This window comes from Streptomyces prunicolor NBRC 13075 (genome assembly GCF_000367365.1).
In the GTDB taxonomy this organism is placed as follows: Bacteria; Actinomycetota; Actinomycetes; order Streptomycetales; family Streptomycetaceae; genus Streptomyces; species Streptomyces prunicolor.
This window is the reverse complement of the sequence record NZ_BARF01000028.1, coordinates 55,274-110,552: the sequence shown is the minus strand read 5'-3', so window position 1 is coordinate 110,552 and position 55,279 is coordinate 55,274. Positions and strand designations below refer to the sequence as shown.

55 protein-coding genes and 1 pseudogene (1 of these 56 only partly in view) are annotated in these 55,279 nt (G+C 70.0%); 23 read left to right on the top strand and 33 right to left on the bottom strand.

The genetic code is table 11. From position 1 onward, the window contains the following. The 5 genes in view from SPR02S_RS12830 to SPR02S_RS12810 are tightly spaced (at most 12 nt apart) and all read right to left on the bottom strand, a layout consistent with a single transcriptional unit that may run on beyond the window. Positions 1-81, bottom strand: the 5' portion of a protein-coding gene (locus SPR02S_RS12830; protein WP_026150477.1) for a pyridoxine/pyridoxamine 5'-phosphate oxidase. The gene continues 615 nt to the left of window position 1, outside the view; the window shows 81 of its 696 coding nt (coding positions 1-81); the start codon lies at positions 79-81; its stop codon lies off the left edge, out of view. Between the two features lie 10 nt (positions 82-91). Continuing rightward, a complete protein-coding gene (locus tag SPR02S_RS12825) occupies positions 92-970 on the bottom strand; it encodes a GNAT family N-acetyltransferase (protein WP_019057367.1) in 879 nt (292 codons plus the stop codon). Further along, positions 967-1,566 (bottom strand): GNAT family N-acetyltransferase, encoded by a 600-nt coding sequence (locus tag SPR02S_RS12820; RefSeq protein ID WP_019057366.1) that lies wholly within the window; start codon positions 1,564-1,566, stop codon positions 967-969. The genes SPR02S_RS12825 and SPR02S_RS12820 overlap by 4 nt, the downstream gene beginning before the upstream one ends. Before the next feature lie 12 nt (positions 1,567-1,578). Further along, a complete protein-coding gene (locus tag SPR02S_RS12815) occupies positions 1,579-2,025 on the bottom strand; it encodes a Zn-ribbon domain-containing OB-fold protein (protein ID WP_019057365.1) in 447 nt (148 codons plus the stop codon). After that, a complete protein-coding gene (locus SPR02S_RS12810; RefSeq protein ID WP_019057364.1) occupies positions 2,025-2,474 on the bottom strand; it encodes a hypothetical protein in 450 nt (149 codons plus the stop codon). The genes SPR02S_RS12815 and SPR02S_RS12810 overlap by 1 nt, the downstream gene beginning before the upstream one ends. Positions 2,475-2,704: 230 nt before the next feature. Between SPR02S_RS12810 and SPR02S_RS65960 the strand changes: the two genes are divergently transcribed. The 4 genes from SPR02S_RS65960 (at position 2,705) to SPR02S_RS12790 (ending at position 7,668) form a co-directional block, all read left to right on the top strand. After that, positions 2,705-3,016: a hypothetical protein gene (locus SPR02S_RS65960; RefSeq protein ID WP_019057363.1), complete on the top strand. Its 312-nt coding sequence runs from the start codon at positions 2,705-2,707 to the stop codon at positions 3,014-3,016. A gap of 254 nt (positions 3,017-3,270) precedes the next feature. Beyond that, on the top strand, positions 3,271-4,464 hold the full coding sequence (locus SPR02S_RS12800; RefSeq protein WP_019057362.1) for a flavin-containing monooxygenase: 1,194 nt from the start codon (positions 3,271-3,273) through the stop codon (positions 4,462-4,464). A 166-nt stretch (positions 4,465-4,630) separates the two neighbouring features. Continuing rightward, on the top strand, positions 4,631-6,856 hold the full coding sequence (locus SPR02S_RS12795) for an acetate--CoA ligase family protein (RefSeq protein ID WP_019057361.1): 2,226 nt from the start codon (positions 4,631-4,633) through the stop codon (positions 6,854-6,856). Then, on the top strand, positions 6,853-7,668 hold the full coding sequence (locus SPR02S_RS12790; protein ID WP_020684173.1) for an enoyl-CoA hydratase/isomerase family protein: 816 nt from the start codon (positions 6,853-6,855) through the stop codon (positions 7,666-7,668). Before SPR02S_RS12795 ends, SPR02S_RS12790 begins: the two co-directional genes overlap by 4 nt. Before the next feature lie 23 nt (positions 7,669-7,691). On the opposite strand, the pseudogene SPR02S_RS55640 reads toward SPR02S_RS12790, so the two are convergent. Beyond that, positions 7,692-7,931 (bottom strand): annotated as a pseudogene (locus SPR02S_RS55640) (GNAT family N-acetyltransferase); the annotation flags it as partial. Between the two features lie 65 nt (positions 7,932-7,996). Between SPR02S_RS55640 and SPR02S_RS12780 the strand changes: the two are divergent. After that, positions 7,997-8,488 (top strand): nucleotidyltransferase domain-containing protein, encoded by a 492-nt coding sequence (locus SPR02S_RS12780; protein WP_019057358.1) that lies wholly within the window; start codon positions 7,997-7,999, stop codon positions 8,486-8,488. A gap of 79 nt (positions 8,489-8,567) precedes the next feature. On the opposite strand, the gene SPR02S_RS55635 is transcribed toward SPR02S_RS12780, so the two are convergent. Further along, positions 8,568-8,900, bottom strand: coding sequence for a hypothetical protein (locus SPR02S_RS55635; protein WP_019057357.1), 333 nt, complete (start codon positions 8,898-8,900; stop codon positions 8,568-8,570). Between the two features lie 148 nt (positions 8,901-9,048). Beyond that, positions 9,049-9,642, bottom strand: coding sequence for an HAD family acid phosphatase (locus SPR02S_RS12770; RefSeq protein WP_019057356.1), 594 nt, complete (start codon positions 9,640-9,642; stop codon positions 9,049-9,051). A 221-nt stretch (positions 9,643-9,863) separates the two neighbouring features. Between SPR02S_RS12770 and SPR02S_RS12765 the strand changes: the two genes are divergently transcribed. After that, a complete protein-coding gene (locus tag SPR02S_RS12765; protein ID WP_026150476.1) occupies positions 9,864-10,472 on the top strand; it encodes a flavin reductase family protein in 609 nt (202 codons plus the stop codon). Positions 10,473-10,542: 70 nt separating this feature from the next. Here SPR02S_RS12765 and SPR02S_RS12760 read toward each other — a convergent pair whose 3' ends face one another. Next, positions 10,543-11,193 carry a TetR/AcrR family transcriptional regulator gene (locus SPR02S_RS12760; protein WP_019057354.1) on the bottom strand — a complete coding sequence of 217 codons (651 nt, stop codon included), beginning with the start codon at positions 11,191-11,193 and terminating at the stop codon, positions 10,543-10,545. Between the two features lie 90 nt (positions 11,194-11,283). On the opposite strand from SPR02S_RS12760, the gene SPR02S_RS12755 reads away from it, so the two are divergent. From SPR02S_RS12755 to SPR02S_RS12745, 3 genes are all read left to right on the top strand, one after another. Continuing rightward, positions 11,284-11,736, top strand: coding sequence for an anthrone oxygenase family protein (locus tag SPR02S_RS12755; RefSeq protein WP_019057353.1), 453 nt, complete (start codon positions 11,284-11,286; stop codon positions 11,734-11,736). A 23-nt stretch (positions 11,737-11,759) separates the two neighbouring features. Then, complete coding sequence (locus tag SPR02S_RS12750; RefSeq protein WP_019057352.1) at positions 11,760-12,767, top strand: LacI family DNA-binding transcriptional regulator; 1,008 nt, start codon at positions 11,760-11,762, stop codon at positions 12,765-12,767. Positions 12,768-12,892: 125 nt separating this feature from the next. After that, positions 12,893-13,438: a VOC family protein gene (locus SPR02S_RS12745; RefSeq protein WP_019057351.1), complete on the top strand. Its 546-nt coding sequence runs from the start codon at positions 12,893-12,895 to the stop codon at positions 13,436-13,438. 39 nt (positions 13,439-13,477) lie between these two features. Here SPR02S_RS12745 and SPR02S_RS12740 read toward each other — a convergent pair whose 3' ends face one another. After that, a complete protein-coding gene (locus tag SPR02S_RS12740; protein WP_019057350.1) occupies positions 13,478-14,830 on the bottom strand; it encodes an MFS transporter in 1,353 nt (450 codons plus the stop codon). Positions 14,831-14,915: 85 nt separating this feature from the next. Here SPR02S_RS12740 and SPR02S_RS12735 point away from each other — a divergent pair, with 85 nt between their 5' ends. Continuing rightward, positions 14,916-15,971: a GlxA family transcriptional regulator gene (locus tag SPR02S_RS12735; protein WP_019057349.1), complete on the top strand. Its 1,056-nt coding sequence runs from the start codon at positions 14,916-14,918 to the stop codon at positions 15,969-15,971. Between the two features lie 14 nt (positions 15,972-15,985). Here SPR02S_RS12735 and SPR02S_RS55630 read toward each other — a convergent pair whose 3' ends face one another. From SPR02S_RS55630 to SPR02S_RS12715, 4 genes are all read right to left on the bottom strand, one after another. Beyond that, on the bottom strand, positions 15,986-17,266 hold the full coding sequence (locus tag SPR02S_RS55630) for an MFS transporter (RefSeq protein WP_078622872.1): 1,281 nt from the start codon (positions 17,264-17,266) through the stop codon (positions 15,986-15,988). Between the two features lie 118 nt (positions 17,267-17,384). Then, on the bottom strand, positions 17,385-18,434 hold the full coding sequence (locus SPR02S_RS12725) for an alcohol dehydrogenase catalytic domain-containing protein (RefSeq protein WP_019057347.1): 1,050 nt from the start codon (positions 18,432-18,434) through the stop codon (positions 17,385-17,387). Then, positions 18,434-19,588: an acyl-CoA dehydrogenase family protein gene (locus SPR02S_RS12720; RefSeq protein WP_019057346.1), complete on the bottom strand. Its 1,155-nt coding sequence runs from the start codon at positions 19,586-19,588 to the stop codon at positions 18,434-18,436. Before SPR02S_RS12720 ends, SPR02S_RS12725 begins: the two co-directional genes overlap by 1 nt. Before the next feature lie 108 nt (positions 19,589-19,696). Beyond that, complete coding sequence (locus SPR02S_RS12715; RefSeq protein ID WP_019057345.1) at positions 19,697-20,608, bottom strand: SDR family NAD(P)-dependent oxidoreductase; 912 nt, start codon at positions 20,606-20,608, stop codon at positions 19,697-19,699. A gap of 95 nt (positions 20,609-20,703) precedes the next feature. Between SPR02S_RS12715 and SPR02S_RS12710 the strand changes: the two genes are divergently transcribed. Beyond that, positions 20,704-21,651 (top strand): cyclase family protein, encoded by a 948-nt coding sequence (locus SPR02S_RS12710; RefSeq protein ID WP_019057344.1) that lies wholly within the window; start codon positions 20,704-20,706, stop codon positions 21,649-21,651. A 368-nt stretch (positions 21,652-22,019) separates the two neighbouring features. Here the strand turns inward: SPR02S_RS12710 and SPR02S_RS12705 are convergent, their stop codons facing one another. From SPR02S_RS12705 to SPR02S_RS12685, 4 genes are all read right to left on the bottom strand, one after another. Then, positions 22,020-22,508, bottom strand: a complete 489-nt coding sequence (locus tag SPR02S_RS12705; protein ID WP_019057343.1) for an ATP-binding protein — start codon at positions 22,506-22,508, stop codon at positions 22,020-22,022. Positions 22,509-22,996: 488 nt separating this feature from the next. After that, the gene (locus SPR02S_RS12695) at positions 22,997-23,896 is read right to left on the bottom strand and encodes an acyl-CoA dehydrogenase family protein (RefSeq protein WP_019057341.1); all 900 of its coding nucleotides are present in this window, start codon (positions 23,894-23,896) and stop codon (positions 22,997-22,999) included. A 3-nt stretch (positions 23,897-23,899) separates the two neighbouring features. Next, a complete protein-coding gene (locus tag SPR02S_RS12690) occupies positions 23,900-25,033 on the bottom strand; it encodes an acyl-CoA dehydrogenase family protein (RefSeq protein ID WP_019057340.1) in 1,134 nt (377 codons plus the stop codon). Between the two features lie 10 nt (positions 25,034-25,043). Beyond that, positions 25,044-26,240 (bottom strand): amidohydrolase family protein, encoded by a 1,197-nt coding sequence (locus SPR02S_RS12685; protein WP_019057339.1) that lies wholly within the window; start codon positions 26,238-26,240, stop codon positions 25,044-25,046. Positions 26,241-26,325: 85 nt separating this feature from the next. Here SPR02S_RS12685 and SPR02S_RS12680 point away from each other — a divergent pair, with 85 nt between their 5' ends. Continuing rightward, a complete protein-coding gene (locus tag SPR02S_RS12680; protein WP_019057338.1) occupies positions 26,326-27,843 on the top strand; it encodes a class I adenylate-forming enzyme family protein in 1,518 nt (505 codons plus the stop codon). On the opposite strand, the gene SPR02S_RS12675 is transcribed toward SPR02S_RS12680, so the two are convergent. Beyond that, positions 27,822-28,334 (bottom strand): EF-hand domain-containing protein, encoded by a 513-nt coding sequence (locus tag SPR02S_RS12675; protein WP_019057337.1) that lies wholly within the window; start codon positions 28,332-28,334, stop codon positions 27,822-27,824. The two genes, SPR02S_RS12680 and SPR02S_RS12675, sit on opposite strands and share 22 nt — an antisense overlap. Positions 28,335-28,475: 141 nt before the next feature. Continuing rightward, positions 28,476-28,865 (bottom strand): STAS domain-containing protein, encoded by a 390-nt coding sequence (locus tag SPR02S_RS12670; RefSeq protein ID WP_019057336.1) that lies wholly within the window; start codon positions 28,863-28,865, stop codon positions 28,476-28,478. A 321-nt stretch (positions 28,866-29,186) separates the two neighbouring features. On the opposite strand from SPR02S_RS12670, the gene SPR02S_RS12665 reads away from it, so the two are divergent. Together SPR02S_RS12665 and SPR02S_RS12660 are read left to right on the top strand one after the other, a co-directional pair. Continuing rightward, positions 29,187-29,759, top strand: a complete 573-nt coding sequence (locus SPR02S_RS12665) for a sigma-70 family RNA polymerase sigma factor (RefSeq protein ID WP_019057335.1) — start codon at positions 29,187-29,189, stop codon at positions 29,757-29,759. A 326-nt stretch (positions 29,760-30,085) separates the two neighbouring features. After that, complete coding sequence (locus tag SPR02S_RS12660) at positions 30,086-31,306, top strand: maleylpyruvate isomerase N-terminal domain-containing protein (RefSeq protein WP_019057334.1); 1,221 nt, start codon at positions 30,086-30,088, stop codon at positions 31,304-31,306. A 321-nt stretch (positions 31,307-31,627) separates the two neighbouring features. Here the strand turns inward: SPR02S_RS12660 and purU are convergent, their stop codons facing one another. Beyond that, positions 31,628-32,509, bottom strand: coding sequence for a formyltetrahydrofolate deformylase (gene purU / locus SPR02S_RS12655; RefSeq protein ID WP_019057333.1), 882 nt, complete (start codon positions 32,507-32,509; stop codon positions 31,628-31,630). A gap of 159 nt (positions 32,510-32,668) precedes the next feature. Continuing rightward, the gene (locus tag SPR02S_RS12650; RefSeq protein WP_026150474.1) at positions 32,669-33,169 is read right to left on the bottom strand and encodes an SCO4402 family protein; all 501 of its coding nucleotides are present in this window, start codon (positions 33,167-33,169) and stop codon (positions 32,669-32,671) included. Between the two features lie 117 nt (positions 33,170-33,286). Between SPR02S_RS12650 and SPR02S_RS12645 the strand changes: the two genes are divergently transcribed. Further along, positions 33,287-34,597: an ABC transporter substrate-binding protein gene (locus SPR02S_RS12645; protein ID WP_019057331.1), complete on the top strand. Its 1,311-nt coding sequence runs from the start codon at positions 33,287-33,289 to the stop codon at positions 34,595-34,597. Between the two features lie 70 nt (positions 34,598-34,667). Here the strand turns inward: SPR02S_RS12645 and SPR02S_RS12640 are convergent, their stop codons facing one another. Both SPR02S_RS12640 and SPR02S_RS12635 read right to left on the bottom strand, forming a co-directional pair. Further along, positions 34,668-36,509 (bottom strand): hypothetical protein, encoded by a 1,842-nt coding sequence (locus SPR02S_RS12640; protein WP_019057330.1) that lies wholly within the window; start codon positions 36,507-36,509, stop codon positions 34,668-34,670. A gap of 200 nt (positions 36,510-36,709) precedes the next feature. After that, positions 36,710-38,095 (bottom strand): NsdA family TPR-like regulatory protein, encoded by a 1,386-nt coding sequence (locus tag SPR02S_RS12635; protein ID WP_019057329.1) that lies wholly within the window; start codon positions 38,093-38,095, stop codon positions 36,710-36,712. A gap of 256 nt (positions 38,096-38,351) precedes the next feature. Between SPR02S_RS12635 and SPR02S_RS12630 the strand changes: the two genes are divergently transcribed. The 3 genes from SPR02S_RS12630 (at position 38,352) to SPR02S_RS12620 (ending at position 41,480) form a co-directional block, all read left to right on the top strand. Beyond that, the gene (locus SPR02S_RS12630) at positions 38,352-39,014 is read left to right on the top strand and encodes a bifunctional DNA primase/polymerase (RefSeq protein WP_019057328.1); all 663 of its coding nucleotides are present in this window, start codon (positions 38,352-38,354) and stop codon (positions 39,012-39,014) included. A 91-nt stretch (positions 39,015-39,105) separates the two neighbouring features. Continuing rightward, positions 39,106-39,876 carry an ABC transporter ATP-binding protein gene (locus SPR02S_RS12625; RefSeq protein ID WP_026150472.1) on the top strand — a complete coding sequence of 257 codons (771 nt, stop codon included), beginning with the start codon at positions 39,106-39,108 and terminating at the stop codon, positions 39,874-39,876. Beyond that, the gene (locus tag SPR02S_RS12620) at positions 39,873-41,480 is read left to right on the top strand and encodes a hypothetical protein (RefSeq protein WP_019057326.1); all 1,608 of its coding nucleotides are present in this window, start codon (positions 39,873-39,875) and stop codon (positions 41,478-41,480) included. Before SPR02S_RS12625 ends, SPR02S_RS12620 begins: the two co-directional genes overlap by 4 nt. A gap of 111 nt (positions 41,481-41,591) precedes the next feature. On the opposite strand, the gene SPR02S_RS12615 is transcribed toward SPR02S_RS12620, so the two are convergent. Further along, positions 41,592-42,449, bottom strand: a complete 858-nt coding sequence (locus SPR02S_RS12615; protein WP_019057325.1) for an alpha/beta fold hydrolase — start codon at positions 42,447-42,449, stop codon at positions 41,592-41,594. Between the two features lie 597 nt (positions 42,450-43,046). Further along, positions 43,047-43,739 (bottom strand): iron-dependent transcriptional repressor DtxR, encoded by a 693-nt coding sequence (locus SPR02S_RS12610; protein WP_019057324.1) that lies wholly within the window; start codon positions 43,737-43,739, stop codon positions 43,047-43,049. A 238-nt stretch (positions 43,740-43,977) separates the two neighbouring features. Between SPR02S_RS12610 and SPR02S_RS12605 the strand changes: the two genes are divergently transcribed. Then, complete coding sequence (locus tag SPR02S_RS12605; RefSeq protein WP_019057323.1) at positions 43,978-44,733, top strand: SIS domain-containing protein; 756 nt, start codon at positions 43,978-43,980, stop codon at positions 44,731-44,733. Positions 44,734-44,752: 19 nt separating this feature from the next. Here the strand turns inward: SPR02S_RS12605 and SPR02S_RS12600 are convergent, their stop codons facing one another. Further along, positions 44,753-46,168, bottom strand: a complete 1,416-nt coding sequence (locus SPR02S_RS12600; RefSeq protein WP_043258250.1) for a PAS domain-containing protein — start codon at positions 46,166-46,168, stop codon at positions 44,753-44,755. Between the two features lie 153 nt (positions 46,169-46,321). Between SPR02S_RS12600 and SPR02S_RS12595 the strand changes: the two genes are divergently transcribed. Beyond that, positions 46,322-46,936 (top strand): nucleotidyltransferase family protein, encoded by a 615-nt coding sequence (locus tag SPR02S_RS12595; protein WP_019057321.1) that lies wholly within the window; start codon positions 46,322-46,324, stop codon positions 46,934-46,936. Here the strand turns inward: SPR02S_RS12595 and SPR02S_RS12590 are convergent. After that, positions 46,917-47,381 (bottom strand): GNAT family N-acetyltransferase, encoded by a 465-nt coding sequence (locus SPR02S_RS12590; RefSeq protein WP_026150470.1) that lies wholly within the window; start codon positions 47,379-47,381, stop codon positions 46,917-46,919. The genes SPR02S_RS12595 and SPR02S_RS12590 overlap by 20 nt on opposite strands. A gap of 467 nt (positions 47,382-47,848) precedes the next feature. Then, positions 47,849-47,986 carry a hypothetical protein gene (locus SPR02S_RS64825; RefSeq protein WP_019057319.1) on the bottom strand — a complete coding sequence of 46 codons (138 nt, stop codon included), beginning with the start codon at positions 47,984-47,986 and terminating at the stop codon, positions 47,849-47,851. Here SPR02S_RS64825 and iscB point away from each other — a divergent pair. After that, positions 47,985-49,313 carry an RNA-guided endonuclease IscB gene (gene iscB / locus SPR02S_RS12580; RefSeq protein WP_245607556.1) on the top strand — a complete coding sequence of 443 codons (1,329 nt, stop codon included), beginning with the start codon at positions 47,985-47,987 and terminating at the stop codon, positions 49,311-49,313. The two genes, SPR02S_RS64825 and iscB, sit on opposite strands and share 2 nt — an antisense overlap. Before the next feature lie 280 nt (positions 49,314-49,593). Here iscB and SPR02S_RS12575 read toward each other — a convergent pair whose 3' ends face one another. The 3 genes from SPR02S_RS12575 to SPR02S_RS12565 are packed head-to-tail and all read right to left on the bottom strand — an operon-like array spanning position 49,594 to position 52,238. Next, complete coding sequence (locus tag SPR02S_RS12575) at positions 49,594-50,427, bottom strand: ABC transporter permease (protein ID WP_019057317.1); 834 nt, start codon at positions 50,425-50,427, stop codon at positions 49,594-49,596. Beyond that, a complete protein-coding gene (locus SPR02S_RS12570) occupies positions 50,424-51,413 on the bottom strand; it encodes an ABC transporter ATP-binding protein (RefSeq protein WP_019057316.1) in 990 nt (329 codons plus the stop codon). The genes SPR02S_RS12575 and SPR02S_RS12570 overlap by 4 nt, the downstream gene beginning before the upstream one ends. Before the next feature lie 3 nt (positions 51,414-51,416). Continuing rightward, on the bottom strand, positions 51,417-52,238 hold the full coding sequence (locus SPR02S_RS12565; RefSeq protein ID WP_019057315.1) for an ABC transporter permease: 822 nt from the start codon (positions 52,236-52,238) through the stop codon (positions 51,417-51,419). 166 nt (positions 52,239-52,404) lie between these two features. On the opposite strand from SPR02S_RS12565, the gene SPR02S_RS12560 reads away from it, so the two are divergent. Further along, complete coding sequence (locus tag SPR02S_RS12560; RefSeq protein WP_026150469.1) at positions 52,405-53,304, top strand: winged helix-turn-helix transcriptional regulator; 900 nt, start codon at positions 52,405-52,407, stop codon at positions 53,302-53,304. Here SPR02S_RS12560 and pdxH read toward each other — a convergent pair. Then, on the bottom strand, positions 53,294-53,977 hold the full coding sequence (gene pdxH / locus SPR02S_RS12555) for a pyridoxamine 5'-phosphate oxidase (protein WP_019057313.1): 684 nt from the start codon (positions 53,975-53,977) through the stop codon (positions 53,294-53,296). The two genes, SPR02S_RS12560 and pdxH, sit on opposite strands and share 11 nt — an antisense overlap. Before the next feature lie 172 nt (positions 53,978-54,149). Between pdxH and SPR02S_RS12550 the strand changes: the two genes are divergently transcribed. Further along, positions 54,150-55,262 (top strand): citrate synthase 2, encoded by a 1,113-nt coding sequence (locus SPR02S_RS12550; RefSeq protein ID WP_026150468.1) that lies wholly within the window; start codon positions 54,150-54,152, stop codon positions 55,260-55,262. Positions 55,263-55,279 lie beyond the last annotated feature (17 nt).

Here is a 55,279-nt window from a genome sequence, read left to right as displayed (position 1 = left end):
TGGGAGCTTGGTCAGCTCCGGGGCCCATACCCGTAGTGACTTCAGTAGTTCGTGGAGATCCGTTCCCGGTGCCGTTCCCATGGGCCGAGTATCACCTCGGCGCCGGGTCGGACCGGAAGTCGTAGCCCGCGAAGTCCTCCACCGGGCGGTAGCCGATGCGCTGGTAGAGGGCGTTGCTCGTGGGGTTGGCCAGGTCCGTGAACAGGAGTACTTCCTCCGCGCCCACCGCCCTCGCCATGCTGCTGACCTCCGCCGTCACCGCGCCCGCGTAGCCCCGGCCCCTGAGGTCCGCCGGGGTGTAGACGGGGGCCACCCGGACCTGGCCGGCCACCTTCGGCGTGATCCCGGCCATGGACACCGGCGTACCGTCCGGGGTTTCCCAGAGCGTGATCCCGCCGTACGCGATCCGGGAGTCGGCCCACTCGCCGGGGTCCTGCGAGGTGGCGCTCTCGCCGATCGCCTCGTGGAACTCGACGTACCAGCGCATGAGTTGTTCACGATCCTTTGCGGTCGCGGCTCTCGGGCGGCCCGGCGGAGAGGGTTCCAGGGTCGTCAACTCGCCCAGGCGGTACAGGCGTTGGCGTCCATGGAGTTCGGGGATGGAGCCCGTTCGTCCTGCCCAGGCCTCCGCGAACGTCGATGCCGTGGCCCGTTCGGCCATGACTCCCGGCAACTCGTCGCCGCGCAAAGCCAATTGGGCCGCCAGCTCCGTGGCCTCCTCGGCCGTGAGGGGTGTCAGCATCAGGCGGCCGGGAGGGGTGCGGAAGAAGGCGGCCCGTACTTCGCCGTCTCGTTCCAGTGCGCCGAACAGCGGGTCGCCCTCGCCGTACACGCCCAGCCCTCGGCTGCTCAGCGCCGTCGTCACCGTCAGGTGGATCGTGTGCAGGGCCGGGCGGGAACGCAGGAACTCCCCTGCGTGGGTGAGGAATTGGTCCAGGTCCCCGGTGATGTGCCAGTCGGCGGCCGTCACAGCTGCACCTCCGGGTCCGTCGCGACGCGTCCGTGCAGGTGTACGTCACGGAACGCGTCCTGGCGGCCCGCCTCGAACATCGCCCCGCGCAGCGTCCCCTCGGCCGGGAAGCCGCAGCGTTCGGCGATACGGCAGGACGCGTCGTGGCCCAGGGCGTGGCCCAGTTCGAGGCGGTGCAGGCCCAGGTCGGTCAGGGCCCAGTGGGCGCCGAGGACGAGGGCGCGGGTGGCGACGCCGCGGCCGCGGGCCTCGGGGAGGATCCAGTAGCCGACACGGGCGACGCGGATGACGTGGTCGATGTCGTTGACGCCGATGTGCCCCAGCGTCGTACCGCTGACCGCGTCCGTGACACGGAACGACGCGCTGACGCCGTCCGCCGCACTCTCGGCGCGGGAGCGGAGCGACTCGCGGGCGCTGGTGACGTCCGCGACCGGCCGCAGTGGAGTGTTCCAGCGCTGGAACTCGGGGTCCGACACCCCCCGCAGCCAGTCCGTCACATCGCTGTCGGCGTCCGCGTCCCAGGGGCGCAGCCGAAGTCCGTGACCGTTCAGCTCGGGGAAGGGGTGCTGGAGCGACCGCTCGCGTATGTGGGCCATCGCGCTATTGAATCAAGCGCCACGCGCACCGGGTACGTCATTTTCCCTCGGCCCGAACACCGGCCCGAACACCGGCACCCCGTCCCGGAACGCCACCTCGACCGCCATCCCCGCGCGCAGCTCGGCGGGCCCGGCCCGCACGATCTCCGTCATCATGCGCGGGCCCTCCGCGAGATCGACCACCGCCGCCACGTACGGCACCCGCTCCCCGAAGGGCGGCAGGTCGTTGCGGTGGACGACGGACCAGGTGTAGAGCGTGGCCTGGCCGCTCGCGGGCTCCCAGCTGACGTGCTCGCTCCAGCAGTGGGGGCAGAACTCGCGGGGGTAGTGGTGGGCCCGGCCGCAGTCCGCGCAGCGGCGGAGGAGCAGGCTGCCCTGTGCCGCGGCCTCCCAGTAGGGGCGGGTGAACGCGTCGGGCTCGGGGAGGTCGTAGCGCGGGGAGGCACCCTTCGTACCCATCAGAACCACCCCAGTGCCGCGTCCACCGACCACACCTGCCAGGACATCGCGAACAGCGCCACCAGCGAGATGAGCGCCATCATCGCGTTCTGCCCCTGCTCCGCCCAGTCGTGGATCATGAGCGTGAAGTAGAGGACGTTGAGGAGCAGGCCCCCGACGAGGGCTGCCGGGGTGAGGAACCCCGCGACCAGGCCCAGGCCGACCGCCAACTCGGCGTAGACGACGACGTACGCCATCGTGCGCGGGCGCGGCGCGACCATCACGTCGAAGCCCGAACGGACCGCGGTCCAGCGGTGTTTGGCGGCGACGTCGGCCGCCCAGGCGATGCCGGTGCCGCGCTCGAACCAGGCCTTCTTGTCCTTGTGCCGCCAGCTCTCCAGCCACCAGAGCCCGAGTCCTATACGGAGGACCGCGAGCCAGTCCGCTCCGCTGAGCCAGATCGCATCCATGAATCTGACGGTACGTCAGAAGCTGAAGAAAGCCGAGGGGCAGCCATGAAAATCCTGTGCGCGGACCGTGCCGCTGTGGGTCCGCCATGAATCCCGCAGATTGTTGACGATTTTGTTCAACACCGATTACGTTCGCAAGCGCAAGGTCAAAGAGCGGTCGGGAAGACGCGGTCGGGAAGACGAGAGGCAGCACGGTGAAGCACAGGGCAGTCAAGCGCAGGACGGTAGTCATGGGCATCGGCGCGACCGCCGGTGTCGCGGCGGTCGGCGGCATCGCGCTCAGCGCGAACGCGAGCAGCTCGAAATCGTCATCGTCATCGCCTTCCTCGGACACCCTGGTCTTCGACCCGGACGCCTACACGAAGCTGACGAAGACCGTCACGGACACCGCGCTGACGGTCGCCGCCAACCTCGACAACCTGGGCGACGACGTGAACCACATCTACTACTGGGACGAGGGCCACGGTGCCAACACCGACCCGGGCGACTTCATCACGTGGATCGCCCAGGTGACGGGCCACAAGGCCAAGCGCGGCAAGTAGCCCCCGGCCACCTCTGTGTAGACCCCCAGGACGCGGCACCGGTTTCCCGTCATACATTCCGGTCGCCGTCGGCACGACGCCGAGCACCTTCGCGCACGACGCGGGCTCGGCGTCGTGGCTTTTCCCACGGCCCTCACACACCAGACGCTCTACGCCACCCACCTCACCCACTCCTCCACACCCGTGATCGATCCGCAACCAATTCCGGGCTTGACCGAGACCCATCAACGTGGGACGTGATTACGCTCGCGCTCATGGCCGACTCCACAGCGTCCCCGAACCCCGCGGCGCACAACCACGCAGATCGCCCCGTGTACGTCATCGGCGGCGGCCCCGGCGGTCTCGCCGCCGCGTACGCGCTGCGCGCGCAGGGCATCCGTGCCGTCGTACTGGAGAAGTCGGACCGGGTCGGAGCGTCCTGGCGCAGGCACTACGACCGCCTGCACCTGCACACCACCCGGCGGCTGTCGGGTCTGCCCGGGCTCACTATTCCGCGCCGGTTCGGGCGCTGGGTCTCGCGGGACGACGTGGTGCGCTATCTGGAGAAGTACGCCGAGGTCCACGAGCTGGAGATCGTCACCGGCGTCGAGGTCTCCCGCGTCGAGCGCTCGGCCGACGGCACCGGCTGGCTGCTGCACGCCACCGGCGGCCGTGAACTCACCGGCCGCGCGGTCGTCATCGCCACCGGCACCAACCACACCCCCCGGATCCCCGACTGGCCCGGCCGCGACACCTACACCGGCGAGCTCCTGCACGCCGCCGACTACCGCAACGCCCAGCCCTACGCCGGCCGGGACGTCCTGGTCGTCGGCATCGGCAACACGGGCGCGGAGATCGCCGTGGACCTGGTGGAGGGCGGAGCATCGCGCGTCCGCCTCTCCGTCCGCACGGCCCCGCACATCCTGCGCCGCTCGACCGCGGGCTGGGCGGCCCAGTACACCGGCGTTCTCGTACGACGGCTGCCGGTCGGCCTGGTCGACCGGCTCGCGGGGCCGGTGTCCAAGGTCAGCGTGCCGGACCTGGCGGCGCAGGGGCTGCCGCGCCCCGACACCGGGCTGTACAGCCGGGTCAAGGAGGGCTCGATCCCGGTGCAGGACGTCGGGCTGATCGACGCCGTGCGCAAGGGGCGGGTCGAGATCGTGCCGGCCGTGGAGAGCTTCGAGGACGGCAAGGTGGTCCTCGCCGGCGGCGACCGCATCGGGCCGGATGTGGTGATCGCGGCCACGGGCTACGTCCGCTCCCTGGAGCAACTCGTGGGCCACCTGGGCGTGTTGAACGCCCGCGGCAAGCCGGTCGTGAACGGGGCCCGTACCCCGAAGGACGCGCCCGGCCTGTACTTCACCGGGTTCACCAACCCCATCAGCGGGATGCTCCGCGAGCTGGCCATCGACGCGGAGAAGATCGCGAAGACGGTCGCCAAGGCCGTGCGGAAGGGCCAACTAGCTTAGGGACAGGGCCAAGTCGCTCAGGGATCACGGGCCGTGAGCCGGGACATCTGCGTTCTTTGCGTGCACGACAGTTCCTGACGGACTGTCAGTTCAGTAATCTGACACTGCGTCAGTTATTTGCGCTGGCATGACTGTCACGACTGTCACACAGGAGCGGGGCGGACCGATGCTTGGATCAACCCACGGCACCCTCACCACCGACTCCCGCCGGGCCCGGGTCATCGCCTGCGGTGAGCAACCCGGCCCCGCCGTCCACGGCAGGCCCGCCGACGTCGACGATCTCGACGTCAGCGGGCGGCCGTTGTACGCGGGCGTACCCGACCTGGACCGTTTCTTCCGCCCCGAGTCGGTCGCCGTGATCGGCGCCTCGGACGCGGAGGGCCGCCCGAACACCGGCATCACCCGCCAACTCATGGCCTGGGCAGGGCGGGTGGGGGCCCGCCTCCACCCGGTGCACCCCACCCGTACGACGGTCTTCGACGTCCCCTGCTTCCCCTCCGTCACCGACCTCCCCGAACAGGTCGACCTGGCCGTGGTGTTGGTGGCCGACCCGCTCCCCGTGATCGAGCAACTCGCCGAGGCGAAGGTGAAGTTCGCGGTCGCCTTCGCGTCCGGCTTCGCGGAGACGGGCGAGGCGGGTGCCCTGGCACAGGCCCAACTCGCCGCAGCCGTAGGCCGATCCGGCCTCCGCCTCCTCGGCCCGAACACCAACCTCAACGCCTTCGAGAACTTCCGCGAGGACCTGGAAGGCCCCGCGATCGCGCTGATCACCCAGTCCGGCCACCAGGGCCGCCCGGTCTTCGCCCTCCAGGAACTCGGCATCCGCCTCTCCCACTGGGCCCCCACCGGCAACGAGGCCGACCTGGAGACAGCGGACTTCATCTCCTACTTCGCCGAACGCCCCGAAGTGGGCGCCATAGCCTGCTACGTCGAGGGCCTCAAGGACGGCCGCTCCTTCCTCCTCGCCGCCGACCGCGCCGCCCGCCGCAAGGTCCCCGTGGTCGCGGTGAAGGTCGGCCGCACCGAGACCGGCGCCCGTACGGCCGCCTCCCACACCGGCAAACTCACCGGCGCGGACACGGTGGTGGACGCGGCGATGCGCCAGTACGGCGTGATCCGCGTCGACGGCCTGGACGAACTCCAGGACACGGCGGCCTTGTTGGCGCGCGCGAAGGCTCCGCTGGCCGAGGGCGTGGTCGTGTACTCGATCTCCGGCGGCACGGGCGCCCACTTCGCCGACCTGGCGAGCGAGGCGGGACTGCACCTCCCACAACTGTCGACCGGCAAGCAATCCGAACTCCACGAGTGGATACCGCCGTACCTGAGCGTGGCGAACCCGGTGGACAACGGCGGTCACCCGGTGGGGGATTGGCGCGGCCGGAAGATCATCGACGCGATCCTCGACGACCCGGAGGTAGGGGTACTGGTCTGCCCGATCACGGGCCCGTTCCCCCCACTGAGCGACAAGCTGGTGGAGGACCTGGTGGCGGCGGCGGAGCAGACGGACAAGCTGGTGTGCGTGGTGTGGGGCTCACCGGTGGGCACCGAACCGGCGTACCGCGAGCGGCTGTTGGGATCGTCCCGCGTGGCCACCTTCCGCACCGTGGGCAACTGCATCACAGCCCTCCACGCCTACTTCTCCCACCACCGCTTCGTCCGCGCCTACCACTCCCCCTTCGACGAGGCCCCCCGCACCGTCTCCCCCTCCTTCCGCAAGGCCGAGGCCCTGATGCGCCCGGGCCAGCAGCTGAGCGAACACGCGGCGAAGCAACTCCTGCGGGCCTACGGCATCCGGGTCCCCCGCGAGCAGTTGGTGACCAGCGCGGCAGCGGCCGTACGGGCGGCCGGGCTGGTGGGCTACCCGGTGGTGATGAAGGCGTCCGGCGCGCAGATCGCGCACAAGACGGAACTCGGCCTGGTGAAGGTGGGCCTGACGTCGGCCAGCCAAGTCCGCGACGCCTACCGCGAGTTGACGGACATCGCGCGCTACGAGGACGTGACCCTGGACGGTGTGCTGGTGTGCCAGATGGTCGAACGGGGCGTCGAGATGGTGGTGGGCGTCACGCAGGACGAGCTGTTCGGCCCGACGGTGACGGTGGGGCTGGGCGGGGTGCTGGTGGAGGTTCTGCGGGACGCGGCGGTACGGGTGCCGCCGTTCGGCGAGGAGGCGGCACGGGACATGCTCGGCGAGTTGCGCGGGCGGCCGTTGCTGGACGGGGTACGGGGACGCCCCCCGGCCGACCTCGACGCGCTGGTGGAGGTGATCCTGCGGGTGCAGCGCATGGCGCTCGAACTGGGCGATGTGCTCTCGGAGTTGGACATCAACCCGCTGATGGTGCTGCCCAGGGGGCAGGGCGCGGTGGCGTTGGACGCGTTGGCGGTGTGCCGATGAGTGATCCGACGGCTGATGCGACGGCTGAGGTCACGCACGCGATCGTGGGCGGCGTCGCGTACCTCACCCTCAATCGCCCCGAGGCCCTGAACGCGATCACTCCGGCTCAACGGGACCGCCTGATAAGCCTGTTGACCGAGGCATCGGCGGACCCCTCCGTACGGGCAGTGGTCCTCACCGGTACCGGGCGCGGTTTCTGCGCGGGCGCGGACCTGCGGGGCGGTGGAGCTTCAGCCGGTGAGGAACGGGTGGCGGGTGACGTGGCCCGGGTGATCCGCCTGGGCGCGCAACGCCTGATCGCCGCCGTCCTGGACTGCGAGAAACCGGTGATCGCGGCAGTCAACGGCACGGCGGCCGGCCTCGGCGCCCACCTGGCCCTGGCCTGCGATCTCGTACTGGCCGCGGAGTCGGCGAGGTTCATCGAGGTGTTCGTACGGCGCGGCCTGGTCCCGGACGGCGGCGGCGCGTATCTGCTGCCCCGCCTGCTCGGCCCGCAGCGCGCGAAGGAGCTGATGTTCTTCGGCGACGCGGTGAGCGCGGCGGACGCGGAGCGACTGGGCTTGGTCAACAGGGTCGTACCGGATGAGGAGTTGGAGAAAACGTCCCGCGAGTGGGCCGAACGCCTGGCGTCCGGCCCGACCCGCGCCCTCGCCCTCACCAAGCAGCTCGTCAACGCGTCCTTGGAGAGCGACCGGGCGACCGCGTTCACGGCGGAGGCGGCGGCGCAGGAGATCAACATGACGACGGAGGATGCGCGGGAGGGCGTGGCCAGCTTCGTGGAGCGGCGGAGTGCGGAGTATCGGGGGCGGTGAACTTCAGGCCAGGGACGGCCGGTTCAGCGAGTACACCGTGACGGGGTCGCGAATCCCCACTCCAGGCATGCGCGAGCCGCCTCGGTCGCGTAACCGTGGCCCCACGCCTCGGCCTTCAGCGTCCACCCGACTTCCACCTCGTCGAAGAGCTGCCAGTAGTTCAACCCGGCCCGGCCGATGAACTCACCGCCGTCCTTCAACTCGACCGTACACAGCCCGTGCCCGCGCTCCGTCCACTGGCGCTCGATCAACCGGCCAAGGGTGTCCGCGCGGAGGCGTGGAAACCGTTCGCTTGCCTGCGGCTGCCACTCCTAGCGTGTCTCAAGTGATGGGAGACGAGGACGTGTTGTCCGTCCTGGAGTCGCTGCGGCGCGCGGAGGCGGACGTCTGGGTCGGCGGCGGCTGGGGCATCGACGCCCTGATCGGCGAACAGACCCGGGACCATCGCGACCTGGACCTGATGCACCGCCGGGACCAGGAGGACGCGGTGCTGGCGGTCCTGGGCGAGGCGGGTTTCGTGGAGAGCCTGGACCGGCGGCCGATCCGCTTCGTCGTGACGGCTCCGGGCGGGCGCGAGATCGACCTCCACCCCTTGGTCTTCGCCGCCGACGGCTCCGCGACACAGGCCTCACCCGAACCGGAGCGCCCCTTCGCCTACCCCGCCTCGTGCTTCGTCACGGGCGCGATCAAGGGGATGCCCGTCCCATGCCTGTCCGCCGAGCAACAGGTCTATTTCCACCAGGGATACAAGCCGACGGAACGCGACCGGCACGACATGGCGCAGCTCCGCCGCGTCTTCGGCATCGGCACGCACTTCTGACGCACGCTTCGGGCACTTGGGCGCGAGGATGGACCGGCCGTGAAGTCGGTGATCGGGAGTCCGGAGACGGCCGTAGGGCTCACCGGCGGTCGTAGTCGGTGCCTGGCTCCGGGGTCATCTGGAAATCGACGGAAAAGGTCCCGGGGTTGCCGGGCACGACACGGCAACTGAAGTGGCACCCGGGCAGCGAACCGACCTCGGTCCTGAGGTTCTGCGCGAGCGCAGCGGCCGAGCTCACGTATGTCTTCGTCGGGTCGTCGACGACATGGGCGTCGACGAGCGCTCCACGGATCCCGGTGACGACGTATTCGACCCGTCGACCGCCGCTGAGGTCGGGCTCCTCGCCATCGTGGTCGCAGTTCACGACGTGGGCAAGCACGTCACCCATGCCCGTCTTCGGATGGTCGCTCATGAGTGCGCACGCTACTTGGTCGCCACCGCAGCCGCACACGACCTGCGGTCCACGGTCCGTTTCCACCGCCGGGACGGCACGGGCGGGAACGGCACGTTCTGGTTCGCCGAACTCCGCGCGGGCCGCCCTCAGTCCGTCGTACCGCGCGTCAGTCCAACAGGCCGTCGTAGTCCGGCAGTTTGTACGTCGTGTCGGCGTAGCCGCCCGAGAGGTCGGTCGTGTTGTTGCCGATGTTGGCGATGATGTCGTAGCCGTTCGCCTCGATCGCCTCGCGCTGTGAGGTCTTGAAGTCGGCCATGGACTTGGTCAGCAACTCCGCGACCGTGCGGGCGTAGAGGCCGTCGACCGGGTAACCGACCTTCGTCAGGTTGGACTTGGTGACCGCGTTGAAGAGGTTGCTGCGGGCGCTGACGAAGAACACGCTGATGCCCTTGGCGTGCGCGTCCTGGGCGAGGGCGAGGACCGGCGGGGTGGCGGGGACCGTGATGCCGCCCTCGAAGTAGGTCTCCAGCGAGGTGTTGTCGATGTCGAGCACGATCGCCTGCTTGGCGCCGGAGGTGTTGGCGGCGGCGCGGGAGTCGATGTAGGTCTGCGCGGGGCCGGTGACGGCGGCGACGTCGGTCAGCCACTGGGACTCGGTCACGGTCGAGTCGGCGGCCTGCGCGGGCAGGGCGGCGGCGAGCGTCAGGGCGAGTCCGGCCACGGCGGCCATGGCGCCGCCGCGTGCGGTGAGACGGTTCATCGGGTGGGTGCTCCTCGGATCACGGCAGCCCACCGGTGGGTGCCGGGGGCAGTCGTTGCGCAACATTGCTGCCGGTGGGTGTGCAGCGTGTGACCCGGAGTGGTCCGTGCGGCGTCGTAACTGCCATGTTCTGGCCGGGAGTCTGTGAATCGGCCGTCAGAAACCCGCACGTCCCGCACCCCTTCCTATCTGATGACCTGTCAGCTTCAATGGGTGACGTGATGGGACACGCAGGGGCAGCAGCGGCCGCCGTCCGTTACCTGAGGTCGGCCGGAAGCGCTCCGGCCGCGCAGCCTGTCGAGGCGCTGCCGCGGCCGGAGCTTCGGTGCGTCACGGACGACGAGCGGGCACCGGTCGACCAGGGCGAGTTCCGGCGCGTGCTGGGCACGTTCGCGACCGGTGTGACCGTGATCACCGCCCCCGCGGCGGACGGCGAACCCGGCCCGGCCGGCTTCGCCTGCCAGTCCTTCTCCGCCCTCTCCCTCGCCCCACCCCTCGTCGTCTTCATGGTCGGCCGCACCTCCACGACCTGGCCCCGCATCGCCCGCGCCGGCGTCTTCTGCGTCAACGTACTCGCCGCGCACCAGGGCGAGTTGTGCCGCGGCTTCGCGGTGAGCGGCCGGGACAAGTTCGCGGACGTGCCGTACGACACCTCCCCCGTCTCCGGGTCCCCGCGCCTCACCGGCGCCGCGGCCTGGGTCGACTGCACGATCCACGCGGTGCACACCGGGGGCGACCATCTGATCGTGGTGGGGCGGGTGGACGGGCTCGGCGTGACCGACGAGGGGGATGGGGCGCCGCTGTTGTTCCACCGGGGTCGCTTCCTCTGACCCTTCCACAACCCCCGGAGGTCTACGGCCCCGGGAGCCCCGGCCGCGTACCCGCCGGGACAGCGACGCGTCAGATCACGGCGAGCCGGTCCACCAGCAACTCCACCCGCCGCTCGGCGTCTTCCGGCGGCAGCCGCCCCGCCCGGGTCAGGGTGGCCAGCCCGTGCAGGGCCGCCCAGAACACCTCGGTGAACAGCCCCGGGTGGACACCGTCCCCGGCGACCTCGCCGAGGCTCTCCAGCAGGGCGGCGAACGCGTCCTTCAGCGGCTCCGGGGTGTCCTCGCGCGCGAACGCCAGGCCGCCGTCCAGCTGGAACATCGCGTCGTAGACCGCCGGGTTGCGCGCGGCGAAGTCGAGGTAGGCGCGGGCCAGGGCGGTGACCCGGGCACGAGAGCCGTCCGCGGCGGAGGTCGCAGCGGAAGTCGCGGCGGGGGTTGCAGCGAAGGTCGCAGCGGAGGTCGCGGCGGGGGTTGCAGCGAAGGTCGCGGACCGCAGCGCCGCTGCCATCTCGGCGGCGCCTTCGAGGGCCACCGCGCCGATGATCTCGCGCTTGCCGCGGAAATGGCTGTAGAGGACAGGCTGGCTGTACTCGATGCGCTCGGCGAGCCGGCGGGTGGTGACCGCGTCCCAGCCCTGCTGCTCGGCGAGTTCGCGGGCCGTCGCCACGATGAGGCGCTCACGGCCCGCCCGTTCGCGCTCCTTGCGTTCCTGTACCGACATGACCCGATCCTAGCACCGCTAGACAACCGAGCGGCAGTAGGTCTAGCGTTGACTCATCAGCTAGCGACGCTAGATACCGGGAGGGTCATCATGCTCAACGCACTTGAGGTCTTCACCACCGTGGTCGTCGGCCTGATGGTGGGGGTGGAGTTCTCCGTCGCCTTCGTCATGAACCGGATCTTCAACGCCCTCCCCGAGGACAGCGGCCAACTCGGCCGCGCCCACGGGGGCCGCATGCTCGGCGCCGTGATGCCGTTCTGGTACATCGGCTCGCTCGCGCTGAGCGCGGTCTGGGCCGTCGCCGCATGGCACCAACCCGGCGCCGGCCTCGTCGTCACCGCCGCCGCGCTGCTGATCGTGAGCGTGATCATGTCGATCCTGCTGCTCGTGCCGATCAACAACCGGGGCAAGACGTGGACCCCCGAGAACCGGCCCGCGGACTGGAAGGAGCAGATGAACCGCTGGGACCGCTTCCACTACGTCCGCGTCGCCGTCATCATCGCCGCCTTCGCCCTGCTGGCCACCGCCACCGCCCTCGCCTGAACCACCGCACTACGCTTACGGAGATGACGCGCCGACTTGCCGACATAGCCAAGCGGGCCGGGGTCAGCGAGGCCACGGTCAGCCGGGTGCTCAACAACAGGCCCGGAGTGTCGGAGGCCACCCGGCAAGTGGTCCTGCACGCGTTGGACGTGTCCGGCTACGAGCGCCCGACCCGGCTACGGGGCGAACGAACTCCCCGCCTCGTGGGCCTGGTTCTGCCCGAGCTGCGCAACCCGATCTTCCCGGCATTCGCCGACGTCCTGGCCGGCGCCCTCGCACAACAAGGCCTGACACCCCTGCTGTGCACCCAGGGCAGTGGCGGGGTGTCCGAAGCCGGCCACATCGAACTCCTGCTACGGCAACAGGTGTCCGGCGTCGTCTTCGCGGGCGGCCTGTACGCGGAGGCCGATGCCTCGCACGACCACTACGAGGAGTTGGCGGCCCGCAACATCCCGGTCGTCCTGATCAACGCGGCCATCGAGCATCTCGACTTCCCCACGGTTTCCTGCGACGACTCCGCGGCCGTGGAACAGAGTTGGCGCCACCTCGTCTCGCTCGGCCACGAGCGGATCGGCCTCGTCCTGGGGCCCGCCGACCATGTGGCCTCGCAACGGAAGCTCGTCGCCGCCCGCGCCGCGGCCGAGGCGGCCGGCGGTTCGCTGCCGGACGCGCAGGTGGTGCGCGGGTTGTTCTCGGTCGAGGGCGGCCGGGCCGCGGCGGACCAGTTGATCGAATCCGGGGTCACGGGGCTGATCTGCGCGAGCGACCCGCAAGCGCTCGGCGCGGTGCGCGCGGCTCAGCGGCGGGGCCTCGACGTACCGCGCGAGGTCTCTGTCGTCGGGTTCGACGGCTCGGCGCTCATGGACTTCACCGGACCGCCCCTCACCACGATCCGCCAGCCGATCGAGGCGATGAGCCGGACCGTGCTGGACCTGCTCGTCTCACAGCTCGCGGGCAGCCCCGTACCGCCGGAGGAGATGCTCTTCGAACCACACCTCCTGGCCCGCGGATCCACAGCGCAGGTCGCGTAGCCGGAGGAACGGCCGGCAGGACAGCGGACCGCCAGGCCACTAGGCCACTAGGCCACTAGGCCAGAGACTGGCCTACCCCACCCCTACCGTCGCCCCAACACCGGCAGCGACGAAGGGAAGCCCCCATGCCCCAGCCCCAGCAGACCAACTCCGCGCCGACGGGCTACACCACCGTCGCCCCCTGGGTCGTCACCGACGACACCGGAGCCTTTCTCGACTTCGTCGCCGCGGCGTTCGGCGGGGAGGAGCTCGGGCGGGTGGTGACCGAGGGCGGGGCGGTCGGGCACGGTGAGATCCGGGTCGGGGACACGGTCGTGCTGGCCTTCGACCGCAGCGCGGACTGGCCCGTCATGCCGAGCCTGCTCCGCGTGTTCGTGCCCGACGCGGACCAGGCGTTCTCCCGGGCCCTCGACGCCGGCGGCCGGGTCGTCACGCCCCTGGCGAACCACGCCTTCGGGCAGCGCGGCGGCCGGATCAAGGACCCCTTCGGCAACATCTGGTGGGTGGTCGCCCACGTGGAGGACGTCCCCGAGGACGAGATGTGGAAGCGGCTCGGGCAACCCGAGTACGCCGAGGCCATGCGCGTCGCCCAGGAGACGTTCGACGCCGAACTCAGCGGTCGGGGCCAGGGCGACGGACGCAGCAGCGCACCCGTGCGGAACACCAACTGACGGACAGGCAGCGGGAGAAGGGCGCAGGCAGCCTCCGCCTCATGCCACCGCCGCCCCCACCGCAGACCCCGCGGGCCCCGCAGGCAACGCGCCCCGCCGCCGGATCACCAACGCCATCAGCGCCGCCACCGCGCACAACGCCCCCGACACGTACCAGACCATGTCGTACGACCCGAACGCGTCCCGTGCGACCCCGCCCAGGAAGGCGACGAGCGCCGCGCCGATCTGGTGCGAGGCGAGGACCCAGCCGAAGACGATCGCGCTGTCCTCGCCGTACTGCTCGCGGCACAGGGCGAGGGTCGGGGGGACCGTGGCGACCCAGTCGAGGCCGTAGAAGACGATGAAGAAGAGCATCGGGGGGTGGACGGTGGGGGCCAGCAGCATGGGGAGGAAGAGGAGGGAGATGCCGCGCAGGGCGTAGTACACGGCGAGCAGGCGGCGGGGTTCGAAGCGGTCGGTGAACCAGCCGGAGGCGATCGTGCCGACCACGTCGAAGACGCCGATCACCGCGAGCAGCGAGGCCGCCGCTGTGATGGGCATGCCGTGGTCGTGGGCGGCGGGCACGAAGTGGGTCTGGATCAGACCGTTCGTGGACGCGCCGCAGATCGCGAAGGTCCCGGCCAGCAGCCAGAACGGGCCGGTGCGCACCGCCTTGAAGAGCACCGAGACCGTACGGCGGGCCGCGCCCTGCACGGGTTCCGGCTTCGGTACGAACTCCGTCGCCCCGTACGGCTTCGCGCCCACGTCCGCCGGGTGGTCCCGCAGCAACAGCCACACGAAGGGCACCACCGCGAGGGCGGCGAGGGACACCGTCACCGCCGCCGGGCGCCAGCTGTGCTCCTCGACTATCCAGGACAGCAGCGGCAGGAAGATCAGCTGGCCGGACGCCGAGGCCGCCGTGAGGATGCCGGTGACCAGGCCCTTGCGCGTGGTGAACCAGCGGTTGGTGACCGTCGCCGCGAACGCGAGCGCCATCGAACCACTGCCAAGACCCACCAACAGGCCCCAGCACAGCAGCAGTTGCCACGGCGCCGTTATCCACACCGTCAGGCCGGACCCGAGCGCGATCACGGTCAGCGCGACCGCGACCACCCGCCGGATACCGAAGCGGTCCATCAGCGCCGCCGCGAAGGGGGCCGTCAGCCCGTACAGCGCGAGGTTGATCGAGGCCGCCGCCCCGATCGTGCCGCGCGACCAACCGAACTCCTGGTGCAGCGGATCGATCAACAACCCGGGCAGCGAACGGAACGCCGCCGCACCGATGATCGTCACGAACGTGACGGCGGCGACGAACCAGGCACGGTTGATGCGGGTACGGCCACGGGGCGTAGGTCCGGGCTCCTGGACGGTGTTGGCGCTGGGGCCGGTCGCGGCATCGGTTGTCTGCGTCACGTCAACGAGCTTCCGGCATCCCGCCCCTCCCGAGCCACTGGCCCGAAGGACAGTATTCGCTAGGATCGGGCCATACAATCGAGTCATGGCCAAAGCCACCACCGACGGTTTCCGCCCGCACCGCGTCGTCGTCCTCGCCCTCGACGGTCTCCTCCCCTTCGAGCTGGGCATCCCGCACCGCATCTTCGGCCGCCCCAGGGACACCGAGGGACGTCTGCTGTACGAGGTCGTCACCTGCTCGGTCCGCCCGCCCGGCCCGGTCGACACCGACGCCGACTTCGCCATCCACGTCCCGAACGGCCCGGAGGCCCTGGCCACCGCCGACACCGTGATCGTCCCGGCGTCGTACGAACTCGGCCCGGTCTTCGAGCAGGGCGTCCTCACCCCCGAACTCACCGCCGCCCTCGCCCACATCCGCCCCGGCACCCGCCTCGCCTCCATCTGCACCGGCGTCTACGTCCTCGCCGCCGCCGGTCTCCTCGACGGCCGCCCCGCCACCACGCACTGGGCCGACGCCGAGCGCTTCCAGGAACTGTTCCCGCAGATCGAGGTCGACGCGGACGTCCTGTTCATCGACGACGGCGACGTCCTCACCTCCGCCGGTGTCGCTGCCGGCATCGACCTGTGCCTGCACATGGTCCGCCGCGACCACGGCACGGCGGTCGCCAACGACGTCGCCCGCCGCACGGTCGTACCGCCCCACCGCGACGGCGGCCAGGCGCAGTACATCCACCGCCCGGTCCCCGACCCGCAGGTGGCGACCACGACCGCCGCCCGCACCTGGGCCCTGGCCCGCCTCCACGAACCCCTCCAACTCCGGGACATGGCCGAGCAGGAGGCGATGTCCGTCCGCACCTTCACCCGCCGCTTCCGCGAGGAGGTCGGCATCAGCCCGGGCCAGTGGCTCACCCAGCAACGCGTCGAACGCGCCCGCCACCTCCTCGAATCCACCGACCTCTCCATGGACCAGGTCGCCACGAACGCCGGCTTCGGCACAGCCCAGTCAATGCGCCAGCATCTCCAAACGGCCCTCGGCGTCACCCCGACCGGCTACCGCCGCACCTTCCGCACGGGAGCAACGGGAGCAACGGGAGCAACGGGCACGGTAAACGCCCTAGGTGCCCTAACTGCCCTGAACTGACCAGACGCCGCAGCTCACTTGGCACCCTCAACACCCGCCCCAGACCCAGCCCCAGCCCCAACACCCCCTAGCTCTACGGCACCCCCACCACTCCCCTCCGCACACGCACCCCGTCTCGCCCGCCGTACCTCCCCCCACCACCCCACGCCAGTCATCGCCACGGTCAGGCACACCCCGGCCAGAATCGCCGTCGAAGGCGCAGCCACCTTCAACAACGCACCGGCCAGTGACCCCGTCGCCGCATACCCCACCCCCGACGCCGCGTACATCACGGAGTACCCCGCGGCCAGCGCGCCCGGCGGCAACACCTCGCGCAGGGAGAGATTCCGGGTGAGCATCGCCCCCGCCTGGAGCGTGCCGCCCATGACCAACGCGACCGCGATCCCCGCCGTGGCCGGTATCAGCGCGGCCAGCGCCACACACGCCGAGGTGCCGGCCATCAGCACCACACTCCGGGTGCGCAACAACCCCGGCCAGCCGCGCAACCCGTAGACGAACGCGCCGAGCCCGCCCCCCACCGCCATCCCGGTCAGCAGGGGACCCGACCAGCCGACGCCGATGCCCCGCTGTTCGAGCAGGGCCGGGAGGACAAGCTCCGCCAACCCGAGCAGGGCAAGGCTGGCCGCGCCGACGACGTACACCGGCCAGGCCCCGACCAGCACCCGGAGCAGCGGAGGACCATCCCCGCCGCCCCCACCCTCCCCCTCACCCTCCGCCCCGCCCCCGCCCCACCGGGCAGGCAGCAGCCACAACCCCCCGACCGACCACGCCATCAACCCCGCCGCGAGCAACAACGGCACCCTCGGCGCAACACCGAGCGCGAGCCCGGCCACCGCCGCCGGGGACACGGCCCACACGCCCGCCGTGAGTATCGACTCGACGGACAGGGCCTGCGCCACGGACCGCGCCGGCACCAACTCGCTGAGCAGCGTGCGCAATCCACCCGTAGCCGCAGCCGGCGCGCCCCCGGCGACGAACGCGAACCCGGCGAGCACCGCGGGATGCGCCCCCGGAAACACCCCGAGCCCCAGAAACCCCACCGTCCCGACCGCGAGCCCGACGGCCAACTGAACCCGCGCCCGCTCCGGCCGCAACCGCATCCCGAACACCGGCGCACCGCCGATCTCCCCCAGGACATAGGCCGCCGCGAGTATCGCGCCCAGTGAGTAACCCCCCGGCCGCTCGCGCACCAGGAAGACCAGGGCCAGCGGCGCCATCGCCACCGGCATCCGGGCACCTATGGCGGTGCAGGCCCAGGCCAGGACCTGTCGGGAGACCACATCGCGGTAAGTCATGTCAAAACGCTACGACCCGCGACTGACAACGCCCCACGAATTCCCCACACCTGTGGATAACTCCAGCCATGCAACCGTCAAGCGCCCGACGCCGCCACCAACGCCGCCGACGTCGTCGTCAGAACGTGAGAACCCCCCGCGCCACCCGCCCCGCCTCCGCATCCCCCGCCGCCTTCTCGAAGTCCTCGACGGGATACGTCTCGGTCACCAACTCGTCGAGCAGCAACCGCCCTTCGCGATACAGCTGGGCATACAGGGCGATGTCCCGCTGCGGCCGGGACGACCCGTACCGGCACCCGAGGATCGACTTGTCCAAATACATGGACGAGACGAGGAAGGAAGCCTCGGCGGTAGCCGGCGGCACCCCGAGCAACACGGCCTGCCCATGCCGATCGAGCAGATCCACGGCCTGCCGTATCAACTCCACCCGCCCCACACACTCGAACGCATGGTCCGCCCCGTTGGGCAGAATCTCCCGCACACCCTCGGCAGACGTAAGGAAGTGAGTGGCCCCGAACTCCCGAGCCACAGCCTCCTTCCCGGGATTCGCATCCACCGCGACGATCGTCAACGCCCCCGCGATCCGCGCCCCTTGAAGAACATTGAGCCCGATCCCACCCGTGCCGATGACAACGACGCTGTCCCCAAGACCGACCCGCGCCCGATTGAGCACAGCACCGACCCCGGTCAGCACCCCGCACCCGATGAGCGCGGCGGACGGCATCGGAATGTCCTTCGGAATCCGCACGGCCTGCACGGCCTTGACCACGGTCCGTTCGGCGAAGGCGGAGTTGGAAGCGAACTGGTACACCGGCTGTCCGCCCCGCGTGAACGGCTTCCCCGGCCGCCCGATGGCCTGTCGGCACATGGTCGGCCGCCCCCGGTCACACTCGGCGCAGGTACCGCAGTTGGCAAGCGTGGAGAGGGCGACATGGTCCCCGGCCGACACATGGGTGACACCCACACCCACAGCCTCCACCACGCCCGCACCCTCATGCCCCAACACCACAGGAACGGGAAAAGGTATGGTCCCGTCCACCACAGACAAATCGCTGTGGCACAACCCGGCCGCGGAGATCGCGACCAGCACCTCTCCCGCCCCCGGCTCCCGCACCTCCAAATCCCCCACGACCTGGATCTGCTTGCCGTCGAAGACCACACCGCGCATCAGACGACCCCCTTGGGTTCCCTGGGCAGACCGAGCACCCGCTCGGCGATGATCGTGCGCTGAACCTGGTCCGAGCCGCCGTAGATCGTGTCGGCCCGCGAAAAGAGGAACAGGTGCTGGAACAGGTCGAGTTCGTACGACAGCGACGGCGTCCAGTCCACCGGCCCGACCGTCGCTGCGGCCCCCCGCACCTGCATCGCCAACTCCCCGAGCCGCTGATGCCACCCGCCCCACAAAAGCTTGGCCACACTGGGCGCCCCCGCGTCCCCGGCCCGCCCGAGGGTCCGCAGGGCGTTCCACCGCATGGCCTTCAACTCGGCCCACTGCCGCACGAGTCGATCGCGCAGAACGGGATCGAGCACCGCCCCCGAAACAACAGCCGCCTCAACGACCCGCCCCAACTCACTCGCGAACCCGATCTGTTGGGCCAGGGTCGACACCCCCCGCTCGAACCCGAGCAGACTCATGGCGACCCGCCACCCCTCCCCCTCACCCCCGACCACATGCTCGGCACGCACGCGCGCCCCATCGAAGAACACCTCGTTGAACTCACTGGTCCCGGTCAACTGCCGTATGGGCCGCACCTCGACACACCCCGGCTGATCCATCGGCACCAGCAGAAAACTCAACCCCCGATGCCGCCGAGACCCCACCTCGGTCCGAGCCAACACAAAACACCAGTCGGCCTCATGAGCGAGCGAGGTCCATATCTTCTGCCCGGTGACCCGATAGCTCCCGTCACCGCCATCCCGCACGGCAGAGGTCCGCACCCCGGCAAGATCGGACCCGGCCCCCGGCTCGCTGTACCCCTGACACCAGAGTTCGTCCCCCGCAGCAATGGCGGGCAGAAACCGAGCCTTCTGCTCATCGCTCCCATGCGCAATGAGGGTAGGAGCCAGCAGATTCTCCCCGATATGCCCGGACCGCGGCGGCGCGGAAGACCGCGCATACTCCTCGGCCCAGGCGACCTGCTGGGTAAGGGTGGCCCGACGATTCCCATAACCGCCCTCCGACCAACCCAGCCCGATCCACCCGGCTTTACCGAGAGCCCGCTCCCAACTACGCCGATCCTGCCCGGACTCGACATGCTCCGACAGCCAATCCCGCACGTCCGCCCGAAAGCCGTCATCCGCGTCAGTGAATCCAAATTCCACAGGGCTCTCCTCACAACACCGACCAGGTCAGCCACCTAAGGGGCGCGGGGAACTGCGCGACCAGCCACAACAAACCCGCACCCGCCCCACAACCGAACCCCCACCCCACTAGGCGTTAGGCCGACTCCCCTCCCGCGCAGCCCGCTCCATCTCCTGCAACCGAGAAAGCATCGGCATCGGATCCACCCCCACAGACCCCGGCAAAAACTCCGCGATCTTGTCAACCGTCCACCCGCCGGAGGCATACGCAGCCCGCAACTCCCGAGGCTGCGCCCACACCGCGATCTTCGGCCCGGCAACGGTATAAACCTGCCCGGTGATCCCCTGCTCCCGAGCCGAGTCCGACAGCAGATAAACAACAAGCGCCGCAACATCCTCCGCCGACCCGATCTCCGCCAACTCCATAGGAACGTTCGCAGACATACGCGTACGAGCAACAGGCGCCACCGCATTGGCGGTAACCCCATACTTGTTCAAGCCCAGCGCAGCGCTCCGCACCAGCGAAATAATCCCACCCTTCGCCGCACTGTAATTAGCCTGAGAAACCGACCCTTGATGATTCCCACTGGTAAACCCGATCAAGGTCCCGCCCCGCTGCTTCCGCATGACAGCGGACGCAGCCCGAAAAACAGTGAACGTCCCCTTCAGATGAGTGGCGAGAACCGGATCCCACTCCTCCTCGGACATATTGAAAAGCATCCGCTCCCGAAGAATCCCGGCAACACAAACAACCCCATCGATCCGCCCATACGACGACACCGCAACGTCAACAACCCGCTGCCCACCAGCCATGGTCGAGATGTCATCGGCAACGGCAACCGCCTCCCCGCCCGCAGCCAAGATCTCCTTGACCACCCCCTCGGCGATCTCACTCGTAGGCGACACCCCGTCCATCGAGACGCCGTAGTCGTTGACGACAACCCGCGCCCCCTCGGCAGCAGCCGCCAGCGCGACGGCCCGCCCGATCCCCCGCCCCGCCCCCGTCACGGCGATGACCTTGCCTGCCAAGAAGTTCCCCATGTCCGGCCCCTCCCGCAGTTTCTGACGGTCCGTTAGATTCGACTCAGATTCTACGACCCGTCAGATACCTGAGGACAAGCCCCGGGGAGGCCCCGATGTCACCGCAGACGTCACCACCGGCACTCGGTCCGGAGTTCCACGCCATCGCCAAGCGCGTGAACAACTGGGGCCGTTGGGGTGCGGACGACGAGATCGGCACGCTGAACCTGATCACCGACGACGTGATCCGGGCCGCCGCCACCGAGATCCGTACCGGCCGCCGTATCCCGCTCGCCCTCCCCCTCCAACAGGACGGCGTACAGGCGGGGTTGATCCCCGGCCGGATCAACCCCGTGCACGCGATGGTGCAGATCAACCAGGAGCTCTTCGGCCCGGGGACGGTCGCGTGCAGCGACGACATCGTGACCATGGGGTTGCAGGCCGGCACCCACTGGGACGCGCTGACCCACGCCTCGCACTCGGGGAAGCTCTACAACGGCCGCCCGGCCGACACCGTGACCCCGCACGGCGGCGCGGAGTTCGCCGGGATCGACAAGGCGCGGCACATCGTCTCGCGCGGGGTCCTGCTCGACGTGGCACGCGCGCGGGGCGTCGATCGCCTCGACGGCGGCCACGCGGTCACCCCGGAAGACCTCGAAGCGGCCGAGGAGTTCGCCGGCGCGCAGGTCCGCGCGGGCGACATAGTGCTCGTACGGACCGGGCAGGTGCAGGTGTATCTGGCCGGTGACAAGCACGGGTACGGCTATCCATCACCGGGGCTGTCGGTCCGTACGCCGGAGTGGTTCCACGCGCGCGATGTCGCGGCGGTCGCCAACGACACCCTCACCTTTGAGGCGTTTCCACCGGAAATAGCTGACTTGTGGCTGCCGGTGCATGCTCTCGACCTGGTCGAAATGGGCATGTTGCAGGGCCAGAACTGGAATCTCGAAGAGTTGTCCACAGCCTGTGGACAAGAGAACCGCTACGCGTTCTTCCTGTCGGCGATGCCCGAACCTTTCGTCGGCGCAACGGGAACCCCGGTAGCCCCTATCGCCATCCTCTAGGGCAGTCCGGTTTGACGAGGGCCGGACTTACGGTCGGATGGCGGCCCGCTGCTGCCCGCCCCGAGCACGGCACCGCGTGCCGCCATCCGACTCCGGCGCCCCGTCCTGGCCCCCCACCCCGAGGGAACCCACGCCGAACGCGACCCACACTCGCCGAGGGCTCCCGTCACCGAAGCCCTCGTCGTCCCCTCGCGGCGAATCGCTGCCCACAAGCGTGACCACATGGTCACGTCGCGTCAACGCCCATCCGGGGATTTGTTCCGTAAGCCCCGTTTATCACAGGGCGCGCACAGAAGCACAGCCCGGCGCATCTCCGCCCGGCACTTGCAAGCAGCACCTACACCGACCGCACCGGAACCTGGGAGCTTCTACACGGCCTCGTACGCGAAGCCCTCGAAATCGAGGCCCTCATAGCCCTCGAAGCCCTCGTACGCCGCGACACCGCCCCCGCACGCGACCTCCCGGGGTTCGCTGTCCCGGTCGATCTCGCACCAGATGCGCTTGCCGGTGCCCTCGGCGCTCCAGCCCCAGCGGTCGGCGAGGCCGTCCACCAGTGCCAGGCCGCGGCCGCCGGTCTCGTCGCCGTCCGCGCAGCGCGGCACGGGGGCCTTGCAGCTGGTGTCGGCGACCTCCAGCCGTACGGTGGCCGACTCGGTCACCACGTCCGGCAGGGAGAGCCGCAGCACGGCCGGACACCCCGTGTGCACCACGGCGTTGGTGACCAGCTCGGAGACGAGCAGGATCAGCGTCTCCGCGAGCGGCTCGTCGGCCGCTATCCCGGACCCGGTGAGCCGCGAGCGCGCCCACCGCCGGGCTCGCCCCACCTCAGCGGGGTCGGGCCGGATCTCCAGCTGCACTTGAAGCACCTGCACCGCTCACACCATCCGAACCGGCGGACACTTAGCCTCGCGCCTCACGAGGGCCACGATCGTAGCCATTTCCTGCATGACCAGAACAACGGCCAGAACCAGGGTCACGGAACGTGAATCCCTTGTGAGACAGCATGGTTGACGTTCAGTCACCCCAACAAGCGCTTCGGGCATATTCCAGCGCGAAGGAGTACGTGTGCGGGATACTGTGCGACGCTCATCGCGGGCAGTCGAACAGGCCGGGGTGAAAGCCTGTTCTGCCGTGCGAGCGGGGGTGCGCATCGCCCGATCCGGAGCCGCCTCACAGGCAACACCGGCATGGCTCGTACCTTGAACCACTCGCATCCCACACAAGGTACCGGAGCCCGAAGGCGACTCCGGGCCGTGACGAGTCACGCATAGGACACAACCCGATATCAACGCTCCGTGATTCCGCTGTGCCACGATCCGCGACACCGTTGTCAGGCCCACCCCGGTCACCGCAGGCAGGCGCCCCGCCAGGCCACACCGGCCAGCAGATCCGCCGCGAGCAGTTCCTCACTCTCCGTGTTCCCACCTCCACGCCGAGCCCGCACCCACGCCCGTTTCAGATGCAGATGAACCTCGGACTCCCAGGTGAACCCCATCCCGCCATGCACCTGCAAACAGTCCCGGGCCCCCCGCACAGCCGCCTCGTCCGCCAACACCCGGGCCGCCGCGATATCCACCACATCCCCGGTCACAGCCGCCGCGTACACCGCGGCCCGAGCCACCTCCACCCGCACCAACGACTGCGCACACAAATGCTTGACGGCCTGAAACCCCCCGATCGCCTGCCCGAACTGCTCCCGAGTCCGGGCGTGTTGCACCGCCAACTCGCACACACGCGCGGCGGTACCAAGCTGCTCGGCGGCAGTGAGAAGAACAGCAACAGGATCGGTACGCCCCGGAGCCGGCACCCGATGCAACGGCGTCAACGGATCCACCGACCGCAGCGCTACGGCCCCTTCGGCCCCCGGCAACACGACATCGGCCTCGTCCAGCCACTCCACGAGGCTCCCGTCGGCAGCGGCGACAACGGTCTCCCCGGTGGCCGCGCCCGGCACCACCCCGGCCGCGAGATGCGTAGCCACCAAGGGCCCAGGCACCAACGCCCACCCAAGTTCCTCAAACACCAACACGGCTTCGGGAAGCCCGAGTCCAGCCCCTCCATCCACTTCCGGCAACCGAAGTGAGAACACCCCAAGCTCACCGAGGGCCCGCCAGAAACCCCGGTCGATAAGGGGCGCGGGGAACTGCGCGACCAGCCCCCACACACCCGCAGCCGACGAACGACCGATCACATCCCGCACAACAGCCCGCAACGCCTTCTGCTCATCGGTCAGTTGAAACCGCACCGCTCACCTCCCCTTCGGCAACCCCAAAATCCGCTCAGCCACAATGTTCTGCTGAATCTGCGAAGTACCCGCAGCGATCGTGTACGACAACGAAGACAGCCGGTCCAACACCCAAGCCCGTTCCAGATCAAGGGAGTCGGGACCAAGAACATCCGCCGCTGCGTCATAAAGCTCCTGCCGCGCATGCGAATACCGCAGTTTGAAAACCGACCCCCCAACCCCCGGCACTCCCCCACTCGCCTCCGCCTCACTCACGTTCCACTGAGTAAGCCGCCACAACGCCCGGAACTCGGCGTTCAACCGCCCCAGTTGGCGACGAAGCACCGGATCATCCCAACGCCCATTCCGCCGCGCCTCCACCGCCAGCTCCCCCAACACCCGCCGACAGGCAACGACCTCCCCCACAAAGGCAGTACCGCGCTCAAAGGAAAGGGTCACCATGGTCACGCGCCACCCGTCGTTCTCGTCCCCCACCCTGTTGCCGACAGGCACCCGCACCTCGTCAAGAAACACCTCGGCGAACTCCGCGGACCCGGCCAACGTCCGCAACGGCCGCACGGTGATCCCCGCCGCGGACATCGGCATCGCGAGCCAACTGATCCCCCGGTGCTTCGGCGCGTCCGCATCCGTCCGCACCAACAGCTCGCACCAGTCGGCGACTTCGGCATGCGAGGTCCAGATCTTGGAACCGGTGACCACGTAGTCGTCGCCGTCCCGCCACGCGCGCGTGCGCAGCGCCGCGAGGTCGGACCCGGCATCCGGTTCGCTGAACCCCTGGCACCACACCTCGTCACCGCGCAACACCGGCGGCAGCCACCGCTCCCGCTGCTCGGGCGTGCCCTCCGCGGCGATCGTCGGCCCGGCGTGCAACAGCCCCACGAAATTGGCCCCTACGTAGGGCGCGCCCGCCTTTTCCGTCTCCTCCAGGAAGATCAGCCGCGTGGTCGGGGACGCGTCCCAGTGCACGTCGGCGTACCCGGCGTCGTACAACATCCGCTGCCAGCCGAGGTCGTAGGCGCGGCGCCCGGGCCAGTCGTCCGGCGACGGCTTCACCGGCAGAGTCGGCAGCACCTTGCCGAGCCACTCTCTCAGCCGCGCCCGGAACTCGTCCTCCTGGGCCGTGTACGAGAGATCCATCAGTGAGCCATCACCGATCGAGGTCCAGGCCCAGCATGCGGATCGCGTTGCCCCGCATGAGCTTGTAGACCGTCTCGTCGTCGAGGCCCTTCACATGGTCGAGGGCGACCTCCTTGGTGTGCGGGAAGGTCGAGTCGACGTGCGGGTAGTCGGTCTCGAACGTGGCGTTGTCCCGGCCCACCACATCCAGCGAAGCGACCCCGTGCTTGTCGCGGAAGAAGCAGCAGAACATCTGACGGTAGTAGTACGTCGACGGCGGCTCGGGGATCAGGTCGCGCACCCCGCCCCACGCGCGGTGCTCCTCCCACACGTCGTCGGCACGTTCCAGGGCGTACGGGATCCAGCCCATCTGCCCCTCGGAGTACGCGAGTTTGAGGGTCGGGAACTTCACCAGGACCCCGCTGAAGAGGAAGTCCATCATCGAGGCCATCGCGTTGTTGAAGGAGAGGGACGCCTGTACGGCGGGGGGCGCGTCCGGCGATGCGGCGGGCATCTGGGAGCTGCTGCCGATGTGCATGTTGACGACCGTGCCCGTCTCCTGGCAGACCGCGAAGAACGGGTCCCAGTAGCCGGAGTGGATGGACGGCAGCCCGAGGTAGGTGGGGATCTCGGAGAAGGTCATCGCGCGCACTCCGCGGGCCGCGTTCCGGCGGATCTCCTCGACCGCCAACTCCACGTCCCACAAAGGGATCAGGCACAGCGGGATGAGCCGGCCGCCGCTGTCTCCGCACCACTCTTCGACCATCCAGTCGTTGTAGGCGCGGACGCAGGCGAGGGCGACCTCCTTGTCGTGGGCCTCGGCGAAGGTCTGGCCGCAGAAGCGCGGGAAGGTCGGAAAGCAGAGCGAGCCCTCGACGTGGTTGAGGTCCATGTCCGCGAGCCGCGCCTTGGGGTCCCAACAACCCCTGCGCATCTGCTCGCGGGTGATGCCCTCCAGGGTCATCTCGTCGCGGTCGAAGCCGACGGCGGCGATGTTGCGCTTGTACGGGAACTTGAGGTCCTCGTAGATCCACCAGTCGGTGGGCGGGCCGTCCGGGTCCATCGTGATCTGGTATTTGCCCGCCACGTAGGCGAGTTCGCCGATTCCGGCGGTGAGCGGCTGGGGGCCGCGGTCGCGGTATTTCTTCGGCAGCCAGGTCTCGAAGAGGTGCGCGGGTTCGATCACGTGGTCGTCGACGCTGATGATGCGGGGCAGTTCGGTGGTCATGGGTTCCCCTCCGCAGGGACGGCACTTATCTGATGACCCGTCAGATAGCATGTCACCTGACGAGTCGTCAGCCAAGGAGGGGACCATGAACGAGACGGCGTACTCCCTGAGTTCCTCCCGCACCCTGTGGGAACTGGTCGCCCGCCGAGCCGACTTGACCCCCGACCGCCCGGTCCTCCTCCAGGACGACCGGGCCCTGAGCTTCGGCGAGTTGCGCGACCGGTCGGAGCGCGTCGCGGCCGGCCTGTACGGCATGGGCGTACGCCCCGGCACGGTCGTCGCCTGGCAGCTGCCCACCCGCATCGAGACGGCCCTGCTCTCCTTCGCGCTGGCCCGCCTGGGCGCCGTACAGACACCGGTGATTCCCTTCTACCGGGACCGCGAAGTCGGCTTCGCGCTACGGGAGTCGAAGGCCGAGTACTTCGCGGTGCCGGGCACCTGGCGCGGCTTCGACTACGCGGAGATGGCGCGGCGGCTCGGCGCGAAGGGGATCTTCGAGGCGTACGACGGCGCTCAACTCCCGGACGGCGACCCGGCGTTGCTGCCCGCCCCGCCCACCGACGGCACCTCGGTCCGCTGGATCTACTGGACCTCCGGCACCACCTCCGACCCCAAGGGCGTGCTGCACACGGACCGTTCACTGATCGCGGGCGGCTCGTGCCTCGCGCACGCGCTCCGTCTCACGGCGGACGACGTGGGCTCGTTGGCCTTCCCGTACGCGCACATCGCCGGGCCCGACTACACGGTGATGCTGCTGCTCTACGGCTTCCCGGCGGTGATGTTCGAGCAGTTCGCGCTGCCGGACGCGCTGGAGGGATACCGCAAGCACAGGGTGACGGTGGCCGGCGGCTCAACTGCCTTCTATTCCATGTTCCTTGCCGAGCAGCGCAAGCAGCCCGGCCAGAAGGTGATCCCCTCGCTACGGCTGCTCGCGGGCGGCGGGGCGCCCAAGCCGCCGGAGGTCTACCACTCCGTCGTACGGGAGATGGGGGTCCAACTCACCCACGGGTACGGCATGACCGAGGTGCCGATGATCACGATGGGGGCGCCCGACGACACCGTAGAGAATCTGGCGACTACCGAGGGGCGGCCGCCGGAAGGGATGGAGATACGGATAGCCGAGGGTGGCGAGGTGCGGTTGCGCGGGGAGGCTGTGTGTCAGGGGTACTTGGATCCGGCGCAGACGGCGGAGGCGTTCGATGGGGACGGCTTCCTGCGGACCGGTGACCTTGGTCTCCTGACAGACACCGGGCATCTCATCCTCACCGGGCGGCTGAAGGACGTGATCATCCGCAAGGGGGAGAACATCTCGGCCAAGGAGATCGAGGATCTGCTGGCCGCGCATCCGGGCGTCGGGGACGTGGCCGTCGTAGGACTGCCGGACGCGGAGCGTGGGGAGCGGGTGTGTGCGGTGGTCGAACAGCCGCCGGGGGCCGGGGAGTTGACCCTTGCCACCGTCACGGACTATCTGCGCGCGGAAGGGCTGTCCGTGCACAAGCTGCCGGAGCAGCTGGAGATCGTGGACGCCCTTCCGCGCAACGACGCCTTGCGGAAAGTGCTCAAGTACAAGCTGCGGGAACGCTATTCGGGGACGGTGAAGTAGCGGGCGAAGGAGGAGATGATCTCCGCCTCGCCGACCTTGCCGTCGCTGTCCGTGTCGAGGGCGTCGGCTGCCATCGCGGCGATCTCGTCCGGCACGCCGAGGGCCTTGAGGACGCGCACCGTGTCCGCGATGGTGGCCGAGCCGTCGCCGTCCGGGTCCGCGACGTCGAGGGCCGCGTGCAGGAAGGGGCGGCCGATCTCGGCGAACCGCTCGGGGTTGTCGCGCAGCCGCTTGACCGCGCCGTTCACGAACTCCTCGCGGCTGACGCGCTGGTCGCCGTCCCGGTCCGCGATGCCGGCCATGCCCTGCCAGAACGCCTCCGCGCCGATGTACAGGGCCTGGCCCTTGTCGGAGCGGGCCGCCGTACCGAACTCCGCGAGCAGCGCCTTGGCCGCCGAGTTGAAGTCCTCCCGGTCGATGAACCCGTTGCCGTCCTGGTCGAAGGTGGCGAAACGGGCCGCGATCCGTCGCTCGTACTCGGTGCTGACCATGTCTTTCGGGCCGCCTTACTCATGTGGGGTGCGCTTGGCACGGAGCGTACGACGCCGGGGCGGGTCCGGGAGCCGAAAACGTCGCTTGTACCAAGATCGGGGAAATTCCGAAACAACGACGTCACGCCGGAAACCGACGCGTCACGCCGAGAGGGGGTCCGCTTCGTCCTCGGGTTCGTCCTCTGTGGCGGTCATCACATCGGGATAGACATCGAAGAGGCGGCGCACGCCGAGGGCGCCGAGGACCCGGTTGACGTGCGAGCCGTCGACCGCGCCCTGGGCGGGCAGGACCACGCGCAGGTGTCCCTGGCAGGAGCGGATCAGGCGGCGGGAGGCGATGAGCACGCCGACGCCGCTGGAGTCGCAGAACAGCACCTCGGAGAGGTCCAGGACCAGGCTGTGCTGCCCCTCGGCCACCACGTCGTGCACCCGCTGGCGCAGCACCGGCGAGGTCACCAGGTCCAGTTCGCCGGACACGAGGAGTACGGACCAGCCGCCGCGCTCGCCGTCGTTCACTTTGAAGGCCACCATCGCGCCTTTCGCTAGCCGGAACTCCCGGAAACCGTCCGGAAACGGAAGCCGTACCTACGCTTCCTTGCAGCGCGGCTGCCCAGCGGCCGTTCCCTGAAACACGGGGGCAGAAACGGAAACCGGCCGGAAGAGGCTTGTTTTAGTCGCCTTCGATCCTGTTCGATCAGGTGTGGGCAGGGTAGGCGCAGATCCGTTACCACCCGCGCCGCCTCGGGGGCGTGCAATTGCAGAATGGGGGGTGCGCTGCCAGACGTGCCCACTACATTCGAAGAGACGGTGAGCGCACGCTTGGCTCGGGCACGGACACGGTGAGGGGGCCGCATGGCGACGAAGGACGCACCGCCCCGTTGGGACCGCAAGATGCAGCAGCGGCTGGCCCGCGGCGAGGCGGCGGCCCTCGGTGAGCTGTACGACCGCTTCGGCTCCCTCGTGCACTCCCTCGCCCACCGCGTGCTGGGCGACGAGAGTGCCGCCGACGGCATCACCCGCGAGGTCTTCGCCCATGTGTGGGAACACCCCGACGCCTACGACCCCAAGCAGGGCCCGCTGCGTTCCTGGGTGGCCGCGTTGACCCACCGCCTCGCCGTGCGGCGGCTGCGCGCCACCGAGACGGCCGCCCTCGCGCAGGGCGGCCAGGGCTCCACGGAGGAACTGGAGCGCAAGGTCCGCCGTGCCTCCGTCGCCGCCCGCGCCGACTACATCGTCACGTCCATGCCCGCCCCGCTGCGGGCCGCCCTGGAGCTGGCCTACTTCCAGCGCCGCGACTACCGCCAGACCGCCGTCGACCTCGGCGTCACGGAGGACGAGGCCCGCCGCCGCCTCCGCCTCGGCCTCCAGCTCCTGTCCACCGCCCACGACGCCGGCGCACCGCCGGGAGCGGGGGGTGGGGCGTGAGCGACGCATGGCGGGACGGGTTCGAGAGGTCCGAGGGTCACGAGGGTCACGAGGGTCACAAGGGGGACGGCGAAGGGGCCGGGGAAGGTGAGGGGGCCGTCGTGCCTGCGCAGGGTGGGGCGGGTGGGTCCGGCGGGTCCGGAAGGCCCGGTGACTCCGAGGACGGCCGCCCTGTGAACGACGGCTCCGGGAACGGCGGTTCGGTGAACGACGACGACGGTGACGGCGACGGCGTGCGGGGTGGGCCGGGCGGTTCCGGCGGCCGTTCCGGTGATGTTCCCGGCGGCGGTTCCGGTGAAGGTGCCGGCGGCGGTTCCGGTGGTTCCGTGAGCGGGGAGGGGGAGCCGCTGCGGATTCCGATGCCGCGTGCCTCCGTGGAGGACACCGGGCGCCCGCTGCCCGAGCTGGACGCGGCCGAGTCCCGGGCCGTGCCGCTGGTGTTGGAGCACCGGGTGCTGAAGGCGCTGCTCGGTGCGTGGGCGCTGGCCGCGTGCTCGGCGGCGGAGACGGCTGCGGTGGAGGAGCATCTCGGTGAGTGCGGGGCCTGTGCGGACGAGGCGTTGCGGTTGCGCGGTGCGGTCGGGCTGCTGCACCCCGTCGAGCCCCTGGACCTCGACCCCGGGCTGCGGACCCGCGTCCTGAGCAGTTCCTTCGATCGCCGGCCGCCGCGCATCCCGGTGCCGGTGTGGGCGGCGCCGTACGACGCGGAGAGTGCCCGGCTGGATGCCCTGTTGCAGGACATAGGCGACGCCGAGTGGCACGCGCCCGTGCGGTTGCGGTGGTTCGAGGGCGAGGGGCCGACGAGTCGTCGTACGACTGTCGCCGGGGTCATCGCGCATCTGCTGACCGTCGACGGCCTGGTCGCGGCGGCGCTGGGGCTCGGCGACCCGCTGACCGGGGAGACCGCGAAGGCGTTGACGCCGGCCTCGCGCACGGAGGCGTACTGGAAGTCTTCGCACTTCCCGCCGACCCGGTCCATCCGCTCGCCGTGGCGCGAGCAGACCCACAACATCGTCCGCACGGTGTCGTTCACCGGCGGCACCACCGGCAAACTGGCCGTCTCCTACGGCGACTTCGAGCTTCCCTTGCATGATGCGATGCTCGATCGGGCCTTCGAGTGCTGGGTGCACGCGGGGGATATCGCGGAGGCGGTGGACTATCCGTACGATCCTCCGTCCCCGCGCTACCTGAACCGGATGATCGATCTCGCCGCCCGGATGTTGCCGGTTGTGCTGGCTGATCGGCGGCGACATGGGTTGGCTTCGCCGGGCGGGGGTCGGCATCTGGTGGGGGTGGGGGAGCCTGGTCGTAGCCTTCGGCTGGAGATCGAGGGGCATGGTGGGGGTGAGTGGCTGATCGCCCTCGACTCGCCCGGGGCGGTGGGGTCGGCGGAGCGGGAGGTTGCCCATATCGCCCTGGATGGTGTGGAGTTCTGCCAGCTCGCTGCGGGGCATGTTTCGCCGGAGGACGCGGCTGCGGGGCAGCTCGGTGACCGGGAGGCGATCAGGGATGTGCTGTTCGCTACGGCGTCGTTGAGCCGGATGTAGGGGTGGGGTGCGGGGTCGTCGGGGGGTGCGGGTGAGTGGGGATGGTCGCGCCCACGCGGCGGAGCCGCATATCCATACAGCCCCGCGCCCCCGAGGGGGGTTCGGGTTCGTCGATGGCTGCGGGTGCGTTGTGGTTGCTCGCGCAGTTCCTCGCGCCCCTGGAGGGGTTCGGGATCGTCGACGGCTGCGGGTGCGTCGTGGTTGCTCGCGCCGTTCCCCGCGCCCCTCAAAACTGGGCCCGAGTTACGAAGGGGCGCGGGGAACTGCGCGACCAGCCCCCACGCAGCCGCAGCCGCCCCTCAAACGCGAAGCCCCGAGCTCCTAGGCGAAAACAACCGTCCGGCGCCCGTTGAGCAGGATCCGGCGTTCCGCGTGCCACTTGACGGCTCGCGCCAGCGCCTGGCACTCCACATCCCGACCGACCGCCACCAACTGGTCCGGCGTCACGTCATGACCCACCCGCTCGACCTCCTGCTCGATGATCGGGCCCTCGTCGAGGTCGGCGGTGACATAGTGCGCCGTCGCTCCGATCAGCTTCACGCCCCGCAGGTGAGCCTGGTGATACGGCTTCGCGCCCTTGAAGCTCGGCAGGAAGGAGTGGTGGATGTTGATGATCCGCCCACTGAGCGCCTTGCAGAAGTCGTCGGAGAGGACCTGCATATAGCGGGCGAGGACGACGAGTTCGACGTCCTCCTCGCGGACCAGGTCCAGGACCCGCGCCTCGGCCTCCGCCTTGGTCTCCTTCGTCACCGGAATGTGGTGGAAGGGGATGTGGTACGACTCCACCAGCTCAGCGAAGTCCGTGTGATTGGACACCACCGCCGCGATCTCCACCGGCAACGCCCCGATCCGGGCCCGGAACAGCAGGTCGTTCAGACAGTGCCCGAACTTGCTGACCATGAGCACGACCCGCATCCGGTCCGCGGCCCGGTTGACCTGCCAGTCCATGTGGAAGGCGTCACCGATCGCCGCGAAGCTCGCCCGCAGCTTCTCCACCGTCACCGGCGACTCCGCCGAGAAGTGGACGCGCATGAAGAACAGTCCCGTGTCGTGGTCGCCGAACTGCTGGCTGTCCTCGATGTTGCAGCCGGTCATGAAGAGGTAGCTCGACACGGCGTGCACGATGCCCTGCTTGTCGGGGCAGGACAGGGTGAGGACGTACTGGTCGGCGGCTGCCGCGGCGACGGTGGACTGGGCGTTCATGCAGGACAGGGTCCCATATCCCCCTGAGCGAAGGCACCGCCGTCCGCCACCCGGACCCACCCGCACCAACTAAACACACGGCGCGTCACGAAGGGGTGCGGGGAACGGCGCGAGCAACCACGACGCACCCGCACTCAACAACGAAACCGAAACCCAGCCCTACGCGGACCGCGTAATGATCTGCAACACCTCCAGCGTCCGCGGCGGCGTATCCGGATCATCCCCGTCGCTCACCGCCATCCGCACATGCGCGTCCCGCGCCGCCCGTACCGCGTCCGGCCACGCCTCGTGGTCGACGTACACGGAGACGTGGGCGTCCGGGCCGACCTGGTGCATGATCCGCAGGACGCGCAGGACGGCGGTGTCCACGAGGGCCGCCTCCTGGGAGTCGCGGAAGATCGTGCCGACGTACTTCTCGGCGGACCAGTTGTCGAGCCAGGTGTCCTCGACGAGGCGGTAGACGGCGTCGGTGACGTCGCCGTAGCCGTCGACACCGGCCAGCCAGACGTTCTGCTGGAACGCCGGGTCCGAGAGCATGTGCAGCGCGGAACGCACGTTGCTGCGCCAGCGCCACCAGGGCATGTCGTTCAGTGGCATGCCGCCCATGGTGGAGGAGCGACGGGGGCGACGGGAAGAGTTCTCCGAACCTTGCACGGTCATCGATCGTACGTTCCTCGTCACACACACAGGAACGCCCCCCGTAATTCACCTCCGCGTCACCACTTGTTGACCCCTGGTCACTCCCGGGTTAGTGGCGTGCCGGAAGCGTGTCTGTCCATGACAGGCAGGCGACGCAACCGCAGCACCTTCCTCCCCACCTTCACCCGGCCCGTCAGAGCAACCGTCATGTCGGCGGCGGCTCTGGGAGCATGCGCCTCGCTCCTGGCCGGCTGCGGGGTCATCCCCGGCACCACGGCGGGCTCCGGCGACGGCTCGATCACCGTCATGACCTGGGCGCCGTGGGACACCAACGCGACCAACAAACCCGGCATGCCCGCCATGGCGACGGCGTACGCGAAGTGGATCAACAAGCACGGCGGCATCAACGGCCGCAAGCTCAAGGTGCTGACCTGCAACGACCACAACACCAGCGTGTCCGCCGCGAAGTGCGCCCGCGAGGCCGTGCAGGAGAACGTCGTCGCGGTCGTCGGCTCCTACAGCGAGTTCAGCGACTCGTACTTCGCCCCGCTGGAGGGCGCCGGCATCCCGTACATAGGCGGCTACGGCGTCACGACCGACGAGTTCACCCGCGCCCTGTCCTACCCCGTCAACGGCGGCCAGCCCGCGCTGCTCGCGGGCCTCGGCAAGGAACTCGCCTCGACCTGTGGCCCGGTCACCCTCGTACGGCCCGACTCCATCGCCGGCGACGACCTGCCCCCGCTGCTGAACGCCGGGCTCTCGGCGGGCGGCCACGCGGCGGCGACCGACCAGCTCGCGGCCGACGACGCCACCGAGTACGCGGCCCAGTCGGCGCGCGCCCTGAAGAGCGCGAGCGGCGGCTCGGGCAAGGAGGGCTGTGTGGTGCCCTCGCTCGGGGACCGCACCGACACCTTCATGGACTCCTTCCGGCGCGACCGCCAGGACTATCCCGCGGTGCACGCCGCGACCGTGCTCGGCAGCGTCGACCAGACCGAGATCAACTCGACGGGCGGCCAGTCCGGGCCCTACGAGGGGTCGTACATCACCGGCTGGTACCCGGTCGCGGGCGACGCGCGCTGGGACCCGATGAAGAAGGCGATCAACGAGGTGGCCTTCGGCGACAACCGCATCGACCCGGCGGACGCGGGGGTGGAGACCACCTGGATCGCGTACACCGCGTTCAAGACCGTCGTGAACTCGCTCGGCAGCGGTGACATCAGCGCCGACACCGTACGGCGCGCCCTCGACGACGGTGTGAAGGTCACCACGGGCGGGCTCACGCCGACGCTGCAGTGGAGCCCCCGCGACGACAATCTCGCCTCGGTCGGCCTGGCCCGGCTGGTGAATGCGGCCGTGACCCTGCAGATCGTACGGAAGGGTGTTCTGGTGTCCGCGAGGAAAGGCTTCTTCGATATGACGAAGACGCTCGACGGCGCGAACCTCGACTGAGGTCCGCCGAGATCTGCTGAGGTCTGCTGAGATTCGCGCTGTCGGGAGTGCCTGTCGGGAGCGGTCAGAGCTAGAGCTGGGTCGGCTGGCGCTGGGTCAGGCCGTAGGTCTTCGCGATCGTGTTCCAGAGGGCGGCGGCCTTCACCTTCTGGTTGCTGGCGACGCCGCTCGCCGCGTTGCCCGCCGCGGTCTGGCCGGTGGTCCGGGCCTGGCCCTTCTTGCAGCCCTTCTTGCCCGCCGCCTGGTCGGCCCAGGTCGCGTAGTGGTTGTCTGCCGACGCGGACGCCTTCCACGCGTTGGTGAGCGCGGTGGTCAGGGCCGCGTTGTCCGGCAGCTTGTCGACCGTCAACTGCGAGAGCTTGGTGACCAGTTCGCCGCGCTGCTTGGCCGCGTCCCGCAGATCGGAGGCGGATTCGCCGAGCTTGTTGCAGGCCTTCACATTGCCCACGGCGTTGATCACCGAGGCACGGCTGCTGCCGCTGTCGGCGAGCAACTTGTCCAGGGCGACGGCCTGTTGCTTGGCGACATCGGTGCCCGCCGACGAGGAACCGTCCGTCGCGGCCGACGTGGCGGCGACCGTCTTGTTGGTGTCGTCGCTCTTGCCGCCACCCCCGCTGAGCAGCGCCCCTGCACCGACCCCGAGGATCGCGATACCGACCCCGACCCCGGCGATCAACGGCACCCGCGAACGCCGCCCGCCCCGGCCACCACCGTCGTCGTCCTGCGCCCCGCGCCGTCCGCCGTCCTGCCCGGGCGGGACGTACGACGGCTGTGCGTACGACGGTTGCGCGTACGGCGGTTGGGCCTGGCCGTAACCCTGCTGCCCCGGCTGTTCGGCGCGCGGCGGCTGCTGGAAGCGGGGCATCTGCTGCGTGGCCCCGGACGGCTGCTCGGCCCCGGCGTCGCTGCGGAAGAGGTTGTCGAACTCGGCGGGCGGCTGCCGGTCGTCCGGCCCGCCCGCCCGTACCCCGTACCCGGGAGCGGCGCCCTGCGCGGGCACCGGCGGGAGGAACTGCGTCGGCTGCGCGTCGGGGTGCGCGGCCTGCGGCATCGGGCCCGCGGGCATCTCGGGCGGCAGCGCGCCGGGCCCGACGGGCGGGATGTACTGGGTCGCGCCCTCGTCCATGGCGGCCATGCCGGCGGCGGTGACCGGCGGCAGGAACTGGGTGGCACCTTCGTCGCCGGGCACGTTGACCACCGGCGGGATGTACTGCGTCGCCCCCTCGTCGGCGGGCGGCAGCGGGGCGCTCGGGAACGCGGTCGCGGCGACGGCCGGCAAGGACGCGGAGGACGTCGGCAGGGGCGCGCCGGAACCGGAAGCACCGGGCCCGTATCCATAGCCCTGGGCATCGGTTCCGTAGCCCTGGTCGGCGGTCCCGTACCCCTGGTCGGTGGACCGGGGTATGGCGTGCGCCTGGTCGGAGGCGTAGCCCGCGCCGACGTACCCGGCGGAGTGCTCCGGGGCGTATCCCGACGGGTACTCCTGTGCGTACGACTGCTGCTGGACGCCGTAGGCCGCGTGCTGGGCGCTCTCCTGGGGCAGGGCGCCCGGCTGGCCCGGGATGCCGTCCTGGGCGCCCCACGGGGACGGCGCGGGCTGCTCGGGCCCGGCGCCCCACTGCTGCGCCGGTTGCTGCGGCGGCTGCTGTTGCGGGTCTCCCCAGCCCTGGCCCGGCGGCGGGGCCTGGTGCTGCTGGTGGTGCTGGGGGTCGTGCTGCTGGTCCGGGCCCCACGACCCGCCCCACGACTGGCCTGCGGCCGGGGGCGCTATCGCGGGCTGCCCGCCCGACTGTTGGTCACCGCGTCCGCCCGTCATACCCGGCAGGAGGGGTGCGCCTCCGTCGGAGGGCAGCACGATGCCTTCGCGCGCGGGCCGCGCCGAGGGCTCCTCGCCCTGTCCACTCTGCGTCACCGGGACTCCTACGAATGGGGGACCTTCGGGATCGTCGGCTCACGCTACCGGGTACCCCGAGCCCGGTGCCACGCAGCACTGGGCTGGACCTGCCATCTTGTGACGCCGGTAACAGTCCCGGGCCCGTATCCGCTCCAAGTGCCGCTGTCCGCACTCCTTTCCGCACCGGAGCGGTGTTCACCTCCTGGCCCCCCCGCCGTTCACGCGGCGGCCTGCAACTCCATCCGTGCCCCGAACTCCCGCACCACCGGCTCCTCCCGGTACGGCTCCAGGCGCTGCTGGAAGTCGTCCAGGTACTCGGCGCCCCGGTTGGACCGCAGCGAACCGAGCAACTCCACTGCTTTCAGGCCCGTGTTGCAGGCCTGCTCGATCTCGCGCTGCTGCACCTGCGCGCTCGCGAGAAGGACGTACCCGATGGCCCGTCGGCGCGCCCGCGATTCCGGGTGCCCGTCCAGGGACTCCTGCGCGGACCGGGCCGCAGCTTCCGCCTGTCCCAGATCCCGGTGGCAGTGCGCCAACTCGTCGGCGAGATACGCCTCGTCGAAGTGCGCGATCCACGCCGGGTCGTCCCCGGCCGACGGATCCGCCGCGTCCAGCGCGCTCACCGCACGCCCCGACGCGAGCTGCGCCGACCGCGCGTCCCCCATCAGGGCATGCCCGCGCGCCTCCGCCGCGTAGAACATCGCCTCGGCCCGCGGGGTCACCCGCCCACGCGCCCCCTCCTGCGCCGCCCGCGCCAACTGCGCGATCTCACGCGGGTTTCCGAGCTGTGCGGCAAGGTGACTCATGGACGCGGCGAGCACGTACCCGCCGTAGCCCCGGTCCCCGGCCGCCTGCGCGAGGCGCAGGGCCTGGATGTAGTACCGCTGCGCCAGGCCGGGTTGCCCTGTATCCACGGCCATGTAGCCGGCGAGTTCCGTCAACCGGGCGACGGCGGCGAAGAGTTCACGCCCCACGGCCTCCCGGTACGACCCCGCGAGCAGCCCGGAGACGACGCTGTTGAGGTAGTGCACGACGACCGGGCGCACATGCCCGCTGCCGTACTGATGGTCCAGCTCGCTCAGCGCCTGGGTCATCGCGCGCACGGCCGCCACGTCGGACTGGCCCACCCTCGGCCCCGCCGCACGGGCGACCTGCGAGTCCGGCGAGGAGATCAGCCAGTCACGGCTCGGCTCGACCAGCGCGGACGCGGCGACCGACGAACCCGACAGGAAGTCCCGGCGCCCCACGTCGCTGCGCCACAGCTCACACACCTGCTCGATGGCCCCGAGGACGGTCGGCGAGAACTGCAGGCCCACGCCCGACGCGAGGTTCTTGCCGTTGGCCATGCCGATCTCGTCGATCGTGACCGTACGGCCCAGCTTGCGGCCCAGCGCCTCGGCGATGATCGCCGGAGCCCGCCCGCGCGGCTGCTGTCCCCGCAGCCAACGGGCCACGGACGTCTTGTCGTAGCGCAGGTCGAGACCGTGCTCGGCGCCGCACATGTTGACCCGGCGGGCCAGCCCGGCGTTCGAGCACCCCGCCTCCTGGATGAGCGCCTGCAGCCGTTCGTTCGGCTGCCGCGCGACAAGTGGCCTTGCGGCCATGGCGTACCCCCTGGGAACAACCCCTGAAGCGAAAAGATCCGGCCGTGAAGATCAATGCCCAGCGAACATGGCGAAAATGCGAAGCATGCGAGGAATGCCGGGGTAAAAGCTGATGCTCGCCCCACACCTGGCTACCCAACTCCCGCCGTCGTTCCTCCCGCGCGCCCCCGCACATGCCTCCATGCGCCCCAGTTGCGGAATCGATGCCCCTCCCCCGCGCGCGCTACGCCCGTAACTCCAGGTGGGTGCGGGAGTTGTGTTGGGCGTGGAAGAGACGATCGCGGGCACCGAAGCCGCTCAGATTCCGAAGCAGCGCGGGGAATCGCTGCTGGAGACAGCCGTACGCTACGCCGAGGAGCGCCACTGGGACGTCTTCCCCGGCACCTGGCTGGAAGCCGTCGACGGGGTGCAGCACTGCTCCTGCGGCGACCCCGCGTGCGCCGCACCCGGCGCACACCCGGCGCGTGAGGACTGGGCGACTCAGGCGACGGGCAGTGCGACGGTCGCGCGGCGGATGTGGCAGAAGCAGCCGGCGGCTTCGATTCTGTTGCCCACGGGGCGGACGTTCGACGCGATTTCCGTCCCGGAGAGTTCGGGGTTTCTCGCGCTGGCCCGGATGGAGCGGATGGAGTTGACGCTCGGGCCTGTGACGTTGACGCCGGCGCGGCGGATGGAGTTCTTCGTTCTGCCCGGGGCTTCGGTGAAGGTGCCGGATCTGGTGCGGAAGATCGGGTGGGCGCCGGCTTCTCTTGATCTTGTGGTGCTGGGTGAGGGTGGGTATGTGGCTGCGCCCCCTACGCGGTTCGGGTCTCGGGGGGCTGTGCAGTGGGCTTGTCGGCCGACTGCGGCTAATCGTTGGCTGCCGGATGCGGAGGAGTTGATCTCGCCGCTCGCCTATGCGTGTGGGAGGGATCGGTAGCGCTGGCGAGTGCGGGTTCGTTGTGGCTGGTCGCGCCCACGCGGCGGAGCCGCATATCGAACACAGCCCCGCGCCCCTAGGGTTGGCTTCCATGACGTCGGCTGTAAGTGTGCGTGGGCTCTGGAAGCGGTTTGGGCAGCAAGTTGCTGTTGCCGGGATTGATCTGGAGTTGCCCGCTGGGAAGTTCATCGGGCTGGTCGGGCCCAATGGAGCCGGGAAGACCACGACCCTCTCCATGGTGACCGGGTTGCTGCGGCCCGATCAGGGGAGCGTCTCGGTCGTCGGGCATGACGTGTGGGCGGATCCGGTGGCCGTGAAGGCGCGGATCGGGGTGTTGCCCGAGGGCCTACGACTCTTCGAGCGGCTCTCGGGGCGTGAACTCCTCGGGTACAGCGGGCGGTTGCGGGGGCTGCCCGGAGCCGAGGTGGACAAGCGGGCCACTCAACTCCTCGATGTGCTCGACCTGGCCGGGGCCCAGCACAAGCTCGTCGTCGACTACTCGACCGGTATGCGCAAGAAGATCGGGCTCGCCGCCGCTCTCCTCCACAACCCCGAAGTGCTGTTCCTGGACGAGCCGTTCGAGGGCGTCGACCCGGTCTCCGCGCAGACCATCCGGGGCGTCCTGGAGCGCTACACCGCCTCCGGCGCCACCGTCGTCTTCTCCTCCCACGTCATGGAACTCGTCGAGTCCCTCTGCGACTGGGTCGCCGTGATGGCCGCCGGCCGCATCCGCGCCCAGGGCACCCTCGCCGAGGTCCGCGGCGAATCCCCCACCCTCCAGCAGGCGTTCCTCGAACTCGTCGGCGCCGGCGCCCGCGACCACGGCGCCGACCTCGACTGGCTGGGCGGCGGCACCCGATGAGCGACACCACGGCACCCGCCTCGATCGCCCCTGTCGTCGTACGCCTGAAACTGTCTCTGTTGCGGAACGGCCTACGGCAGTCCGGTGGCCGGCGAGCCGCGTACGTGGCGTCGGCGGTCGTGGCGCTCCTGTTCGCCGCGCTCCAACTGCTCGGGCTGATCACGTTGCGCGGGGACGCGCACGCGGTCTCCGTGGTCGTACTCCTCGTCGCGGTACTGGGGTTGGGCTGGGCGGTGATGCCGCTGTTCTTCCCGTCCGGCGACGAGACCCTCGACCCAACTCGCCTGGTGATGCTGCCACTTCGGCCCCAGCCCTTGGTACGGGCGCTGCTGGCGGCCTCATTGGTCGGCATCGGGCCGGTGTTCACGCTGGTGCTGCTGGTCGGTTCGGTGATCGCGGTGGCGCACGGCGCCGCCGCGTACGTCACGGCGGTCGTGTCGGTCGCCCTCGCCCTGCTGATCTGCGTGGCCCTCGCGCGGGCGGTCGCCACGGCCAACATCCGCCTGCTGACCAGCCGCAGGGGCCGGGACCTGGCGGTGCTGAGCGGGTTGGTGATCGCGGTCGGGGTGCAGTTGGTCAACTTCGGTGCGCAGCGCCTGGGTACGTCCGGACTGTCCCAACTCGACCCGGCAGCGCAGGTGTTGCGCTGGGTACCGCCCGCGTCGGCGGTCGGCGCGGTGGACTCGGTGAGCAAGGGCTCGTACGGCCTGGCGGCAACTCAACTCGTGTTGTCTGTTTGCGCCTTGGGGGGCCCGCTGCTCCTCTGGTCACGCAGCCTGACCAAGCTGATGACGGCACCGGACGGCTCCACGCCCCAGTCCGCGGAACCGGCAGCGAAGGACAAGGCATCCACGGGCGGCCTGGCCCGCCTCCTCCCGTCCGGCCGCACGGGGGCGGTCATGGAACGCAGCCTGCGGTACGTCTGGCGCGACCCCAAGACCAAGGCGGCGTGGGTGACTTCGCTGGCGATCGGGCTGATCGTGCCGGTGTTCAACGCGTTGCAGGGCACGGGCTCGGTGTACTTCGCGTGCTTCGCGGCCGGGATGCTCGGCATCCAGATGTACAACCAGTTCGGTCAGGACACGTCCGCGTTCTGGATGGTCGCGATGACGATCTCCACGACACGGGACGCCTACGGCGAACTCCGCGCCCGCGCGCTGGCGTTGCTGGTGATCACCCTGCCGTACGCGGCCCTCGTGACCGTCCTGACGACAGCGCTGCTCGGCGACTGGTCCCGGCTCCCGGAGGTCCTCGGCCTCTCCTTCGCCCTGCTGGGCGCCATGCTCGCGACCGGCGCCTGGACCTCGGCCCGCTTCCCCTACTCCATCCCCCAGGGCACCCACAAGAACGTCGCCCCCGGCCAGGCCGGCCTCGCCTGGATCTCCATCTTCGGCGGCATGATCTCCGCCGCCCTCCTCTGCTCCCCCGTCATCGCCCTCACCATCTGGTCCAACGTCAGCGCGGACGGCGACCAGTGGAGCTGGGTACTGCTGCCGGCGGGGGCGGGTTACGGGGCGGCACTGACATACGCGGGCCTACGCCTGGCAGCACCGGGAACGGCAAGGCGCCTCCCGGAGATCCTGGCGGCGGTCAGCAAGGGGTGACTTTTCAGCGGACGGGAGCGGTATTCCTTTAGGGGCGCGGGGAACTGCGCGACCAGCCACAGCGGACGCGCACTCGCCGAACAACCGCACCCCCCACCCCACTAAGCGATCTCACACCAGCACCCCATCAAGAAACGGCTCGATAGCCGCCCGCCAGGCCGACGGCTGGTCATAGTGCACAAGATGCCCGGCATCAGCCACCTCCGCATACTCCCCGCGAGGCAGCACCCGCACCATCTCCTGCGCCTCAGCCCGCCCCAACTCACCGTCAAGCCCGCGAACAACCAGCGCAGGACACTGCACCTGAGCCAGCTCCTCCCAGTGCGCGTCGTACACCCACGTCTCCCGCGACTTCAACATCTGCTCCGGCTCGAACACCGGCCGCCACCCGTCGGGAGACTCATGCATGACCTCGGCGTAGAACTCCCCCCGGGACGGATTCGGCCGCTCCACCCACGGATCGTCCTCGCCGAACCACTTACGGACATCCGCGAGCGTGGCGAAGGGAACGGGCCACGACTGGAACCAGTCCGCCCACTCCCGCTGCGAGGCCGCGCCCAGCGCGGACGCCCGCATGTCACAGATGATCAACCCCCGCACCAGATCGGGCCGTTTCGCCGCGAGCTGCCACGCGGTGAGCGCTCCCATCGCGTGCCCGATGAGGACGACCGGAGCGAGCCCCAGCTGCTCCAGCGCGGCCTCCGCGTCCTCGACGTAGGCCTCGCGGGTGAAGGCCGCCTGCGGCGGCTTGTCGCTCTGGCCGTGGCCGCGCTGGTCGAGTGCGACGGCCCGGTGCCTTTCGGAGAGCCAGCGGGCGGTGGACGCCCAGTGCGAGGCACGGCCCATGAGGCCGTGCAGTAAGAGAACTCCGGGTGCCCGCTCGATCTCCCCCGCCTTGGGCGGGTCCGCGAACTCCCATGCGGCCAGGCGTACGCCGCCTGCTCCGGTCACGTCGATGCGCCGCGCCATTGGTCCTGGCACCCCCCTAGCTCCGCACGGACCGCTCGCTCCCGCTTCGAGCCCACCGGTCCTGTGAACCACGCTCTGCCGCCTGTGCCGTGTCTTCCTGCTGTCGTCTCTTCTCTCGCTCGTCTCTTCCTACAGCTCGAACCCCGTGGGTTTCATCACCCACAGGTTATCGAATACAGATTCGAAAACGCTGTTTCCGGCCGGAACACCCCTCGTTCGAGTGACCCGGCTCAGGGAATGATCGCCGCTGCCGAGGGGAGACCTTCAGCGGGAGGCGGACCGCTCGGGGAAACCGGTCCGAAGGGGATGACCTTGAGAGCTCGGGGCTCCGGGTCAGCACAGGGGAGGACAGGCCCCGGCGCCACACGGCGCCGGGGCCCTCTCCACGTCTACGGCACATCCTCCCGTCCCCCTCACGGTCATATGCCTTACGCGACAGCCTGGCACGCGCAGCGCCCGAGCGCTGCGATTCAGCGCACAGAATCTCGGATTCGCCGAGTTCGCCGACGGCCCCGCCGGAACGCCACAACTACCCCTCGCGCCACACGAGTTGAACGACCCGCAGCTCAGCGCGCGGCCCGCTCCCCGACCCTCGGCTCAGCGCTTGGCGACGAACACATGCGAGGCGATCTCCGACTCCAGCTCGGCCGCCTCACCGCCGCTGCCCACGAGCACCCCGCCCGCGGACTCCGTCACGCTCACCACCGAGCCGGGCTGCACGCCCGCGCGGCGCAGCGTGTACATCAACTGCGCGTCCGTCTGGATGGGCTCGCCGATCCGCCGTACGACGACGGTCTTGCCGTCGACACCCGGGTCGAGGTCGGCCAGCGACACCATGCCCTCGTCGAGGAACGGGTCGGCCCCGTCCTTCTCGCCCAGCTCCTCGAGGCCGGGGATCGGATTGCCGTACGGCGACTCCGTGGGGTGGCGCAGCAGCTCCAGGACGCGGCGCTCCACGGCCTCGCTCATCACGTGCTCCCAGCGGCAGGCCTCGGCGTGCACCTGCTCCCACTCCAGGCCGATCACGTCGACGAGCAGACACTCGGCGAGCCGGTGCTTGCGCATCACGCGCGTGGCGAGCCTGCGGCCCTCGTCGGTCAGCTCCAGGTGGCGGTCGCTCGCCACGGCCACCAGGCCGTCGCGCTCCATGCGTGCCACCGTCTGGCTCACCGTGGGCCCGCTCTGGTCGAGCCGCTCGGCGATGCGGGCGCGCATGGGGACCACACCTTCCTCCTCCAGCTCGAGGATGGTGCGGAGATACATCTCCGTGGTGTCGATCAGTCCGGACATACGTGCCCCTCGATTACCTCTGCCCGAAGCTCGACAGCTCCGCGGCGCGTGCGCTGGCCCTGGACTCAATTCTGACGCATACCACTGACAACCGTGCCGCGCCGCTGAAACCAGCCGGTTACAGCCGCTCTCAGCGCCTCTCCCAACGGGCTGTCCAACGTGCTGTCGCCGTATTGACATCCCCTTGGTCCAGACCGCACGGTGATCCGCGACACACACTCACCGAGGGGACTTCCGCATGAGCGACCGTACGCCGGCAGGCCAGTTCTTCGACGCCGCGATCACCCTGCTCCAGCGGGTCCGCGACGAAGAGGCCGAGCCCGTCCAGGCGGCCGGCGCGCTCCTCGCGGACACCGTGGCCGACGGCGGGCGCCTGTTCGCCTTCGGTGCCGGGCACTCCTCCCTCGCCGCCCAGGACGTCGTCTACCGCGCGGGCGGACTCGCCCTGATGAACCTGCTCACCGTCCCCGGAGTCGTCGGCGTCGACGTCATGCCGGCCACGCTGGGCTCCGCCCTGGAGCGCGTCGACGGCCTCGCGAGCGTCGTCCTGGAGACGTCACCGCTGCGCTCCGGCGACGCCCTGGTGATCATCTCGCTGTCCGGGCGCAACGCGCTCCCCGTGGAGATGGCGATGAAGGCCCGCTCCCTCGGCGTCCGGGTCATCGGCGTGACGTCGGTGGCGTACGCCTCGGAGACGACGTCGCGGCACACCTCCGGGACGTACCTCAAGGACCACTGCGATGTCGTCCTCGACTCGAAGATCGCGATCGGCGACGCGGAACTCACCCTCGACACCATCCCGGCCCCCTTCGCCCCCGCCTCCACGGTCGTCACCTCGGCCCTCCTCCAGGCGGTCATGGCGACGGCGGCGGCGACCCTGGCCGACCGCGGCATCGAGCCCCCGTTGCTGCGCTCCGGGAACGTGGACGGCGGCCACGACTGGAACGGCCGGGTCTTCGAGGAGTACCGGGACCGGATCTTCTACCAGTACTGAGCGGCTGCCCAGTAGTGGCTCACTTCCCGCCCGCCGCTTCCGCCAGATCCAGCGCGGCCGCGATCCGTACGGCCACGTCCTCGGCGTAGATCGAGTCGGACCGTTCGAACTGGCTGCGCCCGGCGCCCCGTAGGAACGTCACGACGCCCAGCGTCCGGCCCCGGCTGCGCAGCACCGCGCACAGGGCGTGCACGGCGTCCAGGGGCCACTGCCGGGCGCGGGCCCACTCACGGGCCTGTTCCGGCGGGACCGTGCCGATGCTGGCCCGCACGGAGCCGACGCGTTCGACGCACTGCAGGGCGGGATGCCCCTCTCCGTAGCGCACGGGCAGCCCGGCCGCGCCGGTGAGGAGGCTGGGGCCGGGGGCTCCCGTGGGCGTGGCGGCGACCCGGATGAGGCGTACGGCCGTAGCGCGCACCCCGTCAGCATCGTTCAACGATCCGCCCGCGACCCGGTCGACGAGCGCGTGGTCGGCGAAGCCGGCGAGGGCGAAGTCGAGGTGGACGGTCGCCGCGTCGCGCGGGTTCTCGCACTCGGCGGCGGCGCGGGCGGCGCGGTGCAGTTGCTGGGCGCGGAAGCGCAGCAGCGAGGCCTCCTGTTCGAGCTGCTTGGCCTCGGTGACGTCCTGGAAGAGCCAGCCGACGCCGAGCGGCACCGGCTCCTCGGTGAGCGGCGAGGCCAGCCGCAGGAAGCCGCTGCGCCAGCAGCGCCGCAGATTACCCTCCGGCGTCCGTACGCTCACCCAGATCTCGGCGGGCGCGGGCGGCGCGCCCTCGGCGAGCACGTGCGTGAGCGCGGCCTCCAACTCCTCGACCCCTTGAGCGAGCAGCTCCCCGAGGGGCCGCCCGAGCACGGAGGTGCGCCCGGTGCCGAGCGCGCGAGCGGCATGGGAATTGACGACGGCGGGCCGCAGATCGGCATCAACAAGCACAACACCCCACGACGCATCCTCAAAGAGGGCCTCACTGAGGGCAATCGACCTCTCAAGGTCGATCTGGGCATGCACCTCGCTGAAGGCGCAGTAGACCCCGGCGGGCTTCCCGTCGGGCCCGCGCACGGCGGCGGACTGCGTCCGTACGAGCACCCGCCCGCCATCCTTCGTAAGAAGGGCGAACTCATTGACCTGCCGCCCAGGGGCCTGCATGGCGGACATGAGCCGCCCCTCGACCTCCTCGGCGTCCGCACTCCGTACGGCCCACCCGGCCAGCCCCTGCCGCCCCACGGCCTCGGCCGCGGTCCAACCGAGGATGCGCTCCGCCTCGCGGTTCCAGTGCGTCAGCACCCCGTCCGCGCCGAAGGCGCACAGCGCCGCGTCCATCCCGTCCAGCAACGCGGCCAACAGATCGGATCCGCCGACCCCTTCGGGCCCACCGTCCCGCTCGGGCTCGTCGGGACCCAATTCGTCGGTGGTCCCACTACGCCGGGAAGCACTCACCTGGACCCCCTGCAGGCTGCGTCCGCGGACACGACGCGTCGGTTCACTCACTCCCCCTCATTCAACTCGAACGTGACGCAGCACACACTGAGTTCCCGCAAGATTGAAGGAATCGTTGTACGACGCCGCCCCGAGCCCCGGCACACTCGACCGATGCTCGCCCGCCTCCCACTCGACGAACAACTCACCGCGCTACGGACGACGTTGTCCCGCAACGAGACTCTCCTGGAGATCCTCGACCGCACCGCGGCCCTCGACCTCCCGAACTGGTACCTCACCGCGGGCTGCCTCTTCCAAACCGTCTGGAACACGGTCACCGGCCGTCCCCCGACGCACGCCATCAAGGACTACGACGTCTTCTACTACGACGACACGGACCTGTCCTGGGAGGCGGAGGACAGAATGATCCGCGCTGGCCGCGAGGCCTACGCCGACCTCTCCTCCAAGCCCGAGGTCGAGATCCGCAACGAGGCCCGTGTCCACCTCTGGTATGAGCAGAAGTTCGGCACCCCGTGCCCGCCGTACGACTCCGTAGAGGCCGCGATCGACTCCTTCGCGGCGACGACCTGCTGCCTGGCCGTACGCCTCAAGGAGGACGGCGACTGGCGCGTATACGCCCCGCACGGCCTCTCCGACGTCTTCAACCTCGTCGTGCGCCCGAACCCGGTCCAGGCCCCACAAGAGGTCTACGCAACGAAGGCGGCCCGCTGGCAGCAGGCCTGGCCCGAGCTGACGGTCCTGCCCTGGCCTACGCCAGCCGCAACGTGATCCACAGGTCGGTCTCGCCGTCCAGTACGTAGCGCTCGGTCTCCACAAAACCCCGCGCCTCCGCGAACCTCACACCATCCGAGTTGGCGGCCAGCACCACGGTCTCGATCGCCCCGGCACCGAGCGCACGCGCGCGCGTGAGGCCGTTTTCGTAGAGGGCGTCTCCATAGCCCCGCCGCCGGAACTCGGGCAGCACGCGCGCGATGACGGTCACCACGCCGTCCTCCGGAGGACGCACGGTGGAACACCCCACGAGCACGTCCCCCAGGTACGCGTTCTCCAGCCGGTTACGCCCACTCCGCTCCCGCACCTCGTCGAGAGACATCGCGGCGGGCGGCACGATCAGGTTGTGGACGTGGCGCCAGTCCCGCAGCCCGGTCTCGTCTTTCACCGGTTCGATGCGAAGGTCCGTCACCGCTTCACGCTCCACACGCTGTTCTGTCATGGCAGAACGCTAGGTGAGCGGACCGGCCTCTGTGCGCGGATAGCAGGAAGATCGGCTACGCGTTCGACGAATTCGATCTGTTCGCACGAATGGGCGACTTCTGTTGGATCAAGCCCCGAGGGCAGATCTCGGTCTCTAGCGTCGATCGCACACTTCGGAAAGGAGGCCACTCGCTCCCCGGGCATCGATCCGGAGTCCGCGCCGCCGCGGCGGACGGACGCAGAGTGGCCAGCCCCAGTCATCGCGATCGCAGAGATCAGGGAGGTACCCCGATGACTACGTTTCCCGTGGGCGAGCAGACCCACCAGGCCGTGCTTCCTCAGCGGCCTGCTCTGGAATCCGTGGGAGCAGACACCCCTGGGAGCAGGGACGAAACGGCTCACGGACTCCCCGCCACCGCGCGGGGCACCGGCGTGGAACATGGGTCGAGGGGAGACCTACGGGCGCGGTACCAGGGCCCGTCGGCGTCACGCCAAGAGCGCCGCCTCGGCGGCGAAGGCGGCAGAGAACCGGAGCGGTGACGCTCCCGCACACCACCAGTCGTACACGGGCGGAGTCGGCGCGAGCAGGGTCTTCGTGCTCGCCAGGGACGGACGACCGCTCATGCCCTGTCATCCGGCCCGCGCTCGCGAACTCCTGGGAAAGGGGCGGGCCGTGGTCGCCCGGCAGGTGCCGTTCACCATCCGGCTGAAGGACCGCGCGCTCCCCGACTCGGAAGTCGACGGAGTGCAGTTACGCATCGACCCCGGCTCGAAAGGCACCGGCCTCGTCCTCACCGACGAGAAGCGGGAAGCCGACGAGCGAGGCACCGACGTCACTGTCAGACGCGGGCTGATCGCGATCGAACTCCAGCATCGCGGCGATCAGATCCACCTGCGCATGCGGCAACGCGCCGGTTACCGGCACAGACGCCGCTCGGTCAACTACCGCTACCGGGCGCCCCGTTCGGACAACCGTCCTCGTCCCCCAGGATGGCTTCCACCCTCCCTGCGCCATCGGATCGACACCACCCTCTCCCTGGCGACCCGCCTGTGCCGCTACGCCCCCGTCACCGAAGTCCACGTCGAACGCGTCGCCTTCGACACTCATGCCATGGGTGCGGGAAGGCCCCTGTCCGAAGCCGAATACAGGCAGGGCCCACTCGCCGGAACCACCGCCCGCGCCTACCTCCACGCCAAGTGGAACAGCGCCTGTGCCTACTGCGACGCGAGGGGCGTACCTCTGAACATCGAGCACCTCAGACCCCGTAGCCGAGGTGGCTCCCACCGCGTCTCGAACCTCGTCCTCGCCTGTGTCCCCTGCAATGAGGCCAAGGGCAGTACCCCGGTGGAGACCTTCCTCTCCGGCCGGTCCGACCATCTCGCAAGGATCCTCGGACGGTCCAGGGCACCGCTCCACGACGCCGCAGCCATGAACGCGACCCGTTGGCGACTCACAGAGGTACTGGGTGCCCTCGGTAGACCCGTACACGCCTGGTCGGGCGGGCGCACGAAAGACAACCGCAGCGCAATGGGGCTGGCCAAGACACACACCCTGGACGCGTTGTCCGTCGGACGCCTGAACCACGAGAGCGGCGACGCGATCGTGCGGTACCCGGAGCGGGTGCTTGTCGCCAAGGCCACCGGGCGCGGCTCCTACGCCCGCACGACTCCGAACCGGTTCGGCTTCCCGCGGCTTCGCCGGGCTCGTGCCAAGCAGCACTTCGGGTACGTCACCGGGGATCTCGTACGGGCCACGGTGCCCCGCGGCAAGTGGGCGGGCACGTGGACCGGCCGTATCTCCGTCCGGGCCAGAGGGCAGCACAGTCTGACGACGCCGAGAGGTCGCGTGAACGTCTCTCACCGGAATCTGCGGCTCCTCCAGCGGGGCGACGGGTACGGATACGGCGGTCGTCCGGAGCCGACGCCGTCAACATCCCGAAAAAGCAGTTGATCCGTCGCCGACCGGTTCCTAGTGTGTGGTGCACACGAGAAGGGAGGTGGTTCGCCAGATGTATGGAAACCGGACGCGTGAGGTGACTGCGGGCTAACGGCCCGTCGCCACACCCAGTGCGGTGCCGGACCCGCACGTGAGACATGCGTGCAGCCGGCCCAATCTCCAGCAGTCACCCGACCCGCGAGCTCGCCGGTACGTCCGGCCGGCTCCCCCGCTGTGAGGCGGAGGAACCTGAGCTCGCGGGTCGCCTGCGTTTTCGGGGCCGTTTCCGGGGCCCTTATGCGAGGCGCAGTCTGCCCGTTCGTTGGGCGTGGGCCTCGCCGACCCGGAGGATCACCGCCGCCGCCGCGAGAAGCAGTGCGCTCAACAGGGTCAGCCAGCCCAAGGTCGGGGCCAGGGCACCCAGCGTGTCGCCTTCCAGCAGAGCGCCCCTTACGGCGATCAGGCTGCCCGTCAGGGGGAACACCGCGCCCACCACCTGGACCACCGCCGGCAGGGCGAAGTGCGGTAGCCGGACTCCGCTGACGAACCACAGGGGCTCGTCCAGGACCGTGTAGAGGAACGCCGAGTCCCTGGAGAAGACCAGGAGACTGTTCAGGAACGCTCCCCATGCCACCGCGGGGATGAGGAGGGCGAGCACCACGACCCCGTACATCCACCAGGACGCGACCGACAGTGTGCCGAAGCCGAGCAGGGCGGCGGTGGTGAAGCAGGTCAGGAGCCAGGCGTTCTGGAGGAGGGCGCCGGCGCCGTTCGCGATCATCAGGGTGAGGCGGCCCGCGGGGGACAGGAACAGCAACTCCAGTGTGCCCGTGGTGCGTTCGAAGGAGAAGTGCCAGGCCGACTGGACCAGGGAGAAGAAGAAGGCGTAGGCGAGGGTGCCGGTGGCCAGGAAGGCCAGCAGGCGGTGGGGGTCCGCGGCGAGGGGCCAGTGGGCGGCCGCATCGGATGCCGTGGCGACCGGGCGGAGGGTGTAGTAGGTCGTCGCCAGTTGCAGGATCGGCCAGACCAGCATCGAGAAGACGACCAGCGGCTGGCCGAAGAGACGGCGGTGCTGTTTCAGGCTCTCCGCCGCGAAGACGCGCGCCGCCGACCTCGTAGCGTCGATCACGCCAGAACCACCGGCCCCGGCACCGTCCCGTCCGTCAGCGCCAGGATCGCGTCCTCCAGGCTCGCCTCCTTGATCTCCAGGGCGGTGATGGCTCCGCCCGCCCCGACGATCGCCGCCGCCAGCGGGCCCGCCATGTGGTCGGGGCTGCGGAGGGTGAGGATCTCGCCGCCGCCGTCCGCCGGTGTCCGCGTCGCCCCGAAGCGGGTCGCCACCTCGGCGACCGCGGGCGGGACCTGAGGCACCGTGACCCGTACCGTGCCGAGGCTTCCCGTCGCGGTCTTCAGCTCGGCGGGGCTGCCGGCCGCGAGGTGCCGGCCGTCGGCGATGACGTAGACATGGGCGCACAGTTCCTCGACCTCGGCCAGGTAGTGCGAGGTGAGGAGCACCCCCGTGCCCTCGGCCGCGAGCCGGGCGACCACGCGGCGCAGGTCGCGGGCGATCGGTGCGTCCAGGCCCAGGGTGGGTTCGTCCAGGAGCAGGTACGCCGGGTCGTTGATCAGGCCGCGGGCGATGGCCAGGCGTTGGGTCATGCCCCGCGAGTAGCGCTCGACCATGGTGTCGGCGGCCTGGGTGAGGCCGACCAGGGACAGCAACTCGTCGATCCTGGCGCGGAGTTCGCGCTTGGGGACGTCGTAGAGCTGGCCGAAGTACCAGAGGTTCTCGCGGCCGGTCATGCGCGTGTAGACCATGCGTTCGCCGCCGGCGATGAGGTTGATACGGCGGCGTACGGCGCGGGCGTCGGCGACGGAGTCGAGGTCGTCGACGCGGACGGTGCCCGAGGTGGGCCGCAGCAGCGTGGCCAGGATCTTGATGGTGGTGGTCTTTCCGGCGCCGTTGAGGCCGAGGAGGCCGGTGATGCGGCCTGCCGGGATGTCGAGGTCGAGGCCGTTCACGGCGGTCTTGGTGGTGCGCGGGCCGAAGAGGCCGCGGTCGCGGACGGGGAATTCCTTGTGCAGGTCGCGGACCTCTATGCCGGTGTCGGGCATGGGCTAGTACGTCCTTTCCACGGCTCGGCGTTCGAAGTACGGGAGCGTCCTGACGCCGAGCACCAGGTACGCGGCGGAGAGCAGGAGGCTGATGGCGAGGCGGGGGGCGAGGTCGGTGAGGGTGTGGCCGCCGGTGAGGGTGCCGTGCAGGACGTCCATGGCGGCGGTGGTGGGGAAGGCTTCGGCGAGCCAGCGGACGTAGCCGGGCAGGTAGTCGCGCGGGAAGGTGTAGCCGCAGAGCAGGCCCAGGACGATGAAGACGGTGTTCTGGGAGATGTGCGCCTCCCCCGCCGCGATCATCAGGCCGCCGAGGCCCACCGACAGCGCGAACACCGCGACGATCAGGGCGAGCGCGCCCGCCACCGCCCCCGGCGCCGACGCCACCGGGATCGAGATCCCCAGCGCGCCGATGACCACGCCCAGCGTCAGGAACTCGGCGATGCTGCTCAGTACCGCGAACGCCGTGAAGCCGAGCAGATACGGCAGCCGGGTCGCGGGGGCGATGAGCAGGGCGCCGAGCGTGCCCTGGCGTTGTTCGGTGATGAGCGCCTTCGCGGACCAGAGGATCAGCCGGACCGTGAACTGGAACGCGGTGGCGCCGACCGCGAGATACGCGAGGTAGGCGCTCGTACCGCTGCCCTTCGCGAAGTCCGCGCCGGTCTCGCCGCCGCCGATGGCGTGGAAGCCGAGGTAGCCGAGCGCGATGGTGAGCGCGGCGGGCAGGACGGTGCCGACGGCGTACGTCCATGGGTAGGCGCGCCTGGTCATGTGCCAGGTGCGCAAGGTGGTGGCCCGGCCGGTGCGCCAGGCGGTGGCTGTCGCCATCCGATCCCCCGTCGATAATGAGTGAGCACGAGTGAGTCTCCATTGGGAACTCACTTTCCCATCAGGGTTTCTATCGGGAACTGAGCTGGTGGCGCAAGATGGTGGGCAGGATTGACGGTGTCCAGTAGTGGCGAGGGTGTCCAGTAGTGGCGAGAAGGAGGGCGTCTTGGTGCGAGCCGTACCGGAGCGGGACGCGGCCTGTGCGATCGCGCAGGCGGCGGCCGTGATCGGCGACTGGTGGAGCCTGCTGCTGGTGCGGGAGACGGCTCGCGGACACCATCGCTTCGACGAGCTCCAGGAGGAGCTGGGCATCTCCCGCAAGGTGCTCGCGGAGCGGCTCGGGCAGCTCGTCGACAGCGGGGTCCTGGCGAAGGTGCCGTACCAGGAGGGGCCGGTGCGCCACGAGTACCGGCTGACCGCGATCGGGCGGGCGCTGCTGCCGGTGCTGGTGTCGATGCAGGACTGGGCCGACCGCTGGCTGCTGGGCGACGGCTCGCTGACCGCGTCCGCCGAGGGCGACAGCGCGGAGGCCCGCCGGATGGCGGCCCTGCCCGGCACCCGACTGCCGACGCTCACCCTGCCCGCGCACACCGGCGAGGCTCTCGACCCGGTGGCCGACGGCCCGACCGTGCTCTTCTGCTACCCGGCGACCGGCCGCCCCAGCCCGCTGCCGGACGGCTGGTCGGACATCCCGGGGACGGTCGGCTGCACCCTGGAGAACCGGCTGTTCCGGGACGCCTACGACGAGTTCGTGGCCGCGGGCGTCTCGGTGCGCGGAGTCAGCACCCAACGACCGGACGAACAGCGGGAGTTCGCCAAGGCGGAGCGCATCCCCTTCCCGCTCCTCTCGGACGTGGACCTACGGCTGTCCGCGGCGCTGCGGCTGCCGACGTTCCGGGCGGGGCAGCTACTGCGCCTGAAGCGGGCGGTGTTGGTCGTGGACCGGGAACGGGTCGTACGGCACGTGCAGTTCCCGGTGACGGACATTCCGGGGGCGGTGACGGCATCCCTCGAAGTCGCCACCGCCGTACGGGACTTCAGGGACGTCGGGATCTTCAGGGACTGAGCCGCTCCACCCGCCAGGTCCCGTCCGGCTCGGCGACGTAGCGCAGGCGGTCGTGCAGGCGGTTCTCGCGGCCCTGCCAGAACTCGACCGTCTGCGGGGCGATGCGGAAGCCGCCCCAGTGCGGCGGCACCGGGACCTGTTCGCCCTCGGGGTAGCGGGCGCTCAACTCCTCGTACGACGACTCCAGTTCGGCTCGTGAGGGGATCACCGTGGACTGGGTGCTGGCCCAGGCGCCGAGTTGGGAGCCGTGCGGGCGGGTGCGGAAGTACGCGGCGGTCTCGTCGCGGCCGGTGCGGCGGGCGGTGCCGGTGACGAGGACCTGGCGGGCCATCGGGTGCCAGGGGAAGAGCAGCGAGACGTACGGGTTGGCGCCGAGTTCGCGGGCCTTGCGGGAGTCGTAGTTCGTGTAGAAGACGAAGCCCTGGTCGTCGTAGTGCTTCATGAGGACCGTGCGGGAGCTGGGGCGGCCCTCGGCGTCGGCGGTGGAGACGACCATGGCGTTCGGCTCGTAGACCAGGTCCTGGACCGCCGCCTCCTCGAACCAGCGGCCGAATTGCGTCATCGGGTCGGCCGCCAGGTCGTTCGCGTCGATGCCCGCCACGCGGTACTGCTTGCGCATCGCGGCGGGGTCGAGGCGGGGATCACGGTCGGCGGTGGGATCGCGGTCGGTCACATGGTCATCCTGCCGTACGGCGCCGGGGGCGGCGGGTGCGGTCGCGAGTTCGGGTGGCACTCAGTGCCGCAGCCCTCCCCTTGGATGGCACTCGGCGTTATGGTGCTGAGGTCTCTACCTTCGGCCCGCGAGTCCCCCGCGACCGTGGAGCCACTGCATGAGGAGCCGCCTGATGCCCGACCTCGACCCCGGCTTTGTACCTGGACTCGAAGGAGTCGTCGCGTTCGAGACCGAGATCGCCGAACCGGACAAGGAGGGCGGCGCCCTGCGGTACCGGGGCGTCGACATCGAGGATCTGGTCGGTCACGTCTCGTTCGGCAACGTCTGGGGGCTGCTCGTCGACGGCGCCTTCGACCCCGGGCTGCCGCCCGCCGAGCCGTTCCCGATCCCGGTGCACTCCGGTGACATCCGCGTCGACGTACAGTCCGCGCTGGCCATGCTCGCGCCCGTGTGGGGCCTCAAGCCGCTCCTCGACATCGACGAGGAGCAGGCCCGCGACGACCTCGCCCGCGCGGCCGTGATGGCGCTGTCGTACGTCGCCCAGTCCGCGCGCGGGCAGGGGAACGCGATGGTGCCGCAGAGCGAGATCGACAAGGCGCAGTCCGTTGTAGAGCGGTTCATGATCCGGTGGCGGGGCGAGCCGGATCCGAAGCATGTGGCCGCGGTGGACGCCTATTGGACGTCCGCTGCGGAGCACGGGATGAACGCGTCCACGTTCACGGCGCGCGTCATCGCCTCTACGGGAGCCGATGTCGCCGCCGCGTTGTCCGGGGCCGTGGGTGCCATGTCCGGACCTCTGCATGGCGGGGCGCCGTCCCGTGTGCTCGGGATGATCGAGGAGATCGAGCGGACCGGGGATGCGGAGGCGTACGTCCGGCAGGCGCTCGACAAGGGTGAGCGGTTGATGGGGTTCGGGCACCGGGTGTACCGGGCCGAGGATCCTCGGGCTCGTGTACTGCGGCGCACCGCGCGGGAGTTGGGGGCGCCGCGGTTCGAGATCGCGGAGGCGTTGGAGAAGGCGGCGCTTGCGGAGTTGCACGCTCGTCGGCCTGATCGGGTGCTGGCGACCAACGTGGAGTTCTGGGCGGCGATCGTGCTGGACTTCGCCGAGGTGCCGGCGCACATGTTCACGTCGATGTTCACGTGTGCGCGGACCGCCGGGTGGTCGGCGCACATTCTTGAGCAGAAGCGGACGGGGCGGTTGGTGCGGCCGTCCGCTCGGTATGTGGGGCCTGTCACGCGGGGGCCTGAGTCGATCTCGGGGTTCGGGGACATCGCCCACTGAAAGTGGGCCGGCGGGTC

Excerpts from the sequence above, each read along its gene's own strand:
- SPR02S_RS12820 (WP_019057366.1), bottom strand. The coding sequence starts at position 1,566 with ATGGCCCACATACGCGAGCGGTCGCTCCAGCACCCCTTCCCCGAGCTG.
- SPR02S_RS12815 (WP_019057365.1), bottom strand. The coding sequence starts at position 2,025 with ATGGGTACGAAGGGTGCCTCCCCGCGCTACGACCTCCCCGAGCCCGAC.
- SPR02S_RS12810 (WP_019057364.1), bottom strand. The coding sequence starts at position 2,474 with ATGGATGCGATCTGGCTCAGCGGAGCGGACTGGCTCGCGGTCCTCCGT.
- SPR02S_RS65960 (WP_019057363.1), top strand. The coding sequence starts at position 2,705 with ATGGGCATCGGCGCGACCGCCGGTGTCGCGGCGGTCGGCGGCATCGCG.
- SPR02S_RS12800 (WP_019057362.1), top strand. The coding sequence starts at position 3,271 with ATGGCCGACTCCACAGCGTCCCCGAACCCCGCGGCGCACAACCACGCA.
- SPR02S_RS12795 (WP_019057361.1), top strand. The coding sequence starts at position 4,631 with ATGCTTGGATCAACCCACGGCACCCTCACCACCGACTCCCGCCGGGCC.
- SPR02S_RS12790 (WP_020684173.1), top strand. The coding sequence starts at position 6,853 with ATGAGTGATCCGACGGCTGATGCGACGGCTGAGGTCACGCACGCGATC.
- SPR02S_RS12780 (WP_019057358.1), top strand. The coding sequence starts at position 7,997 with ATGGGAGACGAGGACGTGTTGTCCGTCCTGGAGTCGCTGCGGCGCGCG.
- SPR02S_RS55635 (WP_019057357.1), bottom strand. The coding sequence starts at position 8,900 with ATGAGCGACCATCCGAAGACGGGCATGGGTGACGTGCTTGCCCACGTC.
- SPR02S_RS12770 (WP_019057356.1), bottom strand. The coding sequence starts at position 9,642 with ATGAACCGTCTCACCGCACGCGGCGGCGCCATGGCCGCCGTGGCCGGA.
- SPR02S_RS12765 (WP_026150476.1), top strand. The coding sequence starts at position 9,864 with ATGGGACACGCAGGGGCAGCAGCGGCCGCCGTCCGTTACCTGAGGTCG.
- SPR02S_RS12760 (WP_019057354.1), bottom strand. The coding sequence starts at position 11,193 with ATGTCGGTACAGGAACGCAAGGAGCGCGAACGGGCGGGCCGTGAGCGC.
- SPR02S_RS12755 (WP_019057353.1), top strand. The coding sequence starts at position 11,284 with ATGCTCAACGCACTTGAGGTCTTCACCACCGTGGTCGTCGGCCTGATG.
- SPR02S_RS12750 (WP_019057352.1), top strand. The coding sequence starts at position 11,760 with ATGACGCGCCGACTTGCCGACATAGCCAAGCGGGCCGGGGTCAGCGAG.
- SPR02S_RS12745 (WP_019057351.1), top strand. The coding sequence starts at position 12,893 with ATGCCCCAGCCCCAGCAGACCAACTCCGCGCCGACGGGCTACACCACC.
- SPR02S_RS12735 (WP_019057349.1), top strand. The coding sequence starts at position 14,916 with ATGGCCAAAGCCACCACCGACGGTTTCCGCCCGCACCGCGTCGTCGTC.
- SPR02S_RS55630 (WP_078622872.1), bottom strand. The coding sequence starts at position 17,266 with ATGACTTACCGCGATGTGGTCTCCCGACAGGTCCTGGCCTGGGCCTGC.
- SPR02S_RS12725 (WP_019057347.1), bottom strand. The coding sequence starts at position 18,434 with ATGCGCGGTGTGGTCTTCGACGGCAAGCAGATCCAGGTCGTGGGGGAT.
- SPR02S_RS12715 (WP_019057345.1), bottom strand. The coding sequence starts at position 20,608 with ATGGGGAACTTCTTGGCAGGCAAGGTCATCGCCGTGACGGGGGCGGGG.
- SPR02S_RS12710 (WP_019057344.1), top strand. The coding sequence starts at position 20,704 with ATGTCACCGCAGACGTCACCACCGGCACTCGGTCCGGAGTTCCACGCC.
- SPR02S_RS12690 (WP_019057340.1), bottom strand. The coding sequence starts at position 25,033 with ATGGATCTCTCGTACACGGCCCAGGAGGACGAGTTCCGGGCGCGGCTG.
- SPR02S_RS12685 (WP_019057339.1), bottom strand. The coding sequence starts at position 26,240 with ATGACCACCGAACTGCCCCGCATCATCAGCGTCGACGACCACGTGATC.
- SPR02S_RS12680 (WP_019057338.1), top strand. The coding sequence starts at position 26,326 with ATGAACGAGACGGCGTACTCCCTGAGTTCCTCCCGCACCCTGTGGGAA.
- SPR02S_RS12675 (WP_019057337.1), bottom strand. The coding sequence starts at position 28,334 with ATGGTCAGCACCGAGTACGAGCGACGGATCGCGGCCCGTTTCGCCACC.
- SPR02S_RS12670 (WP_019057336.1), bottom strand. The coding sequence starts at position 28,865 with ATGGTGGCCTTCAAAGTGAACGACGGCGAGCGCGGCGGCTGGTCCGTA.
- SPR02S_RS12665 (WP_019057335.1), top strand. The coding sequence starts at position 29,187 with ATGGCGACGAAGGACGCACCGCCCCGTTGGGACCGCAAGATGCAGCAG.
- purU (WP_019057333.1), bottom strand. The coding sequence starts at position 32,509 with ATGAACGCCCAGTCCACCGTCGCCGCGGCAGCCGCCGACCAGTACGTC.
- SPR02S_RS12650 (WP_026150474.1), bottom strand. The coding sequence starts at position 33,169 with ATGACCGTGCAAGGTTCGGAGAACTCTTCCCGTCGCCCCCGTCGCTCC.
- SPR02S_RS12645 (WP_019057331.1), top strand. The coding sequence starts at position 33,287 with ATGACAGGCAGGCGACGCAACCGCAGCACCTTCCTCCCCACCTTCACC.
- SPR02S_RS12635 (WP_019057329.1), bottom strand. The coding sequence starts at position 38,095 with ATGGCCGCAAGGCCACTTGTCGCGCGGCAGCCGAACGAACGGCTGCAG.
- SPR02S_RS12625 (WP_026150472.1), top strand. The coding sequence starts at position 39,106 with ATGACGTCGGCTGTAAGTGTGCGTGGGCTCTGGAAGCGGTTTGGGCAG.
- SPR02S_RS12620 (WP_019057326.1), top strand. The coding sequence starts at position 39,873 with ATGAGCGACACCACGGCACCCGCCTCGATCGCCCCTGTCGTCGTACGC.
- SPR02S_RS12615 (WP_019057325.1), bottom strand. The coding sequence starts at position 42,449 with ATGGCGCGGCGCATCGACGTGACCGGAGCAGGCGGCGTACGCCTGGCC.
- SPR02S_RS12610 (WP_019057324.1), bottom strand. The coding sequence starts at position 43,739 with ATGTCCGGACTGATCGACACCACGGAGATGTATCTCCGCACCATCCTC.
- SPR02S_RS12605 (WP_019057323.1), top strand. The coding sequence starts at position 43,978 with ATGAGCGACCGTACGCCGGCAGGCCAGTTCTTCGACGCCGCGATCACC.
- SPR02S_RS12595 (WP_019057321.1), top strand. The coding sequence starts at position 46,322 with ATGCTCGCCCGCCTCCCACTCGACGAACAACTCACCGCGCTACGGACG.
- SPR02S_RS12590 (WP_026150470.1), bottom strand. The coding sequence starts at position 47,381 with ATGACAGAACAGCGTGTGGAGCGTGAAGCGGTGACGGACCTTCGCATC.
- iscB (WP_245607556.1), top strand. The coding sequence starts at position 47,985 with ATGCCCTGTCATCCGGCCCGCGCTCGCGAACTCCTGGGAAAGGGGCGG.
- SPR02S_RS64825 (WP_019057319.1), bottom strand. The coding sequence starts at position 47,986 with ATGAGCGGTCGTCCGTCCCTGGCGAGCACGAAGACCCTGCTCGCGCCG.
- SPR02S_RS12570 (WP_019057316.1), bottom strand. The coding sequence starts at position 51,413 with ATGCCCGACACCGGCATAGAGGTCCGCGACCTGCACAAGGAATTCCCC.
- SPR02S_RS12565 (WP_019057315.1), bottom strand. The coding sequence starts at position 52,238 with ATGGCGACAGCCACCGCCTGGCGCACCGGCCGGGCCACCACCTTGCGC.
- SPR02S_RS12550 (WP_026150468.1), top strand. The coding sequence starts at position 54,150 with ATGCCCGACCTCGACCCCGGCTTTGTACCTGGACTCGAAGGAGTCGTC.